General features: G+C 62.4%; 47 protein-coding genes (2 of these 47 running past the window's edge). 22 read left to right on the top strand and 25 right to left on the bottom strand.

Annotated features, from left to right (window positions below):
* Nucleotides 1–1,003, bottom strand: the 5' end (the start) of a protein-coding gene (locus B0E42_RS23230) for a monovalent cation/H+ antiporter subunit A (RefSeq protein WP_077507671.1). Its footprint begins 1,922 nt before the window's first position; the window shows 1,003 of its 2,925 coding nt (coding positions 1–1,003); its start codon is at nucleotides 1,001–1,003; its stop codon lies beyond the left edge, outside the window.
* A gap of 402 nt (nucleotides 1,004–1,405) precedes the next feature.
* Nucleotides 1,406–2,410 (bottom strand): DMT family transporter, encoded by a 1,005-nt coding sequence (locus tag B0E42_RS23225; protein WP_174599588.1) that lies wholly within the window; start codon nucleotides 2,408–2,410, stop codon nucleotides 1,406–1,408.
* Nucleotides 2,411–2,422: 12 nt separating this feature from the next.
* Between B0E42_RS23225 and B0E42_RS23220 the strand changes: the two genes are divergently transcribed.
* Complete coding sequence (locus B0E42_RS23220; RefSeq protein ID WP_018612737.1) at nucleotides 2,423–2,986, top strand: helix-turn-helix domain-containing protein; 564 nt, start codon at nucleotides 2,423–2,425, stop codon at nucleotides 2,984–2,986.
* A gap of 15 nt (nucleotides 2,987–3,001) precedes the next feature.
* A complete protein-coding gene (locus B0E42_RS23215) occupies nucleotides 3,002–4,444 on the top strand; it encodes an FAD/NAD(P)-binding protein (RefSeq protein WP_077507665.1) in 1,443 nt (480 codons plus the stop codon).
* 181 nt (nucleotides 4,445–4,625) lie between these two features.
* On the opposite strand, the gene B0E42_RS23210 is transcribed toward B0E42_RS23215, so the two are convergent.
* From B0E42_RS23210 to B0E42_RS23200, 3 genes are all read right to left on the bottom strand, one after another.
* The gene (locus B0E42_RS23210; protein ID WP_053189088.1) at nucleotides 4,626–5,741 is read right to left on the bottom strand and encodes a Gfo/Idh/MocA family protein; all 1,116 of its coding nucleotides are present in this window, start codon (nucleotides 5,739–5,741) and stop codon (nucleotides 4,626–4,628) included.
* Between the two features lie 234 nt (nucleotides 5,742–5,975).
* On the bottom strand, nucleotides 5,976–6,743 hold the full coding sequence (locus B0E42_RS23205) for an SDR family oxidoreductase (protein ID WP_018612731.1): 768 nt from the start codon (nucleotides 6,741–6,743) through the stop codon (nucleotides 5,976–5,978).
* A 24-nt stretch (nucleotides 6,744–6,767) separates the two neighbouring features.
* Nucleotides 6,768–7,835, bottom strand: a complete 1,068-nt coding sequence (locus B0E42_RS23200) for a phosphotransferase family protein (protein WP_077507662.1) — start codon at nucleotides 7,833–7,835, stop codon at nucleotides 6,768–6,770.
* 198 nt (nucleotides 7,836–8,033) lie between these two features.
* Between B0E42_RS23200 and B0E42_RS23195 the strand changes: the two genes are divergently transcribed.
* The gene (locus B0E42_RS23195; protein ID WP_003202818.1) at nucleotides 8,034–8,429 is read left to right on the top strand and encodes a DUF4280 domain-containing protein; all 396 of its coding nucleotides are present in this window, start codon (nucleotides 8,034–8,036) and stop codon (nucleotides 8,427–8,429) included.
* Nucleotides 8,430–8,624: 195 nt separating this feature from the next.
* Here the strand turns inward: B0E42_RS23195 and B0E42_RS23190 are convergent, their stop codons facing one another.
* The 10 genes from B0E42_RS23190 to tssB form a co-directional block, all read right to left on the bottom strand.
* A complete protein-coding gene (locus B0E42_RS23190; RefSeq protein ID WP_077507659.1) occupies nucleotides 8,625–9,167 on the bottom strand; it encodes a toxin-antitoxin system YwqK family antitoxin in 543 nt (180 codons plus the stop codon).
* Nucleotides 9,168–9,180: 13 nt separating this feature from the next.
* The gene (gene tssI / locus B0E42_RS23185; RefSeq protein WP_053189080.1) at nucleotides 9,181–11,190 is read right to left on the bottom strand and encodes a type VI secretion system tip protein VgrG; all 2,010 of its coding nucleotides are present in this window, start codon (nucleotides 11,188–11,190) and stop codon (nucleotides 9,181–9,183) included.
* Between the two features lie 18 nt (nucleotides 11,191–11,208).
* Nucleotides 11,209–11,652 carry a hypothetical protein gene (locus B0E42_RS23180; protein ID WP_053189077.1) on the bottom strand — a complete coding sequence of 148 codons (444 nt, stop codon included), beginning with the start codon at nucleotides 11,650–11,652 and terminating at the stop codon, nucleotides 11,209–11,211.
* 55 nt (nucleotides 11,653–11,707) lie between these two features.
* Nucleotides 11,708–14,251, bottom strand: coding sequence for a type VI secretion system ATPase TssH (tssH, locus tag B0E42_RS23175; protein WP_077507657.1), 2,544 nt, complete (start codon nucleotides 14,249–14,251; stop codon nucleotides 11,708–11,710).
* Nucleotide 14,252: 1 nt separating this feature from the next.
* Nucleotides 14,253–15,278, bottom strand: coding sequence for a type VI secretion system baseplate subunit TssG (tssG, locus tag B0E42_RS23170; RefSeq protein ID WP_024617955.1), 1,026 nt, complete (start codon nucleotides 15,276–15,278; stop codon nucleotides 14,253–14,255).
* Nucleotides 15,242–17,032: a type VI secretion system baseplate subunit TssF gene (gene tssF, locus B0E42_RS23165; protein ID WP_077507654.1), complete on the bottom strand. Its 1,791-nt coding sequence runs from the start codon at nucleotides 17,030–17,032 to the stop codon at nucleotides 15,242–15,244. Before tssF ends, tssG begins: the two co-directional genes overlap by 37 nt.
* Nucleotides 17,016–17,459: a type VI secretion system baseplate subunit TssE gene (gene tssE / locus B0E42_RS23160; RefSeq protein WP_053180243.1), complete on the bottom strand. Its 444-nt coding sequence runs from the start codon at nucleotides 17,457–17,459 to the stop codon at nucleotides 17,016–17,018. Before tssE ends, tssF begins: the two co-directional genes overlap by 17 nt.
* 13 nt (nucleotides 17,460–17,472) lie before the next feature.
* On the bottom strand, nucleotides 17,473–17,970 hold the full coding sequence (locus B0E42_RS23155; protein ID WP_024617958.1) for an Hcp family type VI secretion system effector: 498 nt from the start codon (nucleotides 17,968–17,970) through the stop codon (nucleotides 17,473–17,475).
* 231 nt (nucleotides 17,971–18,201) lie between these two features.
* Nucleotides 18,202–19,683, bottom strand: a complete 1,482-nt coding sequence (tssC, locus tag B0E42_RS23150; protein ID WP_018605729.1) for a type VI secretion system contractile sheath large subunit — start codon at nucleotides 19,681–19,683, stop codon at nucleotides 18,202–18,204.
* Between the two features lie 30 nt (nucleotides 19,684–19,713).
* The gene (gene tssB / locus B0E42_RS23145) at nucleotides 19,714–20,274 is read right to left on the bottom strand and encodes a type VI secretion system contractile sheath small subunit (RefSeq protein ID WP_018605731.1); all 561 of its coding nucleotides are present in this window, start codon (nucleotides 20,272–20,274) and stop codon (nucleotides 19,714–19,716) included.
* A 224-nt stretch (nucleotides 20,275–20,498) separates the two neighbouring features.
* Here tssB and B0E42_RS23140 point away from each other — a divergent pair, with 224 nt between their 5' ends.
* From B0E42_RS23140 to tssA, 5 genes are all read left to right on the top strand, one after another.
* The gene (locus B0E42_RS23140) at nucleotides 20,499–20,948 is read left to right on the top strand and encodes a hypothetical protein (RefSeq protein WP_018605733.1); all 450 of its coding nucleotides are present in this window, start codon (nucleotides 20,499–20,501) and stop codon (nucleotides 20,946–20,948) included.
* Nucleotides 20,949–21,012: 64 nt separating this feature from the next.
* Nucleotides 21,013–22,344: a type VI secretion system baseplate subunit TssK gene (gene tssK, locus B0E42_RS23135; protein ID WP_077507652.1), complete on the top strand. Its 1,332-nt coding sequence runs from the start codon at nucleotides 21,013–21,015 to the stop codon at nucleotides 22,342–22,344.
* A gap of 18 nt (nucleotides 22,345–22,362) precedes the next feature.
* The gene (locus B0E42_RS23130) at nucleotides 22,363–23,124 is read left to right on the top strand and encodes a DotU family type IV/VI secretion system protein (RefSeq protein WP_024617961.1); all 762 of its coding nucleotides are present in this window, start codon (nucleotides 22,363–22,365) and stop codon (nucleotides 23,122–23,124) included.
* On the top strand, nucleotides 23,121–26,945 hold the full coding sequence (locus tag B0E42_RS23125) for a type VI secretion protein IcmF/TssM N-terminal domain-containing protein (RefSeq protein ID WP_077507646.1): 3,825 nt from the start codon (nucleotides 23,121–23,123) through the stop codon (nucleotides 26,943–26,945). Before B0E42_RS23130 ends, B0E42_RS23125 begins: the two co-directional genes overlap by 4 nt.
* The gene (gene tssA, locus B0E42_RS23120) at nucleotides 26,942–28,024 is read left to right on the top strand and encodes a type VI secretion system protein TssA (protein ID WP_077507642.1); all 1,083 of its coding nucleotides are present in this window, start codon (nucleotides 26,942–26,944) and stop codon (nucleotides 28,022–28,024) included. The genes B0E42_RS23125 and tssA overlap by 4 nt, the downstream gene beginning before the upstream one ends.
* Here the strand turns inward: tssA and B0E42_RS23115 are convergent.
* Entirely contained in the window at nucleotides 28,021–28,974 is a 954-nt protein-coding gene (locus B0E42_RS23115) for a 2-hydroxyacid dehydrogenase (protein WP_077507639.1), read from the bottom strand. The two genes, tssA and B0E42_RS23115, sit on opposite strands and share 4 nt — an antisense overlap.
* 640 nt (nucleotides 28,975–29,614) lie before the next feature.
* Here B0E42_RS23115 and B0E42_RS23110 point away from each other — a divergent pair.
* Nucleotides 29,615–30,895 carry a serine/threonine transporter gene (locus B0E42_RS23110; RefSeq protein ID WP_018605749.1) on the top strand — a complete coding sequence of 427 codons (1,281 nt, stop codon included), beginning with the start codon at nucleotides 29,615–29,617 and terminating at the stop codon, nucleotides 30,893–30,895.
* An 869-nt stretch (nucleotides 30,896–31,764) separates the two neighbouring features.
* Here B0E42_RS23110 and B0E42_RS23095 read toward each other — a convergent pair.
* The 3 genes from B0E42_RS23095 to B0E42_RS23085 form a co-directional block, all read right to left on the bottom strand.
* A complete protein-coding gene (locus B0E42_RS23095) occupies nucleotides 31,765–32,655 on the bottom strand; it encodes a pseudouridine synthase (RefSeq protein ID WP_077507633.1) in 891 nt (296 codons plus the stop codon).
* A gap of 72 nt (nucleotides 32,656–32,727) precedes the next feature.
* Nucleotides 32,728–33,048: a hypothetical protein gene (locus tag B0E42_RS23090; RefSeq protein WP_014337296.1), complete on the bottom strand. Its 321-nt coding sequence runs from the start codon at nucleotides 33,046–33,048 to the stop codon at nucleotides 32,728–32,730.
* A 95-nt stretch (nucleotides 33,049–33,143) separates the two neighbouring features.
* Nucleotides 33,144–33,380, bottom strand: coding sequence for a glutaredoxin family protein (locus B0E42_RS23085; protein ID WP_018603163.1), 237 nt, complete (start codon nucleotides 33,378–33,380; stop codon nucleotides 33,144–33,146).
* Between the two features lie 189 nt (nucleotides 33,381–33,569).
* Between B0E42_RS23085 and B0E42_RS23080 the strand changes: the two genes are divergently transcribed.
* Entirely contained in the window at nucleotides 33,570–35,282 is a 1,713-nt protein-coding gene (locus B0E42_RS23080) for a monovalent cation:proton antiporter-2 (CPA2) family protein (protein WP_018603160.1), read from the top strand.
* A gap of 8 nt (nucleotides 35,283–35,290) precedes the next feature.
* On the opposite strand, the gene B0E42_RS23075 is transcribed toward B0E42_RS23080, so the two are convergent.
* On the bottom strand, nucleotides 35,291–36,499 hold the full coding sequence (locus B0E42_RS23075; RefSeq protein ID WP_018603159.1) for an ammonium transporter: 1,209 nt from the start codon (nucleotides 36,497–36,499) through the stop codon (nucleotides 35,291–35,293).
* Between the two features lie 339 nt (nucleotides 36,500–36,838).
* Between B0E42_RS23075 and B0E42_RS23070 the strand changes: the two genes are divergently transcribed.
* The 7 genes from B0E42_RS23070 to B0E42_RS23040 all read left to right on the top strand — a co-directional run bounded on the left by B0E42_RS23070 (nucleotide 36,839) and on the right by B0E42_RS23040 (nucleotide 47,131).
* Nucleotides 36,839–37,153 carry a YqjD family protein gene (locus B0E42_RS23070; protein WP_003199441.1) on the top strand — a complete coding sequence of 105 codons (315 nt, stop codon included), beginning with the start codon at nucleotides 36,839–36,841 and terminating at the stop codon, nucleotides 37,151–37,153.
* A gap of 2 nt (nucleotides 37,154–37,155) precedes the next feature.
* Entirely contained in the window at nucleotides 37,156–37,545 is a 390-nt protein-coding gene (locus B0E42_RS23065; RefSeq protein ID WP_024618372.1) for a phage holin family protein, read from the top strand.
* Nucleotides 37,542–37,877 carry a hypothetical protein gene (locus B0E42_RS23060; protein WP_003199437.1) on the top strand — a complete coding sequence of 112 codons (336 nt, stop codon included), beginning with the start codon at nucleotides 37,542–37,544 and terminating at the stop codon, nucleotides 37,875–37,877. The genes B0E42_RS23065 and B0E42_RS23060 overlap by 4 nt, the downstream gene beginning before the upstream one ends.
* A 142-nt stretch (nucleotides 37,878–38,019) precedes the next feature.
* Entirely contained in the window at nucleotides 38,020–39,348 is a 1,329-nt protein-coding gene (locus B0E42_RS23055; RefSeq protein ID WP_003199435.1) for a deoxyguanosinetriphosphate triphosphohydrolase, read from the top strand.
* A gap of 459 nt (nucleotides 39,349–39,807) precedes the next feature.
* Complete coding sequence (locus B0E42_RS23050; RefSeq protein ID WP_003199430.1) at nucleotides 39,808–40,434, top strand: response regulator transcription factor; 627 nt, start codon at nucleotides 39,808–39,810, stop codon at nucleotides 40,432–40,434.
* Nucleotides 40,435–40,445: 11 nt separating this feature from the next.
* Nucleotides 40,446–44,066 carry a transporter substrate-binding domain-containing protein gene (locus tag B0E42_RS23045; protein ID WP_168188536.1) on the top strand — a complete coding sequence of 1,207 codons (3,621 nt, stop codon included), beginning with the start codon at nucleotides 40,446–40,448 and terminating at the stop codon, nucleotides 44,064–44,066.
* A 116-nt stretch (nucleotides 44,067–44,182) separates the two neighbouring features.
* Nucleotides 44,183–47,131, top strand: coding sequence for an HD domain-containing phosphohydrolase (locus B0E42_RS23040; protein ID WP_077507628.1), 2,949 nt, complete (start codon nucleotides 44,183–44,185; stop codon nucleotides 47,129–47,131).
* 125 nt (nucleotides 47,132–47,256) lie between these two features.
* On the opposite strand, the gene B0E42_RS23035 is transcribed toward B0E42_RS23040, so the two are convergent.
* Together B0E42_RS23035 and B0E42_RS23030 are read right to left on the bottom strand one after the other, a co-directional pair.
* Nucleotides 47,257–47,739, bottom strand: coding sequence for a GAF domain-containing protein (locus B0E42_RS23035; protein WP_014337288.1), 483 nt, complete (start codon nucleotides 47,737–47,739; stop codon nucleotides 47,257–47,259).
* Nucleotides 47,736–48,626 (bottom strand): ATP-binding protein, encoded by an 891-nt coding sequence (locus B0E42_RS23030; protein WP_018603150.1) that lies wholly within the window; start codon nucleotides 48,624–48,626, stop codon nucleotides 47,736–47,738. The genes B0E42_RS23035 and B0E42_RS23030 overlap by 4 nt, the downstream gene beginning before the upstream one ends.
* A gap of 163 nt (nucleotides 48,627–48,789) precedes the next feature.
* On the opposite strand from B0E42_RS23030, the gene B0E42_RS23025 reads away from it, so the two are divergent.
* Nucleotides 48,790–51,111, top strand: coding sequence for a response regulator (locus tag B0E42_RS23025; RefSeq protein ID WP_018603148.1), 2,322 nt, complete (start codon nucleotides 48,790–48,792; stop codon nucleotides 51,109–51,111).
* Here B0E42_RS23025 and B0E42_RS23020 read toward each other — a convergent pair.
* The 3 genes from B0E42_RS23020 to msrB form a co-directional block, all read right to left on the bottom strand.
* Nucleotides 51,095–51,556 carry a MarR family winged helix-turn-helix transcriptional regulator gene (locus B0E42_RS23020; protein WP_018603147.1) on the bottom strand — a complete coding sequence of 154 codons (462 nt, stop codon included), beginning with the start codon at nucleotides 51,554–51,556 and terminating at the stop codon, nucleotides 51,095–51,097. The genes B0E42_RS23025 and B0E42_RS23020 overlap by 17 nt on opposite strands.
* On the bottom strand, nucleotides 51,553–52,038 hold the full coding sequence (locus B0E42_RS23015; RefSeq protein ID WP_003199416.1) for a glutathione peroxidase: 486 nt from the start codon (nucleotides 52,036–52,038) through the stop codon (nucleotides 51,553–51,555). The genes B0E42_RS23020 and B0E42_RS23015 overlap by 4 nt, the downstream gene beginning before the upstream one ends.
* Before the next feature lie 184 nt (nucleotides 52,039–52,222).
* Nucleotides 52,223–52,618, bottom strand: coding sequence for a peptide-methionine (R)-S-oxide reductase MsrB (gene msrB, locus B0E42_RS23010; RefSeq protein WP_018603143.1), 396 nt, complete (start codon nucleotides 52,616–52,618; stop codon nucleotides 52,223–52,225).
* Nucleotides 52,619–52,838: 220 nt separating this feature from the next.
* Between msrB and B0E42_RS23005 the strand changes: the two genes are divergently transcribed.
* The 4 genes from B0E42_RS23005 to B0E42_RS22985 all read left to right on the top strand — a co-directional run.
* Complete coding sequence (locus tag B0E42_RS23005) at nucleotides 52,839–54,050, top strand: pyridoxal phosphate-dependent aminotransferase (protein ID WP_018603142.1); 1,212 nt, start codon at nucleotides 52,839–52,841, stop codon at nucleotides 54,048–54,050.
* A 302-nt stretch (nucleotides 54,051–54,352) separates the two neighbouring features.
* Nucleotides 54,353–55,240, top strand: a complete 888-nt coding sequence (gene htpX / locus B0E42_RS23000; RefSeq protein ID WP_003183732.1) for a protease HtpX — start codon at nucleotides 54,353–54,355, stop codon at nucleotides 55,238–55,240.
* 1,075 nt (nucleotides 55,241–56,315) lie between these two features.
* Nucleotides 56,316–56,984: an ABC transporter ATP-binding protein gene (locus B0E42_RS22990; RefSeq protein WP_046064579.1), complete on the top strand. Its 669-nt coding sequence runs from the start codon at nucleotides 56,316–56,318 to the stop codon at nucleotides 56,982–56,984.
* Nucleotides 56,984–57,671: the beginning of an FtsX-like permease family protein gene (locus B0E42_RS22985; protein ID WP_077507625.1), read on the top strand. 1,781 nt of this gene lie beyond the right edge of the window; 688 of the gene's 2,469 nt are visible here — the first part of the coding sequence; its start codon is at nucleotides 56,984–56,986; the stop codon falls past the right edge of the window. Before B0E42_RS22990 ends, B0E42_RS22985 begins: the two co-directional genes overlap by 1 nt.

Raw genomic sequence — 57,671 nt, 5'->3', positions numbered from 1 at the left:
AGGTGGCGTGGTTGAGGATATGAAACACCGCCGCCACGGCCGCCAGCGGACTGTTCAGGCCCAGCAGCAGGGTGATCAGCCCGAGGTGGCTGATGGTGGAGTAGGCCAGCAGGCCCTTGAGGTCGTTCTGGAACATCGCGCAGTAGGCGCCCAGCAGCAACGTACAGGCCCCCGCGCCGCCGACGATGTAGAACCACTCTTCGCTGCCCGACAGCGACGGCCATAACCGCGCCAGCAGGAACACCCCGGCCTTGACCATGGTGGCCGAGTGCAGATACGCCGACACCGGCGTGGGGGCGGCCATGGCATGGGGCAGCCAGAAGTGGAACGGAAACTGGGCGCTTTTGCTCAAGGCGCCGATTAGGATCAGCGGCAACAGGATGGGGTAGAGGGCATGGGCACGGATCAGGTCGCCGGCGGCCAGGACCTTGTCCAGCTCATAGCTGCCCACCACATGGCCGAGCAGCATCACCCCGGCCAGCAGGCAAAGCCCGCCAGCCCCGGTCACCATCAACGCCATGTAGGCACCGCGTCGAGCGTCGGCGCGGTGGTGCCAATAGCCGATCAGCAGGAACGAGAACAGGCTGGTCAGCTCCCAGAAGAACACCATCTGGATCAGGTTGCCGGAGATCACCAGCCCGAGCATGGCGCCCATGAACGCCAGGAAAAATGCGAAGAAGCGCGGCACCGGATCGTCCGGCGACATGTAGTAGCGAGCGTACAGCGACACCAGCGTGCCGATGCCCAGCACCAGCAACGAAAACAGCCAGGCGAAGCCGTCCAGGCGCAATACGAAATCCAGGCCCAGGCTGGGCAACCAGGTGTAGTGCTCACGGATCACGCCGCCGTCGGCGATCTGCGGGTACAGCAAGGCCACCTGAACCGTGCCGGCCAGGGCGATGAGGCCGGCCAGCAGTGATTCGGCGTTACGGGCGTTATGCGGCAGCAGCGCCGCGACACAGCTGCCGATGAAGGGCAAAAGCAATAGAACTATCAGTGACATAGGCTTCTATTCGGCGGGAGGTTGTGAGGGATCATACGTGGCGTATTCCCGATCACCAACCGCGAGGGTGTCGCAGAATCCTACAAGGGAGGTGGAGTTTTCTGACTTTGCGTTGTTTTGGTCAGTGGACACAGCTTGGGAATCAACACGGGTACTGGAGCCGATGGACCGAGGTCCTGCGTAATGTCGACTGATTGGAGATAACGCTCAATACCGGGTGATACACATTACCTGTGGCGAGGGGATTTATCCCCGCTGGTCTGCGCAGCAGACCCAAAGCAGGCAATTCCATAGAGCTGACACACCGCACCGGCAGGTTTCGGGGGCCGCTACGCGACCCAGCGGGGATAAATCCCCTCGCCACAGGATTTTGCTCGCCGCTATTTCGCTGGTCCACCGGCCTCACTGCTCGCGCTCAAGCACCTCATCCACCTCGACGCTACCTTTGCTCCGAGTCTTCAGCTCACTGACAATCACCGCCGCCACGATCAGTGCCGCGCCGAACAAGGCAATCGCCGGCAACCGCTCGCCCGCCAGGCGCCCGGCGATGCCGGCCCACACCGGCTCACCGGCATAGATCAGCGTGGCACGGGTCGGCGAGACGCTTTTCTGTGCCCAGTTCATCGCCACCTGGATCGCTGCGCTGGCGGCGCCCAGGCCGACGGCGCTGACCAGCAGCAACATGGAAAAATCCGGAATTTTTTCCTGGGTCGGCACCACCATCAGGAAGGCCAGCACCGCGGTGCTTGCCAGTTGCACCACGGTCACCCGGCGCACATCGACCTGGCCGGCATAGGCGCTGATCAGGATGATCTCGGCGGCGATTGCGATGGCGCTGATCAACGTGGCGATTTCACCGGGGCTGAAGTTCAGCGAGGCCCCGGCCGGGCCCGACACCAGCATCAGCCCGGTGAACGCCAGCATGATGCCGATGCTCGGCATCAAACCAGGCCGACGGCCCAGCACCAGCCATTGCAACAAGGGCACGAATGGCACGTAAAGCGCGGTAATGAACGCCGATTGGCTACTGGGGATGGTTTGCAGGCCGACGGTCTGCAGGCCGTAGCCGAGCATGATCGCCACGCCGATGAAGCATCCGGCCTTGAGTTCGAAGAGGGTCAGGTCCCGCAGATGCCGCCAGGAAAACAGCGCGACAAACGCGGCCGCGGCGGCAAAGCGCAGGCCGACGAAAAACATCGGCCCACTGACCGTCATGGCGTGTTGCACCAGCAGGAAAGTCCCACCCCAGATCATGGTAATCAGCACCAGCACGCATTCGGCCTTGCTGAACCTTGAGAAACGGGAGGAAGCTTGCGGGGAGTTCACCGATGCCATGACCTTGCGCGCCACTTGAGGCGGACGCACAATGCGTCCGAAGTTGGGCAGTATAATGCGCAACCCAGCCATGTGAGCAATATAGTGCACAAAGAATCCGGCCAGCGGGCCTCCGTCCTGCAACACGTCAGCCAGAACGTCCGTCGTCTGCGGCATGCCGCCGAGCTCAGCCAGACGGCGTTGGCCGAGTTGTCGGGGGTCAGCCGGCGGATGCTGGTGGCCATTGAGGCTGGGGAAAAGAACGTCAGCCTGACCACCCTGGACCGGGTCGCCGAAGCCCTGGACGTGGCCTTCAGCGACTTGATCCAGGCCCCCGAAGCCCGCGACCCGAGCCGCATCAACGAACTGGTCTGGGCCGGTGTGATCCCGGGCAGCAAAGCTGTGTTGCTCGCCAAGGCCACCGCCAGCCGTGAGGTAGAACTCTGGGAATGGCGGCTGGAGCCGGGCGAGCATTACCATTCCGAGTGCGACGCAGATGGATGGAGCGAACAACTTTATGTATTCGAAGGCTGCCTGACGTTGCTGCTGGGCAGCGAAGAGCGCCGCATAGGCGTCGGCGAGTTCTTCATGTTCGCCAGCAACCAGCCCCATGCCTATCGCAACGACGGCCCGGTGGCGGCGAGATTCGTACGCAACGTGGTGATTTGATTCCTGGAGAGCGGTATGGACACAGCGCTGGAGCGACATGAGCAGGGCATCACCCGGGAGGCCGATATCCTGATCATCGGTGGCGGCCTGAGCGGTGCCATGTTGGCCGCGCAGCTGCTGCGCCTGCCGGGCCGGCGCGAGGTGCTGATTGTCGAGCCGCGCAGTGAACTGGGCCGGGGCGAGGCCTACAGTGCCGTGGAACTGGGCCACACCTTGAACGGCAACGCGGCGCGGATGAGCGTCGACCCGGACAACGCCGATGACCTGACCCAATGGCTCACCGCGTTCATCGAGGCCGGCGGCTGGCCCGAGTCGGATCAGCAGCACGTGCCGATCAGCGAGTTGTTCCCGCCCCGGGGAATGTTTGGCCTCTATGTGCAACAACGGCTGGCCGAGGCTCGCGAGATAGGCGCGCAAAACGGTTCGACCGCCGAGCACGTGCGCGGGGAGGCCGTGGACCTGCGGGTTGCCGACGATGCCGTAATGCTGACGCTGGATGACGGCCAGGTCTTGCGCGGCCGTTTCGCGGTACTGGCCACCGGCATGTTCCCGGCGGCGCGAACCCCGCAAACCGAATCCAGCGGCTTGAATGCCGCGGCCCTGGACCCTTGGGATGTGGCTGCGATGCGCCAGCTCGATCCGCAGTCCACGGTGCTGATCATCGGCTCGGGGTTGACCATGGTCGATGCCGTCGTGTCCCTGGAGCAGGCCGGGCACCGTGGGCCGATCGAAGTGTTTTCCCGCCATGGTTTGTTGCCCCATGTGCGCCGCCAGCCCCCCGCCTGGGTGGATTTCCTCGCCGACGATCACAGCCTGCGGTCGCCACGCCAGTTGATGCGGGCCCTGCGCGAGCAATGCCGTCAGGCCCAGGCCCAAGGCATCGATTGGCAGGCCCCGTTGGACACGGTGCGCGCGCACATCGGGCGGTTGTGGAACCAGGCCAGCGATGTGCAACGCCGGCAGTTCGTCCGCCATGTACGGCCATGGTGGGAGAGCCATCACCATCGTTCGCCCCCGCTGAGCGCGGAGCTGGTGGCGCGTCTGCACGAAGAAGGGCGGTTGCGGATTCAGGCGGCGTCGTTCAAGGGGCTGGCGTCCTCTGCCGAGGGCACGCTGGGTATTACCATCCGCCGCCGGGGCGAGGCCGGACTGGCGGTGGTGCAGGGCGCGGCGCTGATCAACTCCAGTGGCATCGAATATGACTGGCGCCGGGTTGCGCGACCGTTGCCGCAGCAGTTGCTGGCCCGGGGGCTGATCCAGCCCGGGCCGCTGGCCCTGGGCATCGCCGCGCGTGCTGACGGTGCGGTGCTGGACGCCCGAGGCGAGCCTGCCGAGCGCCTGTTCGCCATGGGCCCGCCGTTGCGGGGGATGTGGTGGGAAAGTACTGCTGTGACTGATGTGGCGAGCCAGGCTAAGGCGCTGGCGGTGTGGCTGGTTGAACTGCAAACCCAAGATTGAAATTGAACCCCCTGTGGCGAGGGGATTTATCCCCGCTGCGTGGGAGCAAAGCTTGCTCGCGATGCAGGCGCCTCGGTTCCCAGGGAGACCGCGTCATCTTCATCGCGGGCAAGCCTTGCTCCCACAGATGGGGATAAATCCCCTTTCTACAGGGATTCACAAAATGGGCATAAATGAGCGCTTATAGCTTGCTGACCTTGACCCAACGCTCCTCCCGCGCCGCCACACGAATCGCCGCCGCCAACCGCTCCACTTCCCAGGCCTCTTCGAAGTCGGTCCCGCTGCCGCCTTCGCCTGCGAGGGTCATCACCAGTTCCTGGACTTCCAGGGTCTTCAATTCGTTGTACCCCAACTGGTGACCGGCGGCTGGGCTGAACGCGGCATAACCGGGCAAATCCGGGCCGGCCAGCAGGCGCTGGAAACCTGCCTGGCCGACGCGACACAGGCGCAGTTCATTGAGCCGTTCCTGATCGAACGCCAGGGTGCCGAGGGTGCCGCTGATCTCGAAACTCAGGTGGTTCTTGTAGCCGTGCTTGAGCCAACTGCTGCTCACCGTGCCCCGGGCGCCGTTGGCGAAACGCAGCAGCGCGTGGACCTGGTCATCGACCGCAATGGCGCGTTGTTCGGCATTGCCCACGCTGGCAGGGCGTTGGCTGTGCACGGTCTGGCTGTCGGCGCACACCGCTTCGACATCGCCCAACAAGTGCCGGGCCATGGCCAGCAAGTGGCTGCCCAGGTCCGCCAGTGCGCCGCCGGCGTGGGCCGCTTCGCAGCGCCATGACCACGGCGAGGCGGGGTCGGCCATGAAGTCTTCGCTGAACTCGCCCTGGAAACTGATGATCCGCCCCAGGTCGCCGCGCTGGATCAGCTCCCGCGCCCGTTGGATGATCGGGTTGTGCTGGTAGTTGTAGCCGACCCGCGTCACCACCCCGGCTGCCTTGGCCGCCTGGCGCATCTGCTCGGCCTGTTCCAGGGACACCGCCAGGGGCTTTTCACAATAGACCGGCTTGCCCGCCGCCAACGCGGCCATGGCCATGGGGAAGTGCAGGTGGTTGGGCGTGGTGATGGCGACCAGGTTGACCTTCGGGTCGTCGATCAGTTGTTGCCAGTCGCTGTGGGCCGTCTCGAACCCCCAGCTGTGGGCGCATTGCCGGGCTCGCTGCGGATCGGCGTCGGCCAGAGCCGCCAGTTTCAGGTTCAGGGGGAGGTCGAACACCGCCTTGGCATTGTGGAACGCCAAGGCATGGGCACGGCCCATGAAGCCGGTGCCAATCAGACCGATGCCGAGTTCACGCATGAGAAAGAGCCCTTTGAATTGTTATTTTCAGGAGGGCTATTTATGGAATAAATATTCGTTAATTGCAAATATTGGAATAAATATTCATCTCCGTGACTGCTGAGGATCCCCCTGTGGGAGCGGGCTTGCTCGCGAATACGGTGGATCAGTTAATGCAACTGTGACTGACGCACCGCATTCGCGAGCAAGCCCGCTCCCACAGGGGATTTCACAGGTCTGCCATGGAGCCTGTTGTCAGGACAGGAACCCACCATCCACATTCAACGCCACACCCGTGGTGTAGCTCGACGCATCGCTGGCCAGGTACAGCACCGCGCCGGCCATTTCGCTTGGGTCGGCCACGCGCTTGAGGGGGATCTGCGCCAGGGCGGTCTTCAGGATGGCGTCGTTCTTGACCAGTGCCGAGGCGAACTTGGTGTCGGTCAGGCCTGGCAGCAGGGCGTTGCAGCGGATGCCGAATTGCGCGCATTCCTTGGCGAAGACCTTGGTCATGTTGATCACCGCAGCCTTGGTCACCGAGTAGATGCCCTGGAAGATCCCCGGCGAGATGCCGTTGATCGACGCCACGTTGATGATGCTGCCGCCGCCGTTCTCGCGCATCAGCTTGCCGGCTTCCACCGACATGAAGAAGTAGCCGCGGATGTTCACATCCACGGTTTTCTGGAACGCACCCAGGTCGGTGTCCAGGACGTTGCAGAATTGCGGGTTGGTGGCGGCGTTGTTGACCAGGATGTCCAGGCGCCCGAACTGTTCGCGGATACCGGCGAATACCTGGCTGATCTGCTCCATTTCACCGATGTGGCAGGCGACGGCGGTGGCCTTGCCGCCAGCGGCGATGATGGCGTCGGCCACGTGCTGGCAACCGTCGAGCTTGCGGCTGGAAACGATTACATGGGCGCCTTGCTGGGCCAGCAGTTTGGCGATGGCCTCGCCGATGCCGCGGCTGGCGCCGGAAACGAAGGCGATTTTACCGTCGAGGTCGAACAACTGGGTCTTGGACATGCTGTTTCCTTGTTATAGGTGCGCTCAGAGCGTGGATTTGCTGATGACCTGCAGGCTCATCTGCTCCAGCAGTGTGTTCATCTGAACGAACTGCGCGAAGCGTTTGTCCTGGGTCTGGCCGTGGAAGAAGCGGTAGTAGATCTGCTGGACGATGCCGGCCAGGCGGAACAGGCCGTAGGTGTAATAGAAGTCGAAGTTGTCGATGCGGATCCCGGCGCGCTCGGCGTAGTAATCGACGAACTCGCGGCGGGTCAGCATGCCGGGGGCATGGCTTGGCTGGCGGCGCATCAGTTGGACGGGGGCCGGGTCTGCGGCTTCGATCCAGTAGGCGAGGCTGTTGCCCAGATCCATCAACGGATCGCCGATCGTGGTCAGTTCCCAGTCCAGCACGCCGATGATCTGCATCGGGTTCTCTGGATCGAGGATCACGTTGTCGAAGCGGTAGTCGTTGTGGACGATACTCGAAGTGGGATGGTCGGCCGGCATCTTGTCGTTGAGCCAGGCCTTGACCGCTTCCCACTTCGGCGCATCGGGCGTCAGGGCTTTTTCGTAGCGGTCGCTCCAGCCGCGGATCTGCCGGGCCACGTAGCCTTCGGGCTTGCCCAGGTCGGCCAGGCCGCAAGCGTTGTAGTCGACACGGTGTAGCTCGACGAGCCGGTCGATGAAACTCTTGCACAGCGCTTCGGTGCGGGCGGCGTCGAAACCCAGTTCCGGCGGCAGGTCGGAGCGCAGTATGATGCCCTTGACCCGTTCCATCACATAGAACTCGGCGCCCATCACTGACTCGTCGGTGCAGTGCACGTAGGCTTTGGGGCAGTACGGGAAACCCTCGCGCAATTGATTGAGGATGCGGAACTCACGGCCCATGTCGTGGGCGGACTTGGCCTTGTGGCCGAACGGCGGCCGGCGCAGGACGAATTCCTGCTCGGGGTATTCCAGCAGGTAGGTCAGGTTCGACGCGCCACCGGGAAACTGGCTGATCTGCGGCACGCCGGTCAGGCCGGGAATGTGGGCCTTGAGGTACGGGTCGATCAGGTTGGCATCGAGTTCTTCACCGTCGCGCACGCGGGTGGACTGATCAGTAAACGCCATGCTTATCCCTTCTGCTTATTTTGGAGGCCATCGATCATTGGCTAATCTAATGGCGCGTGGGAGGCGTCACAAGCACGCCAGGGTCTTATAGGTTAGCGTGTTGCCGGATAATCAGCGGGCTTGATGCATGGCGGCGTGCGCGTTGGGTAGGGGCGAGCTAAGGTTTCGGGATCTGTCGCTTTCAAAGGAGCAACCGCGATGGGATGCCCGCAAGTCTGTGGCACCGCGACCTTGCAATGCAGCTTCGGCGCTGCCCCGGCGGTGCTCAATGTGCTGCCGGTCAATCGCCTGCTGACCGGCGGGATGCCGGCGGCGAATATCATGGATCACATCCCGCTGGTGAACATCACCACGTTCGGCATGTGCATGAGCCTGGCGAACCCGACCGTGGCCGCCGCCACCGCGGCGGCACTCGGCGTGTTGACCCCCATGCCCTGCATCCCGGCCACCGCCGCCCCCTGGATCCCCGGCGGCGCCCCGACCCTGTTGCTGGGCAACATGCCGGCCATCGATGCCAACAGCACCTTGATGTGCACCTGGGCCGGGGTGATCAAGATCGTCGTGCCGGGGCAGGTGCAGATGCTCATCCCCTGATGGTTGCGCGGTGGACGCAGGCTAGCTGCCCACCTCCAATCCCCTGTGGGAGCGGGCTTGCTCGCGAAGAGGGTGGCACATTCAGTATTGATGTCGACTGTTAGGCCGCCTTCGCGAGCAAGCCCGCTCCCACACTGGGTCTTCAGTGGCCTCAAGTTTTGTGCTTGCCCTAAATCTCTTGTGGGAGTGGTGTGTTCAGGCCTGCGCTGGATCATTCCAGCGCCTGAACCACCAGCGCACTCGGGAGATCGGTTTGCCTTCGGCGTCCAGTGGCCGGCCGTCTTCGGCGTAGGCCTGGGGTGGTTCCAGCAGTTGGCCGTTGAGGTAGCGGGCTTCGACCGCCGGGTTGCCGTTGGGGTGCAGGCGGCGATAGCGGCCGTCGCGCACGCCGTCGCGATAGACCTCGGCTTCGGCCAGTTGCCCGTCGGGGAAGTAGTTGTTCGCCTCACCGTGCAGCAACCCGCGGCGGTACGTGGCCTGGCGTTGCAACCCGCCTTCGGCTGCATAGAAGCTCGCCACACCTTGCAGTTTGCCTTTCACGAACGGCAATACCGCCGAGACCTTGCCGTTGGGGTGATACAGGGTGCTGGTGCCTTGCAGTTCACCTTGGCTGTAGTTGAGTTTTGCTTGCGGGCGTTGGGCTTCTTCGATTTGCAGCGGGCCGTCGAGCTGACCATCGACCAGTTGCCCGCTCAGTTGGCTGTCACCACGCTCCAGGTCGAGTTTTTTCGGGGCCATCGGTGCGCTCCTGTCAGTTGACCTTCACCAGGCCGCCCTTGATGGTCAGCATGCCGCCGCCGTCCACGGTCTGTTCGGCCGCCGCCTTGTTCACCAGGCTGATGCCGGCGTCGTTGGTCAGGGTGGTGCCGGCCTTGTTTTCCAGCGAGGTACCGGCCTGGTTGCTCAGGGCCGTGCCGGCTTTCTGGCTGATGGACGTGCTGGCCTGGGCGGCCAGGTCGGCGCCGCTCTTGATCGCGAAGCTGCCGCCGCTTTGCAGGGTCAGGGTGCCGCTGACTTTGATGGTCAGGTTGCCGTCCACCGTCAGGCTGTAGTTGCCGGTGACCTTATGATCGTAATTGCCGCCGGTGCTGTGGCTCTGGTCCGAGCCCACGGTGACGGTGCGGGTGTCCTTCACATCGAGGCTGTCGCTGCCGGTCTGGATGGTCACGCTGCGCTTGCCTTTCTCCAGGGTCACGGTTTCGTCGCCGTCCTTTACCGTGCGGGTGCGGGCGTTCTGCACCGTGAGGGTTTCGTCGTGGCCGACGGTGGCGGTGGTGTCGTTGAGCACGTTGATGTTGAAGTCTTTCTGGGCCTGGAGAAACACTTCTTCGGCGTCCTTCTTGTCTTCGAAGCGCAACTCGTTGAAACCACCACCGCCCTTGGACGAATTGGTCTTGATCCCGGACTGGGTCTGGTTCGCCGGCAGCGCGTAGGGCAGGGCATTGTCGCCGTTGTAGACGCAGCCGGTGACCAAGGGGCGGTCCGGGTCGCCGTCGATGAAGGTCACGATGACTTCCTGGCCGATGCGCGGCACGAACTGCATGCCAAAGCCCTTGCCGCTCCAGGGCAAGACCACGCGGACCCAGCAGGATGAGGTCTCGTCGTTCTTGCCGGTGCGGTCCCAGGGGAACTGCAATTTGATCCGGCCGTATTCGTCGGTCCAGATTTCTTCGCCGGCCTTGCCCACCACCAGCGCCGTCTGGGTGTGCATGCGGGGTTTTGGCGTGAGGCGGGCCGGTCGATAGACCGTGGCCTTGGGGATCGCTTCGAAGCGGTTGCGATAGCTGTCATGGCTGGCTTCATGGCTGACCGCCGTCACGACCCAATCGATATTCAGCGTCGAGTCTTCATGGCCGGCGAGGGTGAACCAATACCCCGGCACCAGCCAGCGGCAGTCGCTTTCGCCGACGAAGCGTTTCTCCTGGCTGCGCAGGCCATCCACCCGCTGTTTGGTCAGCGCATCGCCCTGGGCCTTGGCGGTATAGCTGCCTGGATGTTCGTACACCGAGCTCGGCCCGGCCACAGCTTCGGCCTGGCTGTAGAGCGATGTTGTCGGCGTGGTGAATTCATAGTCGGTCGCCTGGTAAACCCCGGCCACCGCTTGCAGGCACACTTGTCCGGAGCGGATGCCGTGCAGTTCTCGTTCGCCCATTTTCTGCCCGAGATAATTCACCGTCGGCCCGTTGGGGATGGGCGCGAAGGCGTCGTTGCTGTCGGCCAGTACCAGCGTGTGCTTACCGTCTTCATGACTGAAGAACCAGAAAATCCCGTCTTCTTCCAGCAGGCGCGAGACGAAGGCCAGGTCGGTTTCGCCGTACTGCACGCAGTACTCGCGGGGTGTGTAGCTGCCGCTGAGCTTGAGCTGGAAGTCGGTGAAGCCGTGGCCCTTGAAAATCGTCGTGACGATGTCCGAGGTGGCAAGGTTCTGAAACACGCGGTTGTTGCTGGCCAGGCTCAGCCACCAGAGCCAGGGCCGGAGCAGGAGTTGATAGCGCTCGGCGGTGGCGTCGGCCGGCAGTTGGCGGATCTCGGCCACCAGCCAATCCAGCGGACGCAGCAAGGCATCCTTGTGCAGCGTGGCGGTCACGTGGCTGGCGACGGCCGTCGTGAGGTCCAGCGAGGCGCCATCGTTGATGCCGTTGAGGATGTGCGAGCCCAAGCCGTTGAGGCGTTCTTCGCCGGACAGCGATTCAGGGTACAGCGCCGACAGCGAGGTGGCGGTGAGGGAGAGGGTGGTGTTGCTGTCGGTGGAGCGGGGCATTAATCATCCTCGGCACGCTCAAATATCGTCAGGAAATCCTTCGACTGGGCCTGCCCATAAACATGACTCCACCGGGAAAGGAACATTGTCCAATTGATTGGTATTGACCCCGATACGTTGGGCACAGATTTTTTCAGGCTCGCCAACTTTTTTGATCCTGATGGATCCGTTATTGACATAGTCATCCACTGATTTCATCTGTTTTGGTTTTATCCATGTGATGTTGAAATACAAAACATAGACTTCTGAAAGTTTGCTAATACCGAGTTTTTCTTTTTTCTTTCGTATTTCAGACGGCGGTATGGTGGTCAAATAAAAGCCTTCCTCATGCTGTTTAGTGAACCATGCCCACTTTTGAGGTTGATTCATCGTGCATTTCCACTCCTGAACGGCGGGGACGCCGATTTGATTGCCAGTTATGGATTTGGCCGCCGACTGGGTGGTGTAGTGATAGAACTTCATAACGTGCTCCGGTCCAACTCAGAAAGTCTTAACAGGCTATGAACAACGACGGAGGTTATTCCAACACCCACTCCGCCAACTTCCCCGTCACCTGCGTCATCAACACATTCTCGACATCCCGTGCCCCCGCCGCGCTGCACTTGGCCAACACAGCCTTGACGATCCCCGCATCGAACTCGAACTGCTTGCCGGTCGCGGCCTTGTAGCGCCCGCGCAATTTCTCCAACTTCGCCAACACAATCCCTTCCAGCGTCGCTTCATCCAGCGGCCGATAAGCCACCACCGTCATACGCGCCAAAAATGCCGGCCGGAATGCTTGCAGCAGCACTTTGTGCAAGGCTTCGTTGAAGGCGTCGCTGCCCAGTTGCGCGCTAGGCGTATCCAGCAATAGCTCGGCGCCGACGTTGCTGGTGGCGAGCATCACGGTGTTCTTGAAGTCCACCACCAGACCGGTGCCGTCTTCCATCAGGCCTTTGTCGAAGACGTTGTAGAAGGCTTCGAGCACATCCGGGTGGGCCTTTTCGATTTCATCCAGCAGCACCACGGAATAGGGTTTGCGCCGCACCGCTTCGGTGAGCACGCCGCCGCTGCCGTAGCCGACGTAGCCGGGCGGGGCGCCTTTGAGTTGGCTGACGGTGTGGGCTTCCTGGTACTCCGAGAGGTTGATGCTGATCAGGTTGCGCTCACCGCCGTACAAGGCGTCGGCCAGGGCATAGGCGGTTTCGGTCTTGCCCACGCCGGTGGGGCCCACCAGCAGGAACACCCCGACCGGTTTCTGTGGGTCGGTGAGGCCGGCGCGGTAGGCTTGCAGGCGTTGGGCGATGGTGTTCAACGCGGTGCTCTGGCCCATGACCCGCTGGCCCATGCGCTGGCCTAGGGTGCGCACGGCGTGGGCTTCGTCGGCGAGCATCTTGCCCACCGGGATGCCGGTCCAGCCGGCAATCACGGCGGCGACGGTCTTGCTGTCCACCTGTTCGGGCACCAGCGGATCGTCCTGGCGAATGGCATCCAGGCCCGCCTCCAGGCGCAGCAGTTCGGCGGCCAGGTGGTCGATGCGGTTATCGATCTCGGTGTCGGCTTTTTCACTGTCGGCGCGTTCGCTCAGGGCAAGCAGTTCGCGCCGGGTATCGAGCAGTTCGCGCACGGCTTCGCGCTCTTCGCCCCAGCGGGTTTCCAGTTCGCGGATGGCTTGCACGTTGCTGGTCGATTCGCCTTCGAGCAGGGTGATGCGTTCACGGTGATCGAGCCCGGTCGCCTGTTCCCGGCGCAGGCGTTCGACCTCGTCCTTGAGGCTGTTCTGCCGATGGCGCAGGCTTTCCAGCGGTGGCGGCACGTCGTGCTGGCCGAGGGCGACCCGGGCGCAGGCGGTGTCGAGCACGCTGATGGCTTTGTCCGGCAACTGTCGCCCGGAGATGTAGCGGTGGGACAGCTTCACCGCCTCGTGGATGGCCGCGTCCAGCACCTGCACGCCGTGGTGCTGTTCCAGTTTGCTTGCCACGCCGCGGAGCATTTCCACGGCGGTCAGTTCGTCCGGTTCTTCGACCTGCACCAGTTGGAAGCGGCGGGCCAGGGCCGGGTCTTTCTCGAAATATTTTTTGTATTCCAGCCAGGTGGTGGCGGCCAGGGTGCGCAGTTCGCCCCGGGCCAGGGCCGGCTTGAGCAGGTTGGCCGCGTCGCTGCCGCCCTCTGCGCCGCCGGCGCCGATCAGCGTATGGGCTTCGTCGATGAACAGGATGATCGGCTTTTCGGCACGGCGTACCGCGTCGATCACGCCTTTGAGGCGCTGTTCGAATTCACCTTTGACGCCGGCACCGGCCTGCAACAGGCCCAGGTCGAGGACACGCAGGGTGACTTCCTGCAACGACGGCGGCACATCCCCGGCGGCGATACGCAGGGCCAGGCCTTCCACCACCGCAGTCTTGCCGACGCCCGGTGCGCCGACCAGGATCGGGTTGTTCTGCCGGCGCCGGAGCAGGATGTCGATGCACTGGCGGATCTCGCCGTCGCGGCCGACGATGGGGTCGATGCGCCCGGCCCGGGCGTCGGCGGTCAGGTCCTGGGTGTACTGGTCCAGGACCGGGTCCTGTTTCTGGGGAGGCTCGCCGGGTTTGGCCGGGCGCACGCCACCGACATGCTCACGGGAGCTTTCGGTCCATTCCAATAGGTGGGCGCGCAGGGCGTCGCGGGGAATGCGCAGCAACGACGAGGCGCTGTTGAGCAGCAGGCTGCGGCGCTCATCACGGTCCAGCAGTGCCAGCAGCAACAGCCCGGAGCGGATGCTGTCCAGGCCCAGCACGCTGGCCTGGACCACGGCGTCTTCCAACAGGCCGATGGTTTGTGCCGACAAGGCGGGCGTGCGGGTGCTGCCGGATTTGAACAGGTCCAGGGCCTTGTTGGTTTGCGCCGCCACCGCGTCACGCTCCAGACCGAAACGTGGCAGCAGGCAGGCAAAATCACCGCCCTCGATGTCGAGCAATTCCAACAGCAGGTGTTCGATTTCCACGTAGTGGTGGCTGCGCTGCATGCAACGTTGCGCGGCCCGTTCCAGGGCGCGGCGGTTGTCCGGGTTGAGGCGTCCGATCAGGCTGGCCAGTTCCATTTCAGGCAATCTCCGGCTGACGAAGGCGGGTTTCGATCCGTTGCACGGCGAGGGTTGGCTGGCGTTGCAGGCCGCCGTTCCAGTTCAGCCGTGGCGCTGCCTGGCGGTCCAGTTGCAGCGGGCCGGCGCCGCGGATCAGCAACACCAGGGTGCAATCCAGGTCGGGGCCGAAGTACAGGGCGTAGAGGCTGGCGAGCAGCGGATGGGCTTCGCCGTTGGGCAGCAGTCCGCTGGCCTGGCCCGTGGTCAGCGGGCCGAGGGTCAGGCGCACGCCGGCATGTTCGTCCCAGACGTGGGTGCCGGCCACCGCGTTGCGGCCCAGGCACAGGTTGCGCCCGCCTGGTTGCAAGCGGCTGCGGCTGGCCGGCGGGATTTCACGCCAGCCACCTTCGTAAGCCGTCAGCTCCACGGGCAGCCCGAACTGTTCACGGACAATCGCCGCGAACCCGTCCAGGGAGCGCCGGCCATCGGCGTACAGCGCGGTGCAGGCCAGTACTGCCGAGTCGGGTGCGGCCTGGCGCTCCTGCAAGGCCTTGGGCAGCAGGCCGGTCAACGCCCGCAGTTGCGCGTGTACGGCGGACGATCCCGGGGCAGTGAAACCCAAGGCGATGCGATGTTTGCGCATCACCTTGTAAAGCAGGCTGAGCAGGCGATGCTGGAACAGGTCGAGGAATTCCGCCGGGGCATGATCCTTCGCCCGTGCCCGTTGTTGCAGCCATTCCTGGTAGGCGTAGGGCAACGGGCCGTCGGGGCCGCCGAGGCCGAAGATCGGCGTGGTCAGGGTTGGCGGCAGGCCGGGTTCCTGGCCCAGGCTTTCCACTTCGCTGGCGGCGAACAGCGGCGTCAAGGGCCCGCGCAGGCGCAAGGCTTCGGCGTGCGGCGCGGTGCCGCTGCCCAGGGGCTCGGCCTGGGGATGTTCACGTTCGAGCAACAGCAAGGCCTGGAGCCATTCGAAGCGTTGCGGGTCGCGTCGCAGGCGCTGGCTCAGGTTCAGAGCACCAGGGGTTTGCCGGCTTGGGGTTGCCATGTCTTCACCTCCTTGTCGGACTGGACCAGCACGGTGCGCACGAAGCGATTGGCGGTGGCATAGAGGGAAAAGAATTGCGCCAGCACCCCGGAGAACAGCACGGCGCTGCTACCGACGAAGTGTTGCGGATCCAGTTGCAGGCGCACCTCCAGGCCGTTGCGCCAGCCGCGCCAGGCGTCTTCGCCGACATGGGCGATGACCCGGTCGCAGCCCAGTCCCGATACCCCTTCGATCTGGCGATGGGCGCTGGCCTCGTCCCGCAGGTTGTGCAATTGGAGAATCTCGCGCAATGCGTCCAATGCCTGGGGGCCTTCGACCAGCGACAAATGGTTGAGGGTCAATTGCGACACCAGCCGCCAGCGCGATTCGCCGTCCAGGCGCGGCAGGCTTTGCGGGCTGGGTGGGTTGCGCAGGCGCGCCCAGGCCACCGGCCCTGGGCGCTCGAAACCCAGTGGGGTGCCGGCCGGCAGGCTTTGGGCCAGGTGGCGGTTGGTGCACAGCAGTTCGGCGGTGAGGCTGTAGTCGCGGGTTTCGGCCAGCGGGTCGAACTGGGTGTCCACCAGGCTGACCATCAAGTCGGTGCCCAATCGGTTCGGGCTCATGCCACTGACCCGTCGGGCATGCCAATAACAGGTTTGGTCGTTGCCATGCTGGCTGCCGTAATAGGCCGGCACTTTGCGCACGCCCTGGCTGGACATGGCGCGCATGCCACGGATGCTGTGGATCTCGACGCTGTTTTCCCGATGACTGTCGGCCACCAACCGGTACTCGCTGCGGGTGCCATCCGGGCGCAGCGGCTCGGAAGTCCTGGGAAACAGGTTGATCGCCGGCGTGCAGCCCAGGGCGATGTCGCTGGCCTGGAGCGGCAGGCGGCTGGTGGGAGGGCGGTCGAAAACGATGTACAGGTACAACGACGGGCCGTCGCTGGTGGCACCGGCCAGTGGCAGGTCGAAGAAGCCGAATTTATCCGGGAAGGCAAAGTACTCGGCCAGCAGGCGCATGCCGGGGTGCACGCCGTCTTCATCCGGCAGCAAGACCTGGTCACTGGCGAAGCCGACGATCTGTGGCAAGCCCTTCAGCGACTCCGGCGCGCTGCCCGGCGCACCGGCCAGGACCTCGATGGCGTGCGCGCCCAGCAAATCGTACAGCCCGGCGTTGATGATCGGTGACGCCGCCAGGTGTACCCGCAGCGAGTCGATTCCCAGCGTCGACCACTGGCTTTCGCCCAGGCATCGCAACTCCAGGCGCAAGGCCGAGCGGGCCCGAACCACTCCGGTCAGCGCCTGGGTTTCGTCGCTGCCCAGCAGCAATGCCTCGCTGATTTCCACCGGCCACAAATGCACAGCGGCGGTGGTGCGAAAATGAATGCTCTGGCCTTTGTCCGTGGTGACGAACAACGGTGTGTCGCGGGGCAGCGGGTAGCCCTCGTTCAAGTTGCCTTTGCTGGGGTCGGGCTCGAACTGCACGATGGAGCACGACGGCAAGGGCCGCATGGCCAACGGGTAAAGCTGTTCGAGCAGGGCATCGCTGAACTCGGCGTAGTCGTCGTCCAGCCGGCGTTGCAAGCGGGCGGCCAACAGTGCGAAACCTTCCAGCAGGCGCTCGACATGCGGATCGGGGCATTCGCCGGGGGACAACTCCAGGCGCCGGGCGACCTTGGGGTAGCGCTCGGCGAACAGGCTCCCGGCATGCCGCAACCAGGTCAGTTCGCGTTGGTAATAGTCCAACAGTTGCGGGTCAATCGAGTCGCTCATGTCGTACCTCAAGGCCGTCGCCGGCGTGCTCGATGACAAAGGCCACGGGCCAGGCATGCAGGTCGCCGCGCAGCTCGCCCAGCAGCCGTATGCACAGTTGCTGCGGATGGCCCGGCACCGGGCAGACCTCGACCTCGCCCAGGCGCAGGCGAGGTTCGAAGTGGGTGATGGCCTGGCGGATTTCCCGGGTCAGTTGGCGCCGGTCATCGCTGCGCTGCTGTTGCAGCGCGGTCCAGTCGGCGATGCCGTAGTCCAGGATGCTTGGCGGTTCGGTCAGCGCCCGTGGGCCGCGTCGGGTATTGAACAGGCGCGACAGTTCGGCATGTACCGAGTCCTGCAACGCCTGTCGGTCGAACACCCGCCCGGTATCGTTCGCCGGGCTGGCCAGGCGTTCGAACAGGGGCGGGCGCAGCCCGAAGCCAGCCATGGGCGCGGTTTCCTTACTTGGTCATTTTGTTGGCGGCCAGGTCCCAGGTCGTGCCCGCCGTGCCTTCCTTGGTGCCGTCGTCTTTCTGCGCAGTGAGCTCCCATTTGATCTTGGTGAAGTTCAGCGACAGGGTTTCCACCGGTTTGCCGCCGGTGCCGCCGCTGACACTGACGTTGGACAGCACGACGTTGGTCAGGGTGTAGATGATGAACGGCATGAGTTTGCCGCTGCCCTCGGCGGCGTTGCGGCCAATGGTGATGACGGCTTGCGGGATCGGCTTGCCGGCGCAGCAATATTCGTTGAGCGAGGGGGTGGAGCTGTCGACGAATTTGGTCAGGGTGAATTCGCCGATGTGCGGCCGGCCGGAAGTACGCTCCGAGTTGCTGACGTCGTTGGTGACCTGCATTGCCACGTTATGGCTGTAGGACATGACCTCGATCTTGTCCGTGAAACCCTCCAGCAGGCTGTCGCCCTTGATGTCGCCGCCGAGGTCGAGAATGATTGCATCCATTGTGTGGAACTCCTGAAGAAGACGAAATGGGCGGTGCCCAGTACCGATCCGTTAAAGACGAACGCCGAACCTGTGGCGAGGGGATTTATCCCCGCTGGGGCGCGAAGCGGCCCTAAATCTGATCACCCGGTGTGTCAGGCAGATTGAGTGGAGCGCTTAGAGGGCTGCTGCGCAGCCCAGCGGGGATAAATCCCCTCGCCACAACAAGCTCCTCGCCACAGGTTTCAACCGTCAGGCAGCTACCGGCGGCGGCAGGGTCGCCACCAGGCGGATCGAGGCGGTCAGTTCCTCCAGCTGGAAGTGCGGCCGCAGGAACACCGTGGCCTTGTAGGCGCCTGGCTTGCCGGCCACTTCCGTCACGTCCACTCGCGCTTCGCGCAGCGGGTACTGCGCCTTGATCTCTTGCGGCGCGTTGTCGTTGATCAGCACGTAGTCGGCGATCCAGTTGTTGAGGTAGGTCTGCACGTTGTCGCGGGTCATGAAACTGCCGACCTTGTCACGCATGATCACCTTCAGGTAATGGGCGAAACGCGAGGCCGCGAGTACATACGGCAACATCGCCGAGATCCGCGCGTTGGCGTTGGCCTCGTTGGTGTTGTAGAGCTTGGCCTTGTTGGTGGTCTGGCCGCCGAAGAACACCGCCACGTCGCTGTTTTTCTTGTGGCACAGGGAGATGAAGCCCAGGTCGTTGAGTTCTTTTTCGCGGCGGTCGGTAATCGCCACTTCGGTCGGGCATTTGAGCGACAGGTCTCCGGAACTGGTGCGGAACGTATGGGCCGGCAGGCCTTCGACCGCGCCACCACCCTCGGCTCCGCGAATGGCTGCGCACCAGCCATATTTGGCGAAGGCTTCGGTGATGCGTTGCGCCAGGGTCCAGGCGGCGTTGCCCCACAGGTATTTGCTGTGGTCGGTGCCGTTGACGTCTTCGACGTAGTTGATGCCTTCCACCGGCAGCGTGTCCGGGCCGTACGGCAGGCGCAGCAGGAAGTGCGGCAGCACCAGGGACACGTAGCGCGAGTCTTCGCTTTCACGGAAGGCGCGCCACTTGATCAGCTCCTGGCTCTCGAAAATCTTCGACAGGTCCCTGGGGATCGCCAGTTCGGTGAAGCTGGTCATGTCGAACAACCGCGGGCTGGCGGCGGCAATGAACGGGGCGTGCGCGGCGGCGGCGACGTTCGAGAGTTTTTCCAGCAGGCCGATGTCCTGCGGATGCCGGCCAAAGGTGTAGTCACCCACCAGCAGGCTGAACGGGTGCCCGCCGAAGGTGCCGTATTCTTCCTCGTAGATTTTCTTGAACAGCGCGCTCTGGTCGAATTCGACGGCTTTTTCCAGGTCGTTCTGCAGTTCTTTCTGGGTGACGTTGAGCAGGCGCAATTTGAGCCGGGTGCTGGTCTCGGTGTTCTGCACCAGCAGGTGCAGGCCGCGCCAGGAGGCTTCGAGTCTCTGCAGGTCAGGGTGGTGCAGCACTTCGTTGAGCTGGGCGCTGATCAGTTGGTCGATCTGGCTGATGCGGTCGTTGATCATCGCCACGGTGTCCTTGTCGATGGCCATGCCTTCGTCGAGGACCTGGGTGGCGAATTCGGCCAGCATGTCGCGGGCGTAGTCTTGCTGGCTGTCGTCGTGGGCCATGCGGCCTTCGGCGATGATCTTGTCCAGCAGGGACAGGGTCTGGGTCGTGCTCTCGCTGGTTTGAGCGCTGGATGAAGCAGGCATGGCGTTATCTCCCTTGAATGATGCGCGCGATCAGGCCTGTGGTTCGGCCGGGGCAGGGTCATCGTTGGCGGCCACGGTCGGCAGCTCTGGCGGTACGTCCTGGGGCCGGGCCGACTTGATCTCCTGCAGGCCTTCTGTGTTGGCGATCACGTCGCGCAGCAGCTTGTCCAGGTCGTCGTTGCCATCGAGTTTGGTCAACAGGTCCCGCAGGCGTTGGCGCGCTTCGAACAACCGGCGCAGCGGCGTGACCTGCTCCACGACCTTGACCGGGTCGAAGTCGTCGATATGACGGAAGTTGAGTTCGATGTTGAGCTTGCTGTCGTCGCCGCTGAGGGTGTTGTTCACCTGGAGCGTGGCGCGGGGGGAGATGGAGGCGAGCACCTCGTTGAAATTATCCCGATCGATTTCAGTAAAGCGCCGCTCATTGAGCTTGGGCAGCGGGTCCAGTGGCTTGCCCGAGAGGTCGGCCAGAATGCCGACAACCAGTGGCAATTCTTTTTTCTCGATGGCGTTGCCGATTTCCACGTCATAGGTGATCTGGACGCGGGGAGGACGGACTCTGTCGAGCTTGTGCTGGGTACTTTCTGCCATGGCGGCCGACTCCGATGCATGTGCGGGCGCAATGCATCGGGAGTCCCGCTCATCGCAATCCCTTGCTGATCCACAGGTTGCAAATGGACGGCAGAAAACCTGTCATTCCCTTGACGAACCTGGCGCATTCGACCGTGTGGGTCGAACTACCCAAGACGCTAGAACAGGTCTATAAAAAAGCAAGCAAAAACAATTTTGGACCGCTGAGAAAAGGAAGATTCATTTTGCGTGGGTTTTTTTTCGGATTTTTTTTGAGCCTGGCGCTCACCGGTTGCTCGCTTTTTGCGCCCAGTGTCGACCTGGACAGCCTGACCCTGGACGTCGCGCCGCGGGCCAATGACGACACGCCGATCGCGGTGGATTTCATCGCGGTGAACGACCCGGACCTGCTCAAGCAGCTGTCGGGCATCACCGCCAGCCAGTGGTTCGCCGAGCGCGAACAGTTCCAGCGCGACTATCGTCAACTCATGTCGGTGTGGGGGCTGGAGCTGGTTCCGGGGCAATTCATCGACCGCCAACCCTTCCCGTTGGAGGGCCGGCGCGCCGCTGGACTTTTGGTCTTCGCCAGCTATAACACTCCCGGAGCCCACCGGCTTCGGCTGGACGATCAGCGCCAGGCCTGGCTGAAGTTCGACAGTCGCGAGATGACCCTCGTGAATGATGGGGCTCGATGACAGCCAGCCTTGAGTGACCGCGGGCCGCCATGCGCGGCGACATTGGGATGTCGAAGGGAGTCGTATGAGTCTGTTACCTGACGCGGTGTGCTGGCATGAGGGCATGCAATTGCTGCCCCAGCATTTTCAATTGCAAGGGCTGCGTGCCGAGGCCCTGGCTGCGTATTTTGCCGGGGCCTGCAACCCTTGGTTCTGGGGTGTCAGCCAGCTGGAAGTCGATCCTTCAGCCCTCAGCGCCGGCCTGGTGCGGCTGCTGCAACTGCAAGGCACCTTGCCGGACGGCTTGCCGGTCAACCTGCAGGCCGGCGTCGGGCCGACCTTGGAGCTGGACATCGGTGAGGCGATCGACAAGACCGACGACGCCACCGTGACTGTGTACCTGGCCGTCAGCCCGCTGTGGCGCGCCGGGCAATTGGTGCCGCTCAAGGGGCGCCTGCAATCGGTGGTCGGCGAGGCGTTGCCGGACCTCACCAGCGGTGCATTTCCCGAGTCGATCACCGTCTGGCGACCCAACCCGAGGCTGTGCACGCAACTGAGCAAGGCCGATTCGATCTGCCTGCCGCTGTTGCGCATCCGCAAGGAGGGCGGTGGCTTCTGGCGCGTGCCCTACACCCCGCCGACGCCGATCCTGTTGCCGGAGTCGACCCTCGGTCGACGGGTCGCCGGTGTGTGCGCCCGGGCCCGGGAAAAGTGCATGTTTCTCGCTGGTCGCTTGCGTCAGGCCCAGGCGGCCGGCAACCAGGACGATGCCATGGAGATCCGTCGGCAATTGACCGCCTTGTGGGCGCGCTTGCCGGAAGTCGAAGGCGCGCTGAATACCCGGGTGGCAACGCCCCAGGCGCTCTACGGTTTGCTGCTGGGGCTGGCCGGGAGCTGGTCGGCCCTCGATCCACTGGCGGGCGTCCCGGCCTTCGCACCGCTGGATTTCCTCGAATTGCAGCGCGGCTACGAGCCGTTGCTCGACTGGCTGGAAACCACCCTGGAATTGGTTCGCGCCGGCTATCGCAGCCTGGCCTTCGAGCGCAATGAGCAGGTCTTCTCGATCCAGTTGCCTGACGACGAGCCGGAACAACGCCTGGTGATCGGCCTGCGCATGCCCAACGGCGCCAGCGAGCAGGCGGCGGGCGAGTGGTTGCGCGGGGCGATCATCGCGTCGGCGCGGCACATCCCGCTGCTCAGCCGACAACGCATGAGCGGTCTGCCCCACCAGGCCATGAGCCGCAACGAACAGGTGGCCTACAGCGTGGGCGAGGACACCCGTTTGTTTGTGGTGGTCGCCAGCGGGCAATGGTTCGACGCGCAATTGCCGCTGCACATCGTGGCACCGGCATCGGCCCAGGCCAGCAGCCCGTGGCAAGTGGTGTTGTTCGTGGCGCAAGCCAGTGAAAGTGCCTGATCGCAAAAGGGGAGTCGTATGCCTGATGGAAGTGGCGGGGCGGTTCGGAGTCTGCATGAGGCGCCGCTGAGCAGCGCTTTTCGCCAGGCCTGGCTGAAGTGGTCCCAGGAGTGGCAAGACTTGCCCAAGGACAGCGACCCTGCGGTATTGGTCAATCGGGTGGTGGAGTTTTCCGGGCGCAGCGCCCAGCGTCTGTGGCGGGTGGCCTTCGCCACCGTCGGCGATGCCGCCACCGAGCAGGTCAAGTCGCTGGTCTATGCCTTCGTGGCGCTGGTGGACGAAACCTTGCTGTTCAGCCCCTGGCCCGGACAACTGGCGTGGCAGCAGCACCCCCTCGAGTCACGCATGTATGCCAGCCGCCAGGCCGGCGAGCGCTTGCCGGCGGCGATCAAGAAACTGCTGGACGAGCAGATGCCCGGCACCCGGGACCTGGCGAACGTCTATCTGCAATGCCTGATCCTCGGGTTCCAGGGGCGATTGCGTGGCGAGCCGGGCCAGGTCCAGCATGCAAAGTGGCGCGTGGCGCTGTTCACCTTCGCCTGGCAACACGACCCTGATTACGTCGACGTCAGCCAGCGCCTGGCGCTGGCTTCGGCGACGCCGCCAGTGCGCATGCCAGTGCAGCAATCGCTGCCGGACGGCTTTCGCCTGGGGCTGGCGATCCTGGCGATGGTGTTGCTGCTGACCGGCTTGGGGCAGGTGTTCTGGCGTGACATCCGTTCGGAACTCGAGCCGGTGCTGCAACTGAATGAGTCGGTGGTTCAGGAGCAGGACTCATGAGCACCCTGAGCATCGTTGCCCTGGTGGTGCTCGCCATCGTCATGGTGCTGTTGATCGCGGCCCTGATCTGGTGGCTGCGGACCCAGGGCGGGGCGGCGATCCGCAGTTTCTATGGGGCGGTGCGCCGCATGGAGCAGGAGCAGGGCACCCGGGACCGCTATCAGATGCCTTGGCTGATGATGCTCGGCAACGAAACCGACGGCGCCCAATTGTGCGCCCAATGGCGCTTGCAACCGACCGACAAGGCGGCCTGGTTCGGGCGCTGGTTTTCCGATGCCGAGGGCTCGGTGCTGGTGGTGCCCCAGGCGTTGTTCCTGCCCGATGACGGCATGAACCGGCAACGGGGCAACTGGTGGCGCCTGCTGGGGCTGATGTTGCGCTTGCGCAGCAAGCGGCCATTGGATGCGGTGATCTGGACCGTACCTTTGAGCACCCTTGACGACATCGAGCACACCACCGAGCTGAGCCTCAAGGTCCGGCGTGTCTTTATCGACCTGTTGCAACGGTTCGGCCTCAGCCTGCCGGTGTACGTGGTGATCACCGGGATGGAAGAACTGCCCGGGGTCCAGGAACTGGTCAGTGCGCTGCCCGCCGAGGCGCGTGAGTCGATGCTGGGTTGGTCCTCGCCCTATTTGCCGGATGCGGCCTGGCAGTCGCAGTGGAGTGACCAGGCCCTGGACCAGGTCAACGCGGCGCTGTCGCAGTCGATCATCGAGATCGGTGCGCTGTCGGGGCAATTGAGCACCGATCTTTATGGGTTGCCGGAACGTTTCGAAGGTTTGCGGCGGGCCTTGCAGATCCTGCTGGAGCCGGTGTTCCAGGGCAACGCCCAAGGTGAAGCACCGCGTTTTCGCGGGGTGTACTTCACCGCCAGCCAGGCACCGGCCGTCAGCAGCGACGGTTTGACCGCTTCCGATAGTGCCCAGCGGCAAACCGTGTTCGCCCGGCAATTGTGGTCGCGACGGCTGATGGCCGAACGTGGCCTGGCCCAGCCTGTGCCACGGCTGTTGCGCCTGCGCCAGCGCGGGCATCGGCTGGCCGGAGCGGTGGCGTTGGTGGTGGGCCTGGTCTGGCTGGGAGGCATGGTCTGGGTCTGGCACGATTCGGTGGAGCAAGCCGAGGGGCTGTCGCGGTTGATCCTCAGCGCCCATAAGAACCACCTCGTGGTCGACCCTGACGAACCGCAACTGGAACCGACCCGGCACAATGTGCAGAACTACTGGAACGTGCTGGAAAAGGCCCCGAGCTGGCGCTTCGTCTCAGTGGTGTTTCCTACTTCGTGGTTCTCTTCCGTGGACACGCAACTGGAGAATGGGTTGCGCCTGACGGCTCGGCACCATTGGATATTGCCCTTGCGGGACCTGCTCAATTCCGACCTGGAACAGCTCAAGTCCATCCGCAACACTGAGCGGCGGGGCAATGTGGAGAACGAAGACCCGGCGCAGTGGCAGAGCTACGTTAAGGCCAAGGAACTGGTGGAGCTCGCGGTACGCCTTGAGCAGCACAACCAGATGTTCAGTCAGGTGGTGAACGATCCCAAGGCACCGCTGGACGAACTGGTGCAACTGAGCAACACCGCCTTGTCCCTGGGTCTCAACACTGGCACCTTGAGCCGGCCACGGTTCTACAACCGGGTGCTGTTCGATGCCCAGAACAGCGATTTGAAAGGGCTGGACCTGAACGCCGCGCGCCCGGTGATCTCCGATAACTTCACCGGCCTGATGCAGCGCTGGCTGGACCATTACTTCCTGGCGGACAACTTTGTGCGCCAGGCCGGTTACCTCAAGCTGCACCTGCAACGGCTGGAGGCCGGCAGTGGCAATTCGTTGAGCGAACTCGAAGACCTGATGGCGCTGATCGACGATTTGCAGACCCTGGTCAGCCTGACCAACTCGGCCTGGGGCCGGGGCAAGGGCCAGGACCTGGTGCCCGGCTACAGCCAGATGCTGGACAAGGTCAGCCACAGCACGTTGTTGGGGCCGGATATCGAGCAGGACCTGGAGAGCCAGGCGGCGAAGTTGCAGCAGAGCTTTCGTGACCAGTGGATCGTCCAGACCGGCTCCGGGGACAATCTGCTAGTGCAACAGGGCAGTGGCCTGCTGGTTTTGCAAGACCATGTCACGGCGCTGGACGGTGCGGTGCAGGCGCTGTTCAAGCGTGATTTCGTGGCGCTGGCCATGCAGAAGGATCCGTCGGGCAACACCTCCGATTCGATGGGCCAGGGCGATGGCAGCGATGATTTCAGCGTCGCGCTGAACTACTTCACCAGCTACAAGAGCTATGCCAATGAAGAAATGCCGCGCATTCCGCCGGATTACCGTGATGCGCTGATGCAGGCCGCTGAAGGCGCCGCGGCCCGGGCCATGTGGTTGAGCCTGGATGAAAGCGACGAGGCGCTGCCCGGCATGGGCTTCAATGTGCAAACGACCCAGGCCGTTGCGCTGCAGAAAGCCTTCATGGACGTGCACCGTGGCGACCTGGCGATGCGTTTCCAACGTCTGCTCAATCGCCGGGCATTGGCGCAGCTCAAGAGTGGCCTGGACGAAATCGATGCCCAGCCGCTGTTCAGCCAGCGGGCCGATGTCCAGCGCTGGGACGGCTCGAAGAACTTCGGCTTGCAGCTCTACGGTGCCAGCGATCCACAAGACCTGAAGCTGAACCTGGCCCAGCAATTCGGCGCGATGCTGCAGATCGCCGAGCAGCGAATGCCCGCGCTGGAATGGTTGATCGTCCAGCAGGACAACCTGTCGGCCCTGGAACACGACCAGGTGGCACGCTTCATGGCCCTCAACGATGAATTGCTCAAGTACAAGAACCAGAACCCGGCCAGCTCGGCGGCCCAACTGGAACAATTGGTGAGCCGGGACTTTATCGCCATGGACACCACCTCCTGCGCGCAAATCTTGCAGACCGCCAGCTTGCCCGGCGGGCGCGGCGACCTGGCCCTGCGCACGGTCGCGTTGCAGCAGGGCGCCCTGCAACGGTGCCTGTACCTGCAACAGAACCAGGCCGCGACCGCCTGGAATGATTTGGCCAACTACTTCAATCAATACCTGGCCGGGCGCTTTCCGTTTTCCCAGGACGTGCGGGCCAGCGATGCCGACCCGGCGCGGGTCCAGCATTTGCTGGAACTGATCGACACGCGCCTGCCCCTGGCCCAGGCCGGGCTGACGTTGAGCCAGACGCCAGAGCGGCTGGCAGCCGAGGATTTCCTCAACCGTTTGAAACAGGCCGGTACCTGGCTCGGGCCGCTGTTCCTGCGCGACAAGAGTGGCATCCTTGGGGTGGAAATGGACGTGCGCTGGCGCACCGATCGCGATGAGGAGCGCGGTGCCGACCAGGTGATCGCCTGGAGCCTGGACGCCGGCAACCAACAGATCAGCTACCCCGGCGGCGGCCAGCCGAACCTGCGCTGGATGGTCGGCCAGCCCGTGCGCCTGACCTTGCGCTGGGCCCGCAACGGCTACCAGCGTCCGGCCAACGACCCGCTGCAACCGAACCTGGTGGTGCGCGACCTGGAGGCCGGTTGGGAATACCAGGGACCCTGGTCGTTGCTGCGCCTGATGCGCTCGCAGGTGGCGAGTCAGCGCCAGCCGAATGTCGACTACACCGATTTCCCCCTGGCCCTGCAACTGCCGGTGACCGCCCAGACCCAGGCCCGCACGGCGCAGCAAACGTTGATGTTCATGCGCCTGTCGTTGATGAGCCAGGGCTCCAAGCTGCCTTTGTCGATCCCGCCGCTGCCGACGCGGGCGCCCCGTTCACCTTTCATGGCGACCGCATCGAGCCCCGCCATTGCCACTCGTGAGGAGGGCCTGTGAGCTTGCCGATATCGCCTTTGCCTGAGTTGGTCAGCCAGTTGCTCGAGCCGATCAGTGCCGAATCGCCCTGTGGCCCGGACCTGCGCTACGAACCGGAATATGACCAGTTGCGCGAATTGCGCCGGGAGGACGACACCAGCCTGCCCACCGGTGTGTGGCAGTCTTCGATCAAGCGCGCCCTGTGGCCAGACCTGGAACGGCTCGCGACCACGTTGCTGCTGGAGCGCAGCAAGGACCTGATGATCAGTGCCTGGCTGGGGGAGGCCTGGCTGCATATGGCTGGGCTGGAAGGGTTGCCGGGCAGCCTGGCGCTGGTGGCTGGACTGTGTGAGCGCTATCCGGAGCAGTTGCACCCCCAGGCCGAGGAAGGCGACCAGTCATGGCGGGTGATCCCCCTGGAGTGGTTGGCCCGTCGCTACAGCGAAGTGCTGCTGACGCGGGTGCCGTTGTTCGACGGCCGGGAACAGACCTTCGCCGCTTTCTGCCTGGACGACTGGCAACGCTTGCAGCGCCAGCAAGTGTTGGTCAACGACAGCAAGAACGCCAAGGCCTCGGCCGAAGCGGCGCGCAACGATCAAAAGAAACTCAGCGAACTGATTCGCAACACACCCTTGTCGTTCTGGTTGCATCGCCAAGGCAGCCTGATGTTGAGCCTGCAACACCTGCAACGGCTCGAAGCCTGGAGCGACGCTTACCTGGGCAACCTGGCCCCGGGCTACAAATCCCTGCAGGACGTGATGCAGGCCTTGTTGGCACTGGTAGAGGAGTTCATCGCGATGCACCCACAGCAACCCACCGTCGCGCCGGTGCAAACGTCCCCGGCGACCACGACGTCGACGTCCCAGCCGCAGACGGCACCTGCCCAGGTCTTCCAGGAGCCGGCCAATCGTGAAGAGGCCTACCGACAATTACTGGTCATCGCCGGTTACCTGGCTCGCACCGAACCCCACAGCCCGGTGCCCTACCTGATCCGACGCGGCGTGGAGTGGGGCAACAAGCCGTTGAGCGAGTTGCTGGGGGAACTGATCAGTGCCGATGCCGAATCCCGGCGCTTGTGGACGTTATTGGGCGTTCTCTAACGCTCCTCGTCGGACCACGGCACTGGCGTCAACACCGGTTTGCCGGAAAAGAACGCGGTCAGGTTCTGGCCCACCAGCTCTACCATTGCGCGGGTCGCTTCCGGTGACAGGCCTGCCACGTGGGGGGTGAGGACGACGTTGGGCAGGTTTTTCAGCGCCTGCGGCACCTCGGGCTCGTTATCGAACACATCCAGGGCCGCTCCGGCGATTCGCCGGTGCTCCAGGGCGCTGATCAGATCGGCGGTGGCAACCACGCTGGCCCTGGCGACGTTCACCAGAAACCCTTTTGGGCCGAGCGCATCGAGGGTCTGTTTGTTGATCAAGTGCCGGGTATCCAGGCCGCCTGGCGTGGCGACGATCAGGAAGTCCGAAACCCGCGCCAGTTCCGTGGGAGTGGCGCAGAAGTTGTAGGGCACGTCATTGCGCACCCGGCGATTGTGATAGCTGATACTCATGTCAAAGCCCAGTGCGGCCCGTTTGGCGATCGCCATGCCCACCGCGCCGAGGCCCAACACGCCCAGCCGCTTACCCGCCAGGGAAGGGCGCGCAACCCTTGGCCATTCGCCCCGCCGCAGGGCGGCATCGGAGTGGGGTATGTCGCGCACCAACGCCAGCAACAGCGCCATGGCATGGTCGGCCACCGACGACGCGTTGACCCCGGCGCCGTTGGTGACCACGATGCCCCGATGGCGCGCGGCCTGCAGGTCTACTTGTTCGTAACCGGCGCCGATCACGCAGATGATTTTCAGGTTGGGCAGGGCGGCGATCTCTTCCTCCGTCAGGCCCAGGGGGCCGCGGGTCAGCACTGCGCTGAAGCGTTCACCGTGTTCGAAAATCGCCGTCTTGCGTTCGGCAGGCGTGGGCGCCAATTCCAGGTGGTAACCCTGCTTCTCGAGAATCGGCAGGCATTCATTGACGGTTTCAACCAGTACCAGAACGGTTGCGGTCATGCTGGGCTCCTGTGGGCGCTGGGGCGATTTCAAGTATTCAACCTGATTGTAGGAGCCGGGGGCAGGGGGGCTTGGCTTTTTATGTGCATTTCGGATTTTGTTGACTGGCTGGGTACATATCCATTGCTGCGGTCACGGCTGCTTAGGGTTTCGCCCTGACGGCGACTCACTTTTGAGAAGCCCGGAAGCCGGCCCAGTCAAAAGTAAGCAAAACGCTTCTGCCCCACCACTCGGTGCCTCGCTAATGCCTGCGTTCGGCCAGCGTGGTTAACGGGGCGCCCGAGATCAACGTCCACGCCGAGGCGGCCTAGTAGCCGGCCTGGCTCTCCTGGTCGTACACCCATCAGATCTGTTTGATTCAGGACCTGTGGGAGCAAAGCTTGCTCGCGAAGGCGGCGGTACATTCAGTGCTGGTGCAAGCTGACCCACCGCTATCGCGAGCAAGCTCGCTCCCACAGGGAATGCAGGGATAATTCTATGGCAGCGATCTGATATGCATAACCGCTCCTCAGCTAAGCCTTTGCTTCTGCTCACTAATCCCGGACAATCGCGCCCCTGTTTCGGCCAGGGCGCTGCCTGTCGGGTTTTTCCGACTCGTCCCGGCCGGGTGCATGTGACCGGAATACGGAGATCCGCCCGGATGAATGATCAGGCCAATAGCGTCGAAGAGCGCTTTGAAACGACAGTCCCAGCCACCCTCAGCCAGTGGAGTCGCCAGGACACCACGTGGATGCTGGGCCTGTTTGGCACCGCCATCGGTGCAGGTACTCTGTTTTTACCCATCAATGCGGGCCTGGGCGGCTTCTGGCCGTTGCTGATCCTGGCGGTGCTGGCGTTCCCCATGACGTTCTATGCCCACCGGGGCCTGACTCGTTTTGTGTTGTCCGGTCGCGACGGCGCGGACATCACCGAAGTGGTGGAGGAACATTTCGGCCTCAAGGCCGGTGCGCTGATCACGCTGTTGTACTTCTTTGCCATTTTCCCGATCCTGCTGATCTACAGCGTGGCGTTGACCAACACCGTGGGCAGTTTCCTGGAGCATCAGTTGCATATCCAGCCGCCTCCTCGGGCTGTGTTGTCATTGGTGCTGATCCTCGGCCTGCTGGCGGTGGTCCGCTGCGGCGAGCAGGCGATCGTCAAGGCTATGAGCCTGATGGTCTACCCGTTCATCGTTGCACTGCTGTTCCTGGCGGTGTTCCTGATTCCCCACTGGAGCGGCGGCATCCTGACCACCGCGTCCACGCCGCCGGAACCTTCGGCGCTGCTGCATACTTTGTGGCTGGCGATCCCGGTGATGGTGTTCTCGTTCAACCACTCGCCGATCATCTCGGCTTTTGCGGTGGACCAGAAACGTCGCTACGGCGGCAACGCCGAGGAGCGCAGTTCGCAGATCCTGTCGCGCGCCCATGTGCTGATGGTGGTGATGGTGCTGTTCTTCGTGTTCAGCTGCGTGCTGACCCTGACCCCGGCGCAACTGGCCGAAGCCAAGGCGCAGAACCTGTCGATCCTGTCGTACCTGGCTAACCACTTCAGCAACCCGACTATCGCCTTTGCCGCGCCGTTGATTGCGTTTGTCGCCATCTCCAAGTCGTTCCTGGGGCACTACATCGGCGCCAGCGAAGGCCTCAAGGGCTTGATCGTCAAGAGCGGCCGCCGCCCGGCGCCCAAGACCCTGGACCGCCTCACCGCGGCGTTCATGCTGGTGGTGTGCTGGATCGTCGCGACCCTCAACCCGAGCATCCTGGGCATGATTGAAACCTTGGGGGGGCCGGTTATCGCGGCCATCCTGTTCCTGATGCCGATGTATGCCATTCGCAAAGTTCCGGCCATGGCCCGTTATCGTGGCCAGGCTTCGAATGTCTTCGTTACGTTGGTGGGTTTGGTGGCGATTACGGCGTTGGTTTATTCCCTCTTGGCTTAGGCCTTTATTGGAGGGCGAGGTTGGTGTGTATATTCGTTTCTGCGGTAACGGCTGCTTAGGGTTCCGCCCTGACGGCGGGTCACTTTCGAAAAGCGCGAAAGTAACCAAAGCGCTTCTGCCCCACCACTTGGCACCTCGCCTAGGCTCGGTGTGCCCTCACTCCGGCATTGCTCCGTGGGCCCGCCGCGAAGGGCCATCCATGGCCCAGCGCGGCTATCCCGGCATCCATGCCGGGATGCCCACTCCACAATGCCTGCGTTCGGCCATCGTGGTTAACGGGGCGCCGAGATCAACGTCCACCGCGAGGCGGCCTTATAGCCGACCTGGTTCTTGGTGGAACCGCGTTTCTCCTGTGGGAGCGGGCTTGCTCGCGAAGGCGGTGGTTCAATTTGCAGTGATGTTGGATGTGCTGACGTCATCGCGAGCAAGCTCGCTCCCACAGGTTTTACGGTGTACATGGATTTTGTGTCTGCTGAAGATCCCCTGTGGGAGCGAGCTTGCTCGCGATAGCGGAGGCTCAGCCACATAGATGCTGGCATGTATCCCGCTCTTGCTCTTGCTTTGGATCTTGATCTTGATCTGGACGCCCCGTTAAACCACGCTGGCCGAACGCAGGCATTGCGCAGTGGGCACCTCGGCATGGATGCCGAGGTAGCCGCGCTGGGCCATGGATGGCCCTTCGCGGCGGCCCACGGAGCAATGCCGGAGTGAGGGCACACCGAGCCTAGGCGAGGTGCCGAGTGGTGGGGCAAGCCTTTTTTGCTTACTTTTTTTGGCGTTTGAAAAAAAGTGAGTCGCCGTAAGGGCGAAACCCTAAGTAGCCGTTACCGAAGAAACGGATAAACACACCATTGCCCCTGAACAAAAAACTACCACTGCAACGAAATACCACTCTCGAACACCCGCTCCTGACCAATAACCGGATCAACAAAACGCAACCCTTGAGCCAGCAGCTTCAAAGGATTCGAGTAATCATCCTCAACATCCCGAAGCACATCAGGGTAAAACGGATCATTGCAGATCCCCGCCCCAAGGGCATTCATGTGAACCCGCAACTGATGCTTCTTACCCGTAACCGGATACAAGCCATAGCGCCACAATTCGCCGTTCCTTTCCAGCACTTCGATGGCCGTTTCGGTATTGGGCTCGCCCGGCCCTTCCTGCATCCGAAAGAATGGCTCACCATCGATCATCCGGCTTTTGTGCACCATGGGAAAGGCCAACCCAGGCAATGCCCGGGCAATGGCCTGGTAGCGTTTTTCGATCTGCCGCGTCGGAAATAACGACTGATACGCCGAGCGGGTGTTCGGGTTGGCCGAAAACAACACCAGCCCGGCCGTATGCCGATCGATGCGGTGCAAGGGCACCAGATGAGGGTTGTCCAACCGACGGATCAGCCGCCGCAACAAGGTTTGCTCGACATATTCGCCCGCCGGAGTGACAGGCAGAAAATGCGGCTTGTCTGCCACCACCAGGTGTTCGTCGGCGTACAGGATCGACTCCACCACCGGGATCGGCTTCTCATCGGGCACTTCACGAAAATAGTGGATGCGCAGGCCTTCGCGGTATGGCAAGTCGACCTGGATGGCCTTGCCCTCCCCGTCCAATACCCGGCCCCGAGCGATCCGGTCCAGCCACTGCTCGCGACTGATGGCGCTGAAATGCTCGCACAGGCACTCCAGCACCGTCTGCCAGGAACCGGGTGGCAGATACAACGTACTGGCCTGATGATGAGCGGCGGAAAACGATGAACCGGACATTGAAAACTCTTAGGCATTTTTGCAGGGTGGCATTATCCGACAGTCGCACCAGCCAGCCCAGCAATGATTGCCCTACGCCGTGACTGAAGTCGGTTTTGCCGCCGCTTCGGTGAACTCTTTCAACCAGCGCAGCACTTCCACCGCCTCCCAGCGACCTGGATCGTACAGCGCGTACAACAGGCCCTGGTAACCCACCACATCCAACTGTTTGTGATAGCCGGCACGCTGGAACAACGCTTCGATCTCGGCGAAACAGGTGTTGAAATGCAGTTTATTGAAGGGGGTCTTGCCTTCGGTAACCAAGCCATCCAGGCGCAGTTCCAGGACTGCCTCGCGCACAACGTCCGCGGACATCCTGTTCACGCTGCTTTTCAGTTGTTCGACATTGACCAAGGGGACGCACTCCAGATAGCTGTATGGGCATACAGTAACCGAAGACTGCAATTTTCGCCAATGGCTGCGCGCGGATACGATGAATGGAGAGACTATCAACGCAGAAACGCGACAACCTGTTCGGCGTCAAAAGGCCAGTCAAGCTCTGCGTCAGTATCGATTCGGCGCAGGACAGGGATACGTAGCCCATAAGTTTCGGCTGTAGCTTCGCTCTCGGCGATATCCACCAACTCCACCAACAATCCATGTTCGACGAAAGGCATCAGTTCAGCTTCGGCTACTTCGCAAAGATGACACCCCAGGGTGCCGAACAACTGGCATTCAGGAAGCATGGCGGGTAGACCCAAAAAAGATAGACGGTCATTCTAGGCCCGACCCAGGAAACCGTCGAGTCGCTGGCTCGCTTCAAGGTGTTTCGGTAAAACGCTGATGCAAATCACTGAGCGCCAATGCTTTTCCAGCGACGCTTGTCGCATTTTCCCCTCTACGCTGTGCGTTGTAGCCTTGAAACGGAGTTCCCCTTGTTTGCCAACCTGCTGATCATCCTTGCCTCGTCCCTGGTGGTCATCGCCTTGTTCAGACGGCTGCGCCTGCCACCCGTGCTGGGTTATCTCTGCGTCGGGCTGGCGGTCGGGCCTACCGCGCTGGACTGGGTCAACGACAGCGAAGAACTGCCAGACCTGGCCGAGCTCGGGGTGGTGTTCCTGCTGTTCTCGTTGGGGCTGGAGTTTTCCCTGTCGAAAATGCTCGAACTGCGGCGGGTCGTATTCGGCCTCGGCAGCCTGCAGGTGCTGTGCTCGGGGGCGGTCCTGGCGGGATTGCTGGCATTGGGCGGCGCGCCTGCGATCGCCGCGTTGTTGCTCGGTGCCGGGCTGGCCTTGTCCTCCACTGCCATCGTCAGCAAGGAGTTGACCAGCCTGGGCGAGATTTTCAGCAGCCACGGCCAGAACGCCATCGGCGTGTTGTTGTTCCAGGACGTGGTCGCGGTGCTGCTGTTGACCCTGGTACCGGTCTTCGCTGGCAGTAGCGAGCACCCGTGGTACTGGGCGCTGCCCTTGACCCTGGGCAAGACCTTGGTTTTGTTCGGTGGCCTGCTACTGGCCAGTCGGCTGCTGTTGCCCCGGCTGTTCCATGAAGTGGCGGCGTCCCGATCCGCAGAACTGTTCGTGCTGCTGGCCCTGGTGATCGTGTTGCTGACGGCATGGCTGACCCACCTGCTCGGTTTGTCACCGGCCCTGGGTGCGTTCCTGGCGGGCATGCTGCTGGGGGAAAGCCACTACCGACATCAGATCGAAGCCGACATACGCCCGTTCCGCGACATCCTGCTGGGGCTGTTCTTTGTCAGCATCGGCATGCTGATCGACCTGCAGCTGTTCCTCGATGACGGCTTGTTGATCCTGGGATTGACCCTCGGTTTGATGCTCATCAAGGGCTGCGTGGTCGCCATCCTGGTGAAATGGCGCGGCAGCGACGGTGAAACCGCCTGGCGCAGCGGCCTGGCGCTGGCCCAGGGCGGCGAATTCTGCTTTGCCCTGATGGCGCTGATGCAGCAGAACCGCCTCATGCCCGCCGACATCAGCGGCCTGCTGCTGGCCGCGACATTCTGCTCGATGCTGCTGACCCCGTTGTTGCTGCGCGCCGCGCCACGCGTCGCCGCGCACCTGCATCGCAAACCCAACGAAGAGGCGCAACTGGACCAGATCAGCGCACTCAATGCCGGCTTGTCGGGCCATGTGGTCATTTGCGGCTACGGGCGCGTCGGCCAGTCCATCGGGCGGTTCCTGCGCCGCGAAGGCCAGGCGTTCGTCGCCCTGGATGACGACCCGGTGATCATCCAGGAAGCCACCGTCGGGGAAAACTGCGTGCACTATGGGGATTCACGACGAGGTGACCTGCTTGCGGCCGTTGGCTTGAGCCGCGCCAGGTTGCTGGTGATCGCGGTGGACAAGACCGACATCGCCATCACCGTGCTCAAGGCGGCCCGCCAAGTCAACCATCAAGTACCGATCCTGGTGCGCACCCGTGACGACAGCCAACTGGCCGAATTGCAGGCAGCCGGGGCCAGCGAAGTGGTCCCGGAACTGCTCGAGTCAAGCCTGATGCTGGCTTCCCACGCCCTGATCATGCTCGGCCTGCCCGAGCAGCAGGTCCAGCAGCATGTGGATCAGGTCCGTCATGACCGCTATCGCCTGCTCCATGGCTTTTATCCTGGCAACCAGGACAAGGAGCCTTAGTGCAACGCTCAGTCCTGGCTGACCGCGCCGATCTTGTGAATCGACAGGTCGGCGCCGTAATACTCTTCTTCCTGGGTCAGGCGCAGCCCCAGCACGGCCTTGATCACGCCATAGACCGCAAACCCGCCGGCCAGGGCGACGACAACACCCAGCGCCGTGCCAATCAACTGGCTGATCAGGCTGACCCCACCCAGGCCGCCCAGGGCACTCTGGCCAAAGACGCCACAGGCAATGCCGCCCCAGACCCCGCACAGCCCGTGCAACGGCCAGACGCCGAGCACATCGTCGATCTTCCACTTGCCCTGGGCCGCCGTGAAGCACCAGACAAACAAGGCTCCGGCAATGGCACCGGTGGCCAGCGCACCGACCGGGTGCATCAGGTCGGAACCGGCACAGACCGCCACCAACCCGGCCAGCGGGCCGTTGTGCAGGAAGCCCGGGTCATTGCGTCCGACAATCAATGCCGCCACGGTACCGCCCACCATGGCCATCAACGAATTGACCGCCACCAGCCCGCTCACCCCGGGCAAGGTCTGGGCACTCATCACGTTGAAACCGAACCAGCCGACAATCAGGATCCACGAACCCAGGGCCAGGAATGGAATGCTCGAAGGCGCGAACGCCACCAGGCGACCGTCCCGGTAGCGGCCGTTACGCGGGCCGAGCAAGAGCACGGCAGCCAGCGCCAGCCAGCCGCCCATGGCATGTACCACCACGGAGCCGGCGAAGTCATGGAAACTGGCGCCGAACCGGGCTTGCAGCCACGCCTGCAGGCCAAAATTGCCGTTCCAGACCACGCCTTCGAAAAACGGATAGACAAACGCCACGATCAACACCGTGGCGCACAACTGCGGGGCGAACCGCGCACGTTCGGCAATACCGCCGGAAATGATGGCCGGGATCGCGGCGGCAAAGGTCAGCAGGAAGAAAAACTTCACCAGGCTGTAGCCATGATCGGCACTGAGCACCGCCGCCGGTTGCAGGAAGGTCACGCCGTAGGAAATCCAATAACCGACAAAGAAATAGGCCAGGGTCGAAACCGCGAAATCGCTGAGGATTTTCGACAGCGCATTGACCTGGTTCTTTTGCCGGACCGTTCCCACTTCAAGAAACGCAAAGCCGGCATGCATGGCCAGAACCATGACTGCGCCGAGCAGGATGAACAGCGTATTGGAGCTGTGGACCAGACTGTCCACGGCACTTTGCATATTTTCCATGGTATTGGCAGACCTGAAAAAGTTGAAAAAAGCACCAAATCGGTTCGCTTGCCTTGCGAGCGCACCAAGTTGAAACGACTCATTGGCCGGACGCAGCCCGCTGAACCGCTTTGGTGCGCAAGAACGGTCAAAACGAAATCCCGCCTGGAGGTGCTTCGCGGGTTTTGATTATTTGGGTTAAGGTTTTTCGGGCTTTCGCCCAGCTTCAGCGCACTGGCGCAGGCTGACGCACCAGTACATGGCAAAAGCCTGAGCAAAAGTTGTACCAGTCACTTGTACTGAACCTTCCAGCAAGGCTCATACTCGAACGTTTCAGACGTCACTTACGGAGATTCACCGATGGCCAGAACCCAGGCAAAGACTGCTCAAGAAACCCTGATGGAAGATTTCCAGACGCTGGTCAGCGACACGGAACGGTTGCTCGATCACACCGCGACGCTGGCAGGCGATCAAGCCGATGCACTGCGCAGTCAGATTCACGAAACCCTCCTGCGCGCACGCGAAACGCTCAAGCTTACGGAAGATTCCATGCGCGAACGCGGCCAGGCTGCGGTGGTCGCCACCGAGGAATATGTACAGGCCAACCCTTGGCAATCCGTGGGCATTGCCGCGGGCGTTGGCTTTCTGATTGGCCTGCTGGCAACACGGCGCTAATGATGGGTATCGACGAATCCGGCTCGTCCGAAGCGGGCACACAACCGACAGCACGTCGCCTGGGCGCGGCGTTCCTTGGCTTGTTGCATAGCCACGTCGAATTGTTCGGCATGGAGTTGCAGGAACAGAAGGCACGCACCGTCAGCCTCCTGCTGTTCGCCGGCCTTGCGCTGGTGTTCGGCTTGCTGCTGTTGGTCGGGCTTTCGGCACTGGTACTGATCCTGGTGTGGGACACCTATCGCCTGGCGGGCATTATCGGCCTGTGCCTGTTCTACCTGCTGGCAGCGCTGTTCTGCGGTCTGCGGCTCAAGGCAGCGATCTATGACGAGTCCTCCCCTTTTAACGCCACCCTCGAAGAGCTGGCCAATGACCGGGAGCGCCTGCTGCCATGAGCCTGCCTGATATCCCTCAAGCCCGAACCCGACAGGAAATGCGCAAGGCGCTGGTGCGTCTGCGCATGGAAATGCATCGCCAGGAAATCCGTCAGGAAACGCGCCAGTTGCTGCAGCCCTTGCAACGGGTGCGCGGCTTGACGCAAAGCTGGCATGAAGGTTTCGGCATCAAGCACGCGCCACTGTGGGGCGTGGCGGCGGTGTCCCTGCTCGGTTTCATCACCGGCAAACGGACCCGCAATGGTGGTGGCGGTGGCTTGACTGGCCTGATCCGCCTGGCAACCACATTGCTGCCGTTGGTCAAGCTGGCCAAAGACCTGCGCAAACCCTGAGGGACCCGCACCCTGTGGTGAGGGGTTTTATCCCCTCACCACAAAAGGTTATGTATCCGGTCCGTGCGGTCTATAGGCCTTGCAGGGCAGCCCACGAACCGGGAAGCTAGGGCATCGACATCATCAAACGGAGCAACCGGCCTTGGATTGGCATACCCTGCTGACTCGCGAACGCCTCGGAAAACCGCTGCACAGTCCGCAAGAACTGGGCCGCAGTCCTTTCCACAAGGACCACGACCGCATCATCTTTTCCGGCGCCTTCCGTCGCCTCGGACGCAAGACGCAAGTGCATCCGGTCTCCAGCAACGACCACATCCATACGCGCCTGACCCATTCGCTGGAAGTCAGCTGCGTCGGGCGTTCCCTGGGTATGCGCGTGGGAGAAACCATCCGCAATGCCCTGCCTGACTGGTGCGAGCCAAGCGACCTGGGCATGGTGGTGCAATCGGCCTGCCTGGCCCACGACATTGGCAACCCGCCGTTCGGTCACTCCGGCGAGGATGCTATTCGCTATTGGTTCCAGCAGGCCGCCGGCCGTGGTTGGCTCGATGCAATGAGCGAAGCCGAGCGCAACGACTTCCTCAACTTCGAAGGCAACGCCCAAGGATTCCGCGTTCTCACCCAGCTTGAATACCATCAGTTCGACGGCGGAACGCGGCTGACCTATGCCACCCTCGGCACCTATTTGAAATACCCCTGGACTGCCCGCCACGCGGACTCGCTGGGCTATAAGAAGCACAAGTTCGGTTGCTACCAGAGCGAACTGCCACTGTTGGAGCAAATTGCTCACAAGCTCGGCTTGCCACAGATCGAGGATCAACGCTGGGCGCGGCATCCCTTGGTGTACCTGATGGAGGCCGCCGATGACATCTGCTACGCGCTGATCGACCTGGAAGACGGCGTGGAGATGGATCTCCTGGAATACCCCCAGGTGGAATCGCTGCTCCTGGACCTGGTGGGCGACGATCTTCCGGACACTTACCGCCAGCTTGGGCCGCTGGACTCGCGGCGACGCAAACTGGCGATCCTGCGGGGCAAAGCCATCGAACACCTGACCAACGCCGCCGCCCGGGCTTTTGTCGAACAGCAGGAAGCATTGCTTGCCGGTACATTGCCAGGGGATTTGGTGGAGCATATGCACGGCCCGGCAAAACGCTGCGTGTTGAATGCCAAAGACATGGCGCGCCGGAAAATTTTCCAGGACAAGCGCAAGACCCTGCATGAAATCGGTGCCTACACCACGCTGGAAATCCTGCTCAACGGATTTTGCGGGGCCGCCCTCGAACAGCACGGAGGCCGTACGCCTTCGTTCAAGAATCGCCGCATTCTCGACCTGCTGGGGAACAACGCGCCAGATCCCAACGGCCCCTTGCATAGCGCTTTCCTGCGAATGATCGATTTCATCGCCGGGATGACTGACAGCTACGCCAGCGAAATGGCCCAGGAGATGACCGGCCGCACGCGCCAATAAAAGGCGTGGATCGACGAAGTGCTGCGCCTGGCACAAAACCTGTGGGAGCGAGCTTGCTCGCGATGGCGGTGGATCTGTGCGCATCAATGCAGGATGTGCCACCGTCATCGCGAGCAAGCTCGCTCCCACAGGAATTGGCGGTGAATGTGAATTTTGTAGCGCTGCGCCACAAGGAGTTTGAAGTAGATAAACAACTGTATGGTTTACACAAACCTCGATTGAAACGCTTCTTTTGTTTGCACAAACAACACTATCAAAGAAATATCCCTTCACACACCGCCAACACATCCCCCTCTTATTGTCGCCCACCGACTAAAAAACCGATTACCTCGTAATATCTTGCCTCTTTTTTTGTAGGAAACTTCTGAAATTGAAGTTGCATGCCCGTCTCTTCGTACGGCCCTGGTTGTAAGTGGGCTAAGGTGCGCGCTTTATTCAAGTTCGCAGGGTAATTTATTCATGAACTCCGTTTTCATTGTCGACGATCATCCGGTCATCCGCCTCGCTGTTCGCATGCTTCTGGAGCATGAGGGCTATAAGGTCGTAGGAGAAACTGACAACGGCGTCGATGCGATGCAAATGGTGCGCGAATGCATGCCAGACCTGGTTATCCTGGACATCAGCATTCCCAAACTCGACGGGCTGGAAATCCTCTCGCGCTTCAACGCCATGACCACTCCGCTCAAGACGCTGGTGCTCACGGCCCAGTCGCCGACGCTCTTCGGCATTCGATGCATGCAGTCCGGTGCCTCTGGTTACGTTTGTAAACAGGAAGACCTCAGCGAACTTGTCAGCGCAATCAAAGCGGTATTGTCCGGCTACAACTACTTTCCCAGCCAGGCGCTGAATCCGGTACGCCCGGATGACCCACGCAGTATCGAGCTGGACCTTTTCAAAAGTGTCAATGATCGGGAACTGATGGTGCTGCAACTTTTTGCCCAGGGCCGTACCAACAAGGAAATAGCCAAAGGCATGTTTCTAAGCAATAAAACCGTCAGTACTTATAAGAAGCGGCTGATGCAGAAGCTCAAGGTCAAGTCCCTGGTCGATCTGATTGAAATGGCGAAGCGCAACGCGCTGGTGTGAGAAGAAACTGGATGCTCAGACGCATAACCGAATGTCTCCTGCTGATCAGCGCAGCGTTATATGCAGGAGTGCTCATGGCGGCACCGGATGCGCCCGAGCACTATACGTTGCTGGGCCGTTCGTCCATGGCCCATACCGAGATCAAGCTGGATGACGTTCACCGCGCCTGGCTACAGGATCGGCAGGCGCTGGTCCTGGGAACGTCCGCGCCGGATTACCCGCCCTTCGATCTCTCCAGCAGCGGACGCGACTACGAAGGCCTGACGGCCGATTACGCCGACATCATCGCCAAAGCCACCGGCCTGCCCATGAGCGTCCTGCGCTTCGACTCCCGCGAGGCGGCCATGGCCGCACTCAAGGATGGGCAAATCGATATGCTTGGCACCGCCAACGGCTTCGAGGCGCGCAACCCCGATATTGTGCTGTCAACGCCGTACGCAGTGGACCAACCCGTTCTCGTCACCCGAACGAATGAAAGCCGATCCCTGACTGACGATCTCGAAGGGTTACGGCTGAGCATGGTCTATCACTACCTGCCGCTACGGGAAATTGAAAAACTCTACCCCAAGGCACTCATCACCACCTACCCGTCCTACCAGAACGCCATCAATGCCGTCGCCTTCGGTCAGGCCGACGTATTTCTCGGCGATACCCTTTCCACCCACTACATGATCAACAAGGGCTACTTGAGCAATATCCGCATGGCCAGCTTCGGCAAACACGAATCCCATGGGTTCGGTTTCGCCGTACGACGTAGCGACACCCGCTTGTTGGAAGTCATCAACGCTACGCTGAGCCAGGTCTCCATTGCCGAGCAAGCCGCGATCTCCAAGCGCTGGAGTGCAGGCAGCGACCTGTATCTCACGGACCACAGGATACAACTGACCGACCGCGAGCAACGCTGGCTGGCCAGGCATCCGGTGGTTCGGGTGGTGGTGAACGACACCTCCGCGCCCTTCACCTTCTTCGATGCCGATGGGGACTTTCGCGGCATCAGTGCCGACCTGCTGGAACTGATCCGGCTGCGCACCGGCCTGCGCCTGGACATCCAGCGCCGCCAGAACGACAGCGAAATGATTACCGCGGTCCTCAACGATCAAGCCGACATCATCGCCGCACTTTTGCCCAGCAGTGAACGACAACTCCAGTTGAAGTTCAGCCGCCCCTACGTCGACAGCTCGTTCGTCCTGCTGACCCGCAAACAGTCCGACACGCCCACGACACTCGATCAGTTCGGCCACGCCAGCCTGGCAATCGCCAAAGGCAATCCGGTCATTGAATGGCTACGCAGCCAGTACCCAAACATTCAAATCATCGAAACGGACGGCCCCTTGCGCGCCGTGGAAATGCTCGTCCATGGCCAGGTCGACGGCAGCGTGAACTCGCAGGTGATGGCCAACTACTTCATCTCCTCCTATGCATGGCGCGACAGGTTGCAAATCAGCAGCACGGTGGGCACCCAACAGGCCATGTTCGCGCTGGCCACGGCAAAAAACGCCACCGAGTTGAACGCCATCCTCGACAAGGCCCTGACCAGCATCGACCCCGACGAACTGGGCGTCATCAACAACCGCTGGCGCGGTTACGTCTCGCCCTCGGAACACACCTGGCGCACCTACAACCGCCTGTTCCTGCAGATCGTCGTGGGCGTTGGCCTGTTGTTGCTGTTTTCCCTGGCGTGGAACGCCTACATGCAGCGCCAGATCAGGCAACGTCAACGGGCGGAACTGGCCCTCAATGATCAGCTCGAATTCATGCATTCGCTGCTCAATGGCACCCCCCACCCCATCTACGTGAGGGATCGCAACGGCATCCTGCAAAGCTGCAACGACAGCTACCTGCAAACGTTCGACGTCAAACGCGAAGACGTCATCGGCAAGAGCCAGATGCCAGGCTCCATGAGCAACGCCTTCGAAGCGCAGGAGTACCAGGCGGACTACCAGCGTGTCATGGCCGAAGGCACCGCCCTGATCGTCGATCGGCCCCTGCACATCGGGGACAGGCAATTGACGATCTATCACTGGATCCTCCCCTACCGAAACTCCGCCGCCGAAGTGCGAGGCATCATCGGCGGCTGGATCGACATCAGTGAGCGGCGCCAGCTGTTCGAGGAACTGCGCGCGTCCAAGCAACGGGCCGATGACGCGAACCGCGCCAAAAGCACGTTCCTGGCAACCATGAGCCATGAAATCCGCACCCCCATGAACGCGGTGATCGGCATGCTTGAGCTGGCCCTGAAACAGGCCGACAAGGGCCGCGTGGACCGTTCGACCATCGAAGTCGCGTACGAGTCGGCCTCCGGCATGCTCGAACTGATAGGCGATATCCTGGACATCGCCCGTATCGAATCCGGCCACCTGAGCCTGGCCCCCGAACGCGTCGATCTCAGGACCCTGCTGCAATCGGTCATTCGGGTATTCGAGGGCGTGGCCCGGCAGAAAAACCTGGCGCTGTCCCTGCAGTTCGACGCCGCCGAGGGTAGCCCTGACGTGTTGATGGACCCGTTGCGATTCAAACAGGTGCTGTCGAACCTGATCAGCAATGCCCTCAAATTTACCGAGCAGGGCCAGGTCGTGGTCAAGGTCCGGCTGTCTCCAACCGACCAGGACGACGTTCTGCAAATGCACCTGGAGGTCAACGACAGCGGCATCGGTATTGGCCCGGCGGACCTGCAACGTTTGTTCGAGCCGTTTGCCCAGGTCGATAACACCAGCCGGATGGCCCGCAACGGTGCGGGGTTGGGGCTGGTGATCAGTCGCAACCTGTGCCGGATGATGGGCGGCAACCTGCACATGAACAGCCAACCCGGCAGCGGCACCCAGGTCCAGGTCTGCCTGCAACTGACCGTCCTGTCGACGGCGCCGGTTCGCCCGCCACCTGAACCGGTCATCGAAACGGCCCAGGCCACCCTGAACGTCCTGATCGTGGACGATCATCCCGCCAACCGCCTACTGATGTCGCAGCAATTGGAATACCTGGGCCATCACTACCAGGTCGCCCATGATGGTGCCCACGGGCTCGAGGTCTGGCAAAAAAATCATTTCGATCTGGTCATCGCCGATTGCAACATGCCCATCATGAACGGCTACGAACTGGCCCGATCGATTCGTCGCGATGAGTCCGAGCAGCAACGGCCACCTTGCACCCTCCTGGGGTTCACCGCCAATGCACAACCGGAGGAAAAACAACGCTGCCAGGACGCTGGAATGGATGACTGCCTGTTCAAGCCAATCAGCCTGAGCGCCTTGAGCCAATGGATCAAAGCGGTCAAACCCGCCGGACGCCCCACCGTTTTCAGTGTACAAAGCTTGCAGGCGTTGACCGGCGGCGACCCTTCGTCCAACCGGCGCCTGCTGGCTGAATTACTCAGCAGCAGCCGCTCGGACCGCCAGGAGTTGCTCGATGTCGCCCGCGGCGCAAACCGGCAAGCGCTGACCGAAATAGCGCACAAGATAAAAGGCGTCGCCCGCATCATCCAGGCGACCTCGCTGATCCAGCGGTGCGAGGCGTTGGAGCGCGCTTGTCACCAGGCGCAGGCACCTGGACGAATCAGCGATTGCATCGACGCCCTCGACCGCGCCATGAGCGAACTGGAGCGGGCCCTGGAAACGGAGATCGCCAAGGCAAAATAATCCAGCGTTTACTATGCTATTCGCTCAGCAGTGCGTACCTGGGGGGTTCTCGATCGGTTTCCCTTGCACGCGGGAACACTCATCGAGAACACCCCCTGACACTTGGAGTGACTGCAATGCCCAGCGCACCGCGTCCGGACAAACGCCGGTTCCCCCTGCACGTCCACATCAGCGTGATGTTTACCCTGCTTTTGCTGCTGACCGGGGTGGTGCTGGGGGTTTTCAATTACCGGCAAACCACGCAAATCATCCTCTCCAGCAGTGAAAAACTGTTCAACCGTATTGAACAGGATGTGCGCCTGGATTTGTACGACACCTACGAACCCATCCGTCACCTGTTGAGCCTGCTGGCTGACTACCCGGCGACGCGCACGCCGCAGATGGCGCAACGCCTGGCCCTGCTCGTGCCCTTCAGCCAGGCGCTGCGGGACAACCCTAACCTGGCATCGTTGTACCTGGGCGATCAGCGCGGCAATTTCCTGATGGTCCGGCCGCTGCGCACCGCGGCCCTGAAAGCCGCCCTGCAGGCGCCGGCCGACTCGGCCTACCAGGTCTGGACCGTGGAGCGGGCCACCGAGCAAGGCCCGGTTCATTCCCAGTCGCGGTTCTACGACGAGGCCCTGACACTCATCGGGCGCCGGGACATAGCCGACGAAATCTACGATCCCCGCGGCCGCAGCTGGTTTCGCAGCGCCGTCGGCAGCACCGAGCAGATTACCACCGAGCCCTACGTTTTTTTCTCCACCCAAAACGTCGGCACCACCCTCGCCCGGCGCAGTGGCGAGCAGGCTGTCATCGGCGCCGACCTGACCCTGGTGGCCCTGTCCCAGACCCTGGCCAAGCACAAGGTGACGGCTGGCACCGAGGTCGTGCTCCTTGATCCCAGGGGCAACGCTGTGGGTTATCCCGACAGCCGCCGGCTGCTCGCCGACGCCCAGTCGACACGCCTGATCAAGGCCCGCGACCTCAGCCCGGCCATCGCCGCCGCACTCGACAACAACACTGACACCACACGCCTGGAAGCGGCCGGACGCCCGTGGATCGTGTCTCGCAGCCACATGCAGGAAGGCGGGCCCCAAGGCCTGGAACTGGCGTTGCTGGTCCCTGAAGATGAGCTGCTGGACAATGCCTACCGCATGCGCTGGCAAGGCGCGCTCATCACCCTCGCCACCCTGCTGCTGTGCCTGCCCCTGGGCTGGCTGACGTCCAGGATCCTGGTCAAGCCTTTGCGCGAACTGGTGCAGGAGGCCGATGCCATTCGCAGCTTTGACTTCAACTACCCGGTGTCCCGTCGCTCCCCGGTGCTGGAGGTCGATCAGTTGAGCGTCTCGATGGCGCGCATGAAAGAGACCCTGGCAAGTTTCTTTGAAATCACCGCCAGCCTGCGCGCCGAAACCCGCTTCGCCCCGTTGCTGGAACGGGTGTTGTTTGAAACCGTGAAGATCGGCCAGGCCCAGGCCGGCCTGATCTACCTGCGCGAGAACGACGACAATCGGGTCAAGCCGTATGGGCTGGTGATCGATGGAACGCCCAGGGACCTCGACGCCTTCAAGTTGCGCAGCCATGCACTACAGGCGAGCGCCAGCCCGCCATGGCTCCAGCAACTGGCTACCTCGGACAACCTCGTGGCATCCCTGGGCTTCGAACAGGCGGGCGACCTGCAGGGCGTGCTGCGGGAGCTGGACTCCCCGCGCGTCCACTTGATCGGTATTCGCCTGCGCAATCGGCATCAGGAAACCGTCGGCGTACTGGTGTTGCTGGTCACCGACAGCGGCACCGAAGCCGACCTGGAAAAACTGCAGCCCGACCGCATCGCCTTCCTCCAGGCCGTGTCCGGCGCCGCCGCCGTGAGCATCGAGGCCCAGCGCCTGCAAGCCAGGCAAAAGCAATTGCTGGACGCCTTCATCCAATTGCTGGCCGGCGCGATCGATGCCAAGAGTCCCTATACCGGCGGCCATTGCCAGCGGGTGCCGGTCCTGACCCTGATGCTCGCCCAGGCCGCCGCTGCCAGCCAGGCACCGGCATTCGACGCCTACCGGCCAACGGAGGATGAATGGGAAGCCCTGCACATCGCCGCCTGGCTGCACGATTGCGGCAAGGTCACCACTCCCGAATACGTGGTCGACAAAGCCACCAAACTGGAAACCCTGAACGACCGGGTCCACGAAATACGCACCCGCTTCGAAGTGCTCAAGCGCGACGCCTGGGTCGACTACTGGCAGGCCGTGGCAAGCGGCGGCGAGCCGTCATCCCTGGCGCAACAGCGTGACGCGACATTGACGGCCCTGGATGACGACTTCGCCTTCGTCGCCCGTTGCAACCTGGGCGCCGAAGCCATGGCCGAGGCCGACCTGCAACGCCTGCAGCAGATTGCCCAACGCCCGTGGACCCGGACCCTCGACGATCGCCTGGGGGTTTCCTGGGAAGAGAACCGACGCCAGAATCGAACGCCCAAGCCGACACTACCGGTCACTGAGCCGCTGCTGGCAGACAAGCCCGAACACCTGCTTGAGCGCCACGCGGCCGAACTGATCCCGGCGGACAACCCATGGGGCTTCCAGCTCGATGTTCCGGCCTGGAAATACAACCGCGGCGAACTCTACAACCTGAGCATCACGCGCGGCACGCTGACCCGCGAGGAGCGCTACGTCATCAATCATCACATGGTGCAGACGATCCTGATGCTCAGCCAGCTGCCCTTCCCCAGTCACCTGGACAGCGTGGCGGAGATCGCTGGCGGTCATCACGAGAAAATGGATGGCAGTGGTTACCCCAAGCGCCTCCAGCGCGAAGAGATGAGCCTGCCGGCGCGCATGATGGCCATTGCCGACATTTTCGAAGCACTGACGGCGGCCGACCGCCCCTACAAGAAAGCCAAGAAGCTGAGCGAGGCCCTGGGCATCATGGCCACCATGTGCCGTGACGCCCATATCGATCCCGAGCTGTTCGGGCTGTTCATCGAAGAAAAAATCTACGAGAGCTACGCCAACCAGTTCCTCGACCCACACCAGATCGATGAAGTCGACCCCGACAGCCTGCTGGCCAAGGCCGGGCTGAAGGCATGAAAGCAATCCCTGTAGGAGCTGCCGAGCGAAGCGAGGCTGCGATCTTTCCCCTGACGCTTGAACCTCAAGCGAACGATCAAAAGATCAAAAGATCGCAGGCTTCGCCAGCTCCTACGCAAAGCGAGTCAGCAATCCGTCAGGCGCAGGAAGATCGCGGCCAACTGCTCGATGCCGGCTTGATCATGTTCGGTAAAGCGCGCCAGTTTCGGACTGTCCAGGTCGAGCACGCCGATCAGGCGCCCGTCCTTGACCAGCGGCACCACCAGCTCGCTGTTCGACGCGCTGTCGCAGGCGATGTGCCCGGCGAAGGCATGGACGTCTTCGACGCGCTGGGTCTGCCGGGTCGCGGCCGCCGTACCGCATACACCGCGGCCAAAGGGGATCCGCACGCAGGCGATCTGGCCCTGGAACGGTCCCAGGACCAACTCTTCGTTGCGATTGAGGTAGAAACCGGCCCAGTTCAGATCATCCAGCTGACTGGACAGGAAAGCCGAGAACTGCGCGGCGTTGGCGATGAAGTCACGCTCATCGGCCAGCAAGGATTCCAGCTGTGCCGATAACAGCGCGTAGCCGTCAAGGCCGACTCCGGTGCCCTTCAAATCGATCATGCCTTGTGCTCCAACAATTTCAGGCCAACCCAATAACGGGCAAACTGATAGGCGCAACGTCCGTTGCGATTGCCGCGCCCGGTTGCCCAGCGCACCGCCAGTACATCCAGCGCTTCGTCGCGCTGCCAGGCCAGGCCGGCCTTGGCCGCCAGTTCGCCGATCCAGTGCTCCACCACGTTGAGGAAATGCTCCTGGGTAAACGGATAAAACGACAGCCACAAGCCAAAGCGGTCGGACAAGGCGATCTTGTCTTCTACCGCTTCGCTGGGGTGAAGTTCGCCGTCGACCCGCTTCCAATTCTCGTTGTCGCTTTCCTTTTCCGGCACCAGGTGACGACGGTTGGAGGTGGCATACAGCAGCACGTTGTCCGGCGCCTGCTCCAGGGATCCATCCAACACGCTCTTGAGCACGCGGTAATCGCCTTCACCGGATTCGAACGACAAGTCATCGCAAAACAACACGAAGCGCTGGGGCAGTTTCGCCACCTGCTCGACCACGCGGGGCAGATCGGCCAGGTGATCGCGTTCGATCTCGATCAAGCGCAGGCCATGCTGGGCATGCTCAGCCAACAGGGCGCGCACCAGGGACGACTTGCCGGTGCCACGCGAACCCCAGAGCAAGGCATGGTTGGCGGGCATGCCATCGATGAATTGCCGCGTGTTGCGGCCCAGTTGTTCAACCTGGCGCTCCACGCCGATCAGGTCCGACAAGCGCATGTCGAGGCTGACCTGCAGCGGCATCAGATAGCCGCTGCGCCCGTCACGCTGCCAGCGGGCGGCCAGGGTCTGGGTCCAATCGATGGAGGGCCGAGGCGCCGGCAGCAAAGGTTCGATCCGGGCCAGCACGGCATCGGCACGCTCAAGAAAAGCATTCAATCGCGAGTCCACGTCTTCTCCTCGGACAGGTTCACAGTAATGATGGCGCTCCAGCAACGAAACGCCGTATCCAATGGCGGGTCTACTTCACACAATACACACCGGCTGCACCGGTATTCAGAGATGATCAGCTATGCTTGACCGGCGAAGGGAAACGTAAGTGGCTCATCACTCAATGGACATCAGATTCACCCAACGGCTTTCCTACAAGCAGGCCCGCCTGACCGTCCTGGTGGGCTTCGTGCTGGGCACCTTGCTCAGCCTGATGCAGATTGGCATCGATTATGCCAGCGAAGACGCGTCGATCAACCGTGAAATCCTCTCGCTGCTGGAAATCAGCCACAACCCGGCCTCGCGCATCGCCTACAACATCGACGCCGAACTCGCCCAGGAGTTGTCCATGGGCCTGTTGCGCTCACCGGCCATCATCGGGGCCGAGCTGATCGACAACAACAATACCGTGCTGGCCAGCGTCAAGCGGCCCGAGCTGCAAAGCAGCTACCGGTTCATCAGCGACTTCCTGTTCGGCGCCCAGCGGCAGTTCGAGGACCGGCTCTACCTGGATCACTTGCCCAGCGAATCCCTGGGCATGCTGCGACTGGACGTCGACACCTATGCGTTCGGCAGTCGTTTCCTGCGCCGTGCCGAGGTCACCTTGCTCAACGGCTTCGCCCGCAGCCTGATCCTGACCGGCCTGCTGCTGGCGCTGTTCTACGTGATGCTGACCAAGCCCCTGGTGCGGGTCATCCGCGAACTGAGCAGCCGCGACCCGAGCAGCAGCGAACAGAGCCACCTGGAATGCCCTGCCGGCCATCAGTCCGATGAAATCGGCGTGCTGGTGTCCGTCGCCAACCAGCAGTTCGAAAACATCTCCGCCGAAATCCAGCAGCGGCGTACGGCCGAAAATCGCCTCACTGAATACCTGGCGCAACTGGAGAACATCGTCTCGGCACGCACCGCCGAACTCAAGGCCATCAATACCCGCCTCAGCCAGTCCAACGAGGAGCTGGAAGTGGCCCGGCGCACAGCCCTGGACATGGCCGAAGCCCGCTCCGCGTTCCTCGCCAACATGAGCCACGAGATCCGCACACCGCTCAACGGCCTGCTGGGCATGATCGCGCTCTCCCTGGATGGCCCCCTGACGGCCGAACAACAGCAGCAGCTATCGATTGCCCATGACTCGGGCAAGGTATTGGTCGAACTGCTCAACGACATCCTCGACCTGTCGAAATTCGACGCCGGCCAACTGGAACTCGAACGCATTCCGTTCGATCTCGGCTCCCTGGTGGAGGATACCGCCAACCTGCTTTCCCAGAACGCGGCCCCCAGTGTCGAACTGGCGTGCCTGATCGACCCGCAGTTCCCGGCGCAGGTAGTCGGCGACCCGACCCGGGTGCGCCAGATCGTCAGCAACCTGCTGTCCAACGCACTGAAGTTCACGCGCTTCGGTCGGGTCGACGTGAAGATGAGTCATTACGAAGGCGGCGTGCGAATCGAGGTCTGCGACACGGGCATTGGCATTCCCCAGGAAGCCCAGGCGAGAATCCTGCAACCGTTCACCCAGGCTGGCGCCGGGATTACCCGCCAGTTTGGTGGCACCGGCCTGGGCCTGGCATTGACCTACAACCTCTGCGAAGCCATGCAGGGCCGGTTGACGATCAGTTCCGAAGCCGGCTTTGGCAGCCAGTTCTGTGCCGATCTGCCCCTGCCGTGCCATACCCCGGCGACGCCGGTCGAACCGTTGCACGGCAACGTCGTCGCCATCACCGCCAGCAGCAGCGGGCTGGCCGAGTTGCTGGGCATGCTGTTGCCGGGATGGGGCCTGGATTATGTGCAGCGCTCCATCGAGGACAGGTTGCTGGGGCTCACGCCCGACGTACTGATTACCGACTGCCCGGAATGCCTGTTCAACCTGCGGCCGACCTTTGACGCGCCGATCCTGCTGGTGACCGCCTATGGCAGCTTCATGCCCAGCGAGGAAGCCGCCGCCCTCGCCCCGCTGATACAACAGGCCCGGCCGCTGGCGCGCCATGCGCTGTACCAGATTCTGCGACGCGCCATGCAAAGCGAGGCGACCATCATCAATGACGCACAGATCGAAGCCCTGGCGCCTGCCAAGCGTGGACGGGTGCTGCTGGTGGAGGACAACCCGGTCAACCAACTGGTGGCCAAGGGGATGTTGGTGAAGCTGGGCTGCGAAGTCACTGTCGCGGCCCATGGCGTCGAAGCCCTGGATCAACTGGAACAGCGGGTGTTCGACCTGGTGTTGATGGACTGCAACATGCCGGTGATGGATGGTTACGAAGCCAGCCGGCAGATCCGCCGCAGCGGGCGCTGGTCGGACCTGCCGATTGTGGCCCTGACGGCCAACGCGATGCCCGAGGAACGCGAGCGCTGCCGTGCGGCCGGCATGAACGATTACCTGTCCAAGCCGTTCCGCCGCGAAGAACTGGCGGCAGTGCTGGACCAGTGGGTGCCGACTACGTCAGCGCTTTGATCTGGCCCAGCAGGTGATCGAGACCGTCTCGCAACGTTCCGAGGCGGTCCAGGTCAACACCGCTGTCACACAACAGGCGGGCCTTGAGCGGGCCGACCTGCTCACGCAACGCTCGCCCTGCTGCCGACAGGCTCAAGTGCACCTCCCGCTCGTCCCGGGCCGAACGCTGGCGCTGGACCAGGTCCAACTGTTCCAGGCGCTTTAGCAGTGGCGTCAGCGTGCCGGAATCCAGCGCCAAACGCTCACCCAGGGCCTTGACCGTCGGCTGTTGCGGGGCCGTGTCCTGCCATTCCCACAACACCAGCATCACCAGGTATTGCGGATAGGTCAGGCCGAGCTGATCGAGCATTGGCTTGTAGCCACGAATCACCGCACGCGAAGCGGCGTACAGCTTGAAGCACAACTGGCTGTCGAGTTTCAGCGAATCGGCTGACAGGTCATTCATTTGAGCAGCGCTTCGATCTCACCGGTCAGGTCCTGGGGCTTGGTGGTCGGGGCAAAACGCTTGACCACCTGACCGTCCTTGCCGATCAGGAACTTGGTGAAATTCCACTTGATGCCTTTGGACCCCAGCACGCCAGGCGCCCGCTGTTTAAGCTGGACGAACAGGGGATGGGCGTTGGCACCGTTGACCTCGATTTTCTTGAACAGCGGAAAACTCACACCGAAGTTCAGCTCGCAAAACTCGGTAATCGCCCCTTCGTTGCCCGGCTCCTGCTTACCGAACTGATTGCAGGGAAAGCCCAGCACCACCAGGCCCTGGTCCTTGTAGGTCTGCCACAGCGCCTCAAGCCCCTTGTACTGCGGGGTGAACCCGCACTGGCTGGCCGTGTTGACCACCAGCACAGCCTTGCCGGCGAAATCGGCGAGGGTCTTTTGCTCACCCTTGATGGTGGTGCACGGGATGCTCAGCAGGTTGTCGCTCATGGCAAGGCTCCAGATGGGAAGAAGAGGAGCTTGAAGATAGCGAGCAATTAAATTGTATGCAATTTAATTATCGAAAAAACCCACACAACAGACTGTGGGAGCAAGGCTTGCCCGCGATGAAGGCGATGCGGTCTTTCAGAGATCGAGGCGCCCTGTTTCGCGAGCAAGCTTTGCTCCCACTGAATTACCCCCGTGGGACCAGATCCAGGCACACCGAGTTGATGCAGTACCGCAAACCCGTGGGCGGCGGGCCGTCGGGGAAGACGTGGCCCAAGTGGGCGTCGCATCTGGCGCAGACCACCTCGGTGCGAATCATGCCGTGGCTGACGTCCCGCACCTCCACCACCGCGCTGCCCTCGATCGGCGCGTAGAAACTCGGCCAGCCGCAGCCGGAATCGAATTTGGTCTGCGAATCGAACAACGGTTCGTTGCAGCAGATGCAGTGGTACACACCGTCGGTCTTGGTGGCGTTGTATTTACCGGAGAACGGCCGTTCGGTGCCCTTCAATCGACAGACGTTGTACTGCTCCGGGTCGAGCATGGCGTGCCATTCTTCAAGGGTTTTCTCCAACTTTTCCATCGTCCCACCTCGGCAATTGAAAAAGCCCGATCCGACGCTTTTCCGCAGATCGGGCGGCACGTATGATTGCGCCTCGTCAGACGCCAGTCTGGCAGCCACGTCATGCGCATTCAAACGGATTGTGACGCATGTACCGCGCCAGGCCTGGGCAAAGACGCAGGATCCCCAGTACGGCCGTTCATACGCCACCTGGATCGTTCATTTTCGGGAACACATCGCCATGCAGGTCAGCAAATCGAACAAGCTCGCCAACGTCTGCTACGACATTCGCGGCCCGGTGCTCAAGCACGCCAAACGCCTGGAAGAGGAAGGCCATCGCATCCTCAAGCTGAACATCGGCAACCCGGCCCCCTTTGGTTTCGAAGCGCCCGATGAAATCCTCCAGGACGTCATCCGCAACCTGCCGACGGCCCAGGGCTACAGCGACTCCAAGGGCCTGTTCAGTGCCCGCAAGGCCGTGATGCAGTACTACCAGCAGAAGCAGGTCGAAGGGATCGGCATCGAGGACATCTACCTGGGCAACGGCGTGTCCGAGCTGATCGTGATGTCCATGCAGGCCCTGCTCAACAACGGTGACGAAGTGCTGGTGCCGGCACCGGACTATCCGCTGTGGACCGCTGCCGTGAGCCTGTCCGGTGGCAACCCGGTGCATTACCTGTGCGACGAACAGGCCAACTGGTTTCCCGACCTGGCGGACATCAAGGCCAAGATCACGCCCAATACCAAGGCACTGGTGATCATCAACCCGAACAACCCGACCGGCGCCGTGTATTCCAGGGAAGTGCTGCTGGGCATGCTGGAACTGGCCCGCCAGCACAACCTGGTGGTGTTCTCCGACGAGATCTACGACAAGATCCTCTACGACGATGCCGTGCATGTGTGCACCGCGTCCCTGGCGCCAGACCTGCTGTGCCTGACCTTCAACGGCCTGTCCAAGTCCTATCGGGTCGCCGGTTTCCGTTCCGGCTGGATCGCCATCTCCGGGCCCAAGCACCATGCCCAGAGCTACATCGAAGGCATCGACATGCTGGCCAACATGCGCCTGTGTGCCAACGTGCCGAGCCAGCATGCGATCCAGACGGCGCTGGGTGGCTACCAGAGCATCAACGACCTGGTCCTGCCCCAGGGCCGGCTGCTGGAACAGCGCAATCGCACCTGGGAACTGCTCAACGACATCCCCGGCGTCAGTTGTGTCAAGCCGATGGGCGCGCTGTATGCCTTCCCGCGGATCGACCCGAAGGTCTGCCCGATCCACAACGATGAAAAATTCGTCCTCGACCTGCTGCTGTCCGAAAAGCTGCTGGTGGTCCAGGGCACGGCGTTCAACTGGCCGTGGCCGGATCACTTCCGCGTCGTGACCCTGCCGCGGGTCGATGACCTCGACCAGGCCATTGGCCGGATCGGCAACTTCCTCAAGTCCTACCGTCAATAAGCCGGACAGCGTGCGAGGCGTCCTCACCTCGCACGCTGTTTGATTCAGCAACATATCCGTTCTGCCGACCCTGCAAGGCCTTCTACACTACGGGCGGGACCGCCGACGTCCCCCCAGGCTCAACGTTCACGGGGGGCAGGCGTCGTATTTCTTTTCCCCATTCACTTTCAGAAAAGTCTTTCAAACATTTAGGACGCCTGTAGGACACAGTTTGAAATAGTCGGCGAGTTGAATAGCCTGCGGCAGCACCTTATATACCCCGCATAACGCTACATCTTTAGCACGAGGAGATTTTCACAACCATGATGCGCATCCTGCTGTTCTTGGCCACTAACCTGGCGGTCGTGCTGATTGCCAGCATCACCCTGAGCCTCTTCGGCTTCAACGGGTTCATGGCGGCCAATGGGGTTGACCTCAACCTCAATCAGCTGCTGATTTTCTGTGCGGTGTTCGGTTTCGCCGGTTCCCTGTTCTCGCTGTTCATCTCCAAGTGGATGGCGAAGATGAGCACCGGCACCCAGATCATCAGCCAGCCGCGCACGCGTCACGAACAATGGCTGCTGCAGACCGTCGAGCAACTGTCCCGCGAAGCCGGTATCAAGATGCCGGAAGTCGGGATCTTCCCGGCCTACGAGGCCAACGCCTTCGCCACCGGCTGGAACAAGAACGACGCACTGGTCGCCGTCAGCCAGGGGTTGCTCGAGCGGTTCTCGCCCGATGAAGTCAAGGCCGTGCTGGCCCACGAGATCGGCCACGTCGCCAACGGCGATATGGTGACCCTGGCGCTGATCCAAGGCGTGGTGAACACCTTCGTGATGTTCTTCGCCCGCATCATCGGCAACTTCGTCGACAAGGTGATCTTCAAGAACGAAGAAGGCCAGGGCATCGCCTACTACGTGGCGACCATCTTCGCCGAGCTGGTACTGGGCATCCTCGCCAGCGCCATCGTCATGTGGTTCTCGCGCAAGCGCGAGTTCCGCGCCGACGACGCCGGTGCACGCCTGGCCGGCACCAGTGCCATGATCGGTGCCCTGCAGCGCCTGCGCGCCGAGCAAGGCTTGCCGGTGCACATGCCCGACACCCTGAATGCCTTTGGCATCAACGGTGGCATCAAGCAGGGCCTGGCTCGCATGTTCATGAGCCACCCGCCGCTGGAAGAGCGTATTGACGCACTGCGTCGTCGGGGTTGATCGCCGGGCTCAAAAAACCCGCAGTAATGTTGTTCACTTAGAAAAAACGGCGCTTCTTTCAGAAATGGGAAGCGCCGTTTTTTTTGGTTTTGTTGTTTTGGTGTGTATATCCGTTATTTAGGTAACGGCTGCTTATGGTTCCGCTCTTACAGCGGCTCACTTTTGAGAAGCGCAAAAGTAAGCAAAACGCTTCATGCCCCACCACTTGGTGCCTCGCTTAGGCTCGGCATGCCCTCACTCCGGCATTGCTCCGTGGGCCGCCGCGAAGGGCCATCCATGGCCCAGCGCGGCTAACCCGGCATCCATGCCGGGTTGCCCACTGCGCAATGCCTGCGTTCGGCCAGCGTGGTTAACGGGGCGCCGAGATCAACGTCCAAAGCAAGAGCAAGAGCAAGAGCAAGAGCAAGAGCGGGGCATATGCCGGCAACTATGTGGCTGAGCCACCGCTATCGCGAGCAGGCTCGCTCCCACATTGGGTCTTCAGAAGCCACAAACTTTATGTACACCGCAGCCCCCTTGTGGGAGCGAGCCTGCTCGCGATAACGTCGGCACATCCACCATCACTGCAAACTGATCTACCGCCTTCGCGAGCAAGCCCGCTCCCACAGTAGAAACGCGGTCCCACCAAGAACCAGGTCGGCTATAAGGCCGCCTCGCGGTGGACGTTGATCTCGGACGCCCCGTTAACCACGCTGGCCGAACGCAGGCATTGTGCAGTGGGCATCCCGGCATGGATGCCGGGATAGCCGCGCTGGGCCATGGATGGCCCTTCGCGGCGGGCCCACGGAGCAATGCCGGAGTGAGGGCATGCCGAGCCTAGGCGAGGCACCGAGTGGTGGGGCAGAAGCGCTTTGGTTACTTTCGACTGGGCCGGCTTCCGGGCTTTTCGAAAGTGACCCGCCGTCAGGGCGGAACCATAAGTCGCCGTTACCGCAGCAACGGATATACACCCCCACCCGACGAGCAAATACCAAGGCTCGCCAGCGGCATGGGGGACGCACAGCAGTATTGGCCGATGGGGCCAGCCCCTCAACTCCGCTATCCTGACCCCCACGTTCTTTCATCGAGCCTTTTCATGCTTGAAGTCCGCGATGTTTTCAAAAGCTACCCCACGCCCCAAGGCCCATTACCGGTGCTGCAAGGCATCGACCTGACGCTGATGCCCGGTAGCAGCCTGGCGCTGATGGGAGAGTCAGGCAGCGGCAAGAGCACTCTGCTGCACCTGGTCGCTGGGCTGGACAAGGTCGATCGCGGCAGCATTCGCAGTGGCGAGTATCGGCTCGATGGCATGAGTGAAAGCCAGTTGGCGAATTGGCGACGCACGGAAATCGGCCTGGTGTTTCAACAGTTCAACCTCATCAGCAGCTTGTCGGTGGAGGACAACCTGGCGTTCCAGGCGCGTCTGTGCGGCCGTTATGACGCAGCGTGGCAAGCCCATCTGGTGCAGCGGCTCGGGCTTTCAGCGCTGTTGCGGCGTTATCCCGAGCAACTGTCCGGCGGCCAGCAACAGCGGGTGGCGCTGGGGCGGGCGTTGGCCTCGCGACCGCCCTTGTTGCTGGCCGATGAACCCACCGGCAGCCTCGACGAAGCCACCAGCGACGAAGTCCTGCAACTGCTGCTGGAACTGCTGGAGGGCAGCCCCACCAGCCTGCTGATGGTGACCCACAGTCCACGGGTGGCGGCTCGCCTGGCCCAGCGCGTGGTGTTGCACGGCGGGCAGTTGGCGCAGGTGGCCCAGGGGTGATGATTTTTCGCCAGACCCTCAAGGCCCTGCTCAGCCATTGGCGCCAGCACCCGGTGCAATTCTTCAGCGTGCTGACTGGCCTGTGGTTGGCCACCAGCCTGCTCACCGGCGTACAAGCGCTGAACAGTCAGGCCCGGGACAGCTACGCCCGGGCCAGCCAACTGATCGGCGGTGAACCCCAGGCCAGCCTCAGTGCACCCGGTGGCGGCACCTTCCCTCAGCAATGGTTTGTCGAGCTGCGGCGCCAGGGCTGGCCGGTGTCGCCAGTGTTGCAGGCTCGGGTGCTGCTCAAGGACCACGAGGATCAGCGCCTGCAACTGATGGGCATCGACCCGGTGTCGCTGCCGCCCGGTACCGCGCTGGCGGGGCAGGCGCGGGAGATGACCGAGGTGGTGGCGTTCTTTACCGACCCCGGCCGTACCTGGATCGCCCCGCAAACCTTGCAAGCCCTGGGGCTGACCGAGGGTGACCGACCCCAGAGCGTCGATGGACAATCCCTGCCACCGCTGCATGCCCAGGAGGACATGGCGCCGGGCGTGCTGTTGATGGACATCGGTTTTGCCCAACAGGTACTCGGGTTGCCGGAGCAACTGTCGCGACTGTTGTTGCCCGCCACGTTCAGCGCCGCATTACCGGAAGCGTTCAACGGTCGCCTGCAACTCAAGCACGCCGATGAAGAAAACAACC

This window comes from Pseudomonas sp. A25(2017), from assembly GCF_002001065.1.
Classification (GTDB): Bacteria; Pseudomonadota; Gammaproteobacteria; order Pseudomonadales; family Pseudomonadaceae; genus Aquipseudomonas; species Aquipseudomonas kilonensis.
Note: the sequence above shows the minus strand (reverse complement) of the source record. Positions and strands in the feature narration are given on the sequence as shown.

What these genes read in the sequence shown, in the direction of transcription:
- B0E42_RS23025 (WP_018603148.1), top strand. Translation starts at nt 48,790, where the DNA reads ATGGACATCAGATTCACCCAACGGCTTTCCTACAAGCAGGCCCGCCTG.
- B0E42_RS23110 (WP_018605749.1), top strand. Translation starts at nt 29,615, where the DNA reads ATGAATGATCAGGCCAATAGCGTCGAAGAGCGCTTTGAAACGACAGTC.
- B0E42_RS23045 (WP_168188536.1), top strand. Translation starts at nt 40,446, where the DNA reads ATGCTCAGACGCATAACCGAATGTCTCCTGCTGATCAGCGCAGCGTTA.
- B0E42_RS23205 (WP_018612731.1), bottom strand. Translation starts at nt 6,743, where the DNA reads ATGTCCAAGACCCAGTTGTTCGACCTCGACGGTAAAATCGCCTTCGTT.
- B0E42_RS23085 (WP_018603163.1), bottom strand. Translation starts at nt 33,380, where the DNA reads ATGCTTCCTGAATGCCAGTTGTTCGGCACCCTGGGGTGTCATCTTTGC.
- B0E42_RS23065 (WP_024618372.1), top strand. Translation starts at nt 37,156, where the DNA reads ATGGGTATCGACGAATCCGGCTCGTCCGAAGCGGGCACACAACCGACA.
- B0E42_RS23035 (WP_014337288.1), bottom strand. Translation starts at nt 47,739, where the DNA reads ATGATCGATTTGAAGGGCACCGGAGTCGGCCTTGACGGCTACGCGCTG.
- B0E42_RS23020 (WP_018603147.1), bottom strand. Translation starts at nt 51,556, where the DNA reads ATGAATGACCTGTCAGCCGATTCGCTGAAACTCGACAGCCAGTTGTGC.
- B0E42_RS23115 (WP_077507639.1), bottom strand. Translation starts at nt 28,974, where the DNA reads ATGACCGCAACCGTTCTGGTACTGGTTGAAACCGTCAATGAATGCCTG.
- B0E42_RS22990 (WP_046064579.1), top strand. Translation starts at nt 56,316, where the DNA reads ATGCTTGAAGTCCGCGATGTTTTCAAAAGCTACCCCACGCCCCAAGGC.
- B0E42_RS23210 (WP_053189088.1), bottom strand. Translation starts at nt 5,741, where the DNA reads ATGCGTGAACTCGGCATCGGTCTGATTGGCACCGGCTTCATGGGCCGT.
- B0E42_RS23155 (WP_024617958.1), bottom strand. Translation starts at nt 17,970, where the DNA reads ATGGATGCAATCATTCTCGACCTCGGCGGCGACATCAAGGGCGACAGC.
- tssB (WP_018605731.1), bottom strand. Translation starts at nt 20,274, where the DNA reads ATGGCAGAAAGTACCCAGCACAAGCTCGACAGAGTCCGTCCTCCCCGC.
- tssH (WP_077507657.1), bottom strand. Translation starts at nt 14,251, where the DNA reads ATGGAACTGGCCAGCCTGATCGGACGCCTCAACCCGGACAACCGCCGC.
- tssF (WP_077507654.1), bottom strand. Translation starts at nt 17,032, where the DNA reads ATGAGCGACTCGATTGACCCGCAACTGTTGGACTATTACCAACGCGAA.
- B0E42_RS23200 (WP_077507662.1), bottom strand. Translation starts at nt 7,835, where the DNA reads ATGGCGTTTACTGATCAGTCCACCCGCGTGCGCGACGGTGAAGAACTC.
- B0E42_RS23190 (WP_077507659.1), bottom strand. Translation starts at nt 9,167, where the DNA reads ATGGCCCCGAAAAAACTCGACCTGGAGCGTGGTGACAGCCAACTGAGC.
- tssE (WP_053180243.1), bottom strand. Translation starts at nt 17,459, where the DNA reads ATGGCTGGCTTCGGGCTGCGCCCGCCCCTGTTCGAACGCCTGGCCAGC.
- B0E42_RS23180 (WP_053189077.1), bottom strand. Translation starts at nt 11,652, where the DNA reads ATGAAGTTCTATCACTACACCACCCAGTCGGCGGCCAAATCCATAACT.
- msrB (WP_018603143.1), bottom strand. Translation starts at nt 52,618, where the DNA reads ATGGAAAAGTTGGAGAAAACCCTTGAAGAATGGCACGCCATGCTCGAC.
- B0E42_RS23125 (WP_077507646.1), top strand. Translation starts at nt 23,121, where the DNA reads ATGAGCACCCTGAGCATCGTTGCCCTGGTGGTGCTCGCCATCGTCATG.
- B0E42_RS23130 (WP_024617961.1), top strand. Translation starts at nt 22,363, where the DNA reads ATGCCTGATGGAAGTGGCGGGGCGGTTCGGAGTCTGCATGAGGCGCCG.
- B0E42_RS23005 (WP_018603142.1), top strand. Translation starts at nt 52,839, where the DNA reads ATGCAGGTCAGCAAATCGAACAAGCTCGCCAACGTCTGCTACGACATT.
- B0E42_RS23225 (WP_174599588.1), bottom strand. Translation starts at nt 2,410, where the DNA reads ATGGCTGGGTTGCGCATTATACTGCCCAACTTCGGACGCATTGTGCGT.
- htpX (WP_003183732.1), top strand. Translation starts at nt 54,353, where the DNA reads ATGATGCGCATCCTGCTGTTCTTGGCCACTAACCTGGCGGTCGTGCTG.
- B0E42_RS23060 (WP_003199437.1), top strand. Translation starts at nt 37,542, where the DNA reads ATGAGCCTGCCTGATATCCCTCAAGCCCGAACCCGACAGGAAATGCGC.
- tssK (WP_077507652.1), top strand. Translation starts at nt 21,013, where the DNA reads ATGAGTCTGTTACCTGACGCGGTGTGCTGGCATGAGGGCATGCAATTG.
- tssG (WP_024617955.1), bottom strand. Translation starts at nt 15,278, where the DNA reads ATGGCAACCCCAAGCCGGCAAACCCCTGGTGCTCTGAACCTGAGCCAG.
- tssI (WP_053189080.1), bottom strand. Translation starts at nt 11,190, where the DNA reads ATGCCCCGCTCCACCGACAGCAACACCACCCTCTCCCTCACCGCCACC.
- B0E42_RS23095 (WP_077507633.1), bottom strand. Translation starts at nt 32,655, where the DNA reads ATGTCCGGTTCATCGTTTTCCGCCGCTCATCATCAGGCCAGTACGTTG.
- B0E42_RS23215 (WP_077507665.1), top strand. Translation starts at nt 3,002, where the DNA reads ATGGACACAGCGCTGGAGCGACATGAGCAGGGCATCACCCGGGAGGCC.
- B0E42_RS23075 (WP_018603159.1), bottom strand. Translation starts at nt 36,499, where the DNA reads ATGGAAAATATGCAAAGTGCCGTGGACAGTCTGGTCCACAGCTCCAAT.
- tssC (WP_018605729.1), bottom strand. Translation starts at nt 19,683, where the DNA reads ATGCCTGCTTCATCCAGCGCTCAAACCAGCGAGAGCACGACCCAGACC.
- B0E42_RS23195 (WP_003202818.1), top strand. Translation starts at nt 8,034, where the DNA reads ATGGGATGCCCGCAAGTCTGTGGCACCGCGACCTTGCAATGCAGCTTC.
- B0E42_RS23050 (WP_003199430.1), top strand. Translation starts at nt 39,808, where the DNA reads ATGAACTCCGTTTTCATTGTCGACGATCATCCGGTCATCCGCCTCGCT.
- B0E42_RS23070 (WP_003199441.1), top strand. Translation starts at nt 36,839, where the DNA reads ATGGCCAGAACCCAGGCAAAGACTGCTCAAGAAACCCTGATGGAAGAT.
- B0E42_RS23015 (WP_003199416.1), bottom strand. Translation starts at nt 52,038, where the DNA reads ATGAGCGACAACCTGCTGAGCATCCCGTGCACCACCATCAAGGGTGAG.
- B0E42_RS23040 (WP_077507628.1), top strand. Translation starts at nt 44,183, where the DNA reads ATGCCCAGCGCACCGCGTCCGGACAAACGCCGGTTCCCCCTGCACGTC.